Genomic DNA, 52,098 nt, shown 5'->3' on the forward strand with positions numbered 1-52,098 from the left:
CCCGCCCTATTTCGCGCAATGGGAATCACCCGAGCTGGTGGGGGAATTTCTCGACGGCCGCGATGCGGCGACCGATCCGCGCTGGGCGGAATCCGGTGCGGCCGACATCGCCGAATATGCCCGCTGGGCCGAGCATCTCTGCGGGATGGCCTGCCTGAAGATGGCCATGGCCGCGCGCGGGCGGCATCACACGATCCATGATCTGCGCCGCGGCGTGCAGCCGCTCGGCGGCTATGTCGAGCAGCCGGATGGCGATATTCGCGGGCTGATCTATGTCGGCGCCGTGCGCTGGCTGAATGAGCGCGGGATCGCGGCGCGCATCGTGCTGGACGAGCCGATGCCGCGCCTGGCACCCGGCGAATTCTACATCGCCTCGGTCCATGCCGCGATCCGCACGCCGGAGGTGGAGCCGCCCCGCAAGGGCGGGCATCTCGTGCTGGTCTTCGGCACGGATGAGGCGGGACGCTGGCGCTTCCACAACCCCTCGGGCATTGGTGCGGCGCAGCAACGCGATGTGCGGCTTTCGCCCGAGACCTTCTCGCGCTTTCACGCGGATCGGGGCATCCTCATCCCGTTGTGAACCGCACCTCCGATCGCGCGCTCGTTCTCGGGACGGCCCTGACCCAGACCATCGGCTGGGGCACGCTCTTCATCCCCTTCGCGCTGATGGTGCAGCCGATGGAGGCGGCGCTGGGCTGGAGCCGGGCGGAGATCAACGGCGCCTTCACCATCGGCATCCTGCTCTCCGGCATCCTCGCCATCCCGGTCGGCCGCTGGGTGGACCGGCATGGCGGCCAGGCGCCGCTCGCCTGGGGCAGCGTGCTGGGCAGCGCCATGCTCGCCACCTGGGCGATGACGGATCAGCTCTGGCTCTTCTATCTCGTCTGGATCGGCCTCGGCGTGGCGCATGCGACGGCGCTCTGGGGCCCGGCCATGGCGGTGGTGGTGGCGCTGGCGAAGCAGCCCATGCGCGTCATCACCGCCATCACCTTCGTCACCGGCTTCGCCGGCACCATCTTCGTGCCACTGGTGGCCGGGCTCATCGCCGGCTTCGGTTGGCGCGGCGCGCTGTGGATCCTGGCCGCAGTGCAGTTGCTGCCGGCGGTGACGGCCTGGTGGCAATTCGCGGGGGCCCAGGCGCCGACGCCGCATGAGCGGCGCAACAGCGATGAGGCCTACCGCCGCACGCTGCGCCGCCCGGCCTTCTGGGGCCTCGCGCTGTGCTTCGCCGCGCATGCCTTCATCGGCGTCTCGCTCGGGGCGCATCTCGTGCCGCTGCTGCGCGAAGCCGGGCTGTCGGAGGCGAGCGTGATCCTGCTGGTGGCCCTGCACGGCCCCTTGCAGGTGGCGGCGCGCGCGGCCCTCTACGTCGCGGGTTCCCGCGCTTCGACGCGGTGGGTCGGGCTCGGAGCCATGCTGCTGCTGCCGATGGCGCTGCTCTGGCTGGGCGGCGCGCCGGCCGCCTTCGTCTGGCTGCTGCCCTTCGTCTTCTGCTGGGCAGTGGCGGATGGTCTGCTCACCATCGTCCGCGCCGCCGGGACCGCCGAAATCCTGGGGCGCGAGGGCTATGGCGCGGTGACCGGCGCGCTCAGCCTGATCGCCGTGCTGCCGCGCACCCTTGGCCCCATCACGGTCGCGCTCATCTGGGAGGCACAGGGCGGGTATGGGTCCGTCCCCTGGATTCTCGCCGCCGTGGGTGTGCTGGGCGCGGCGAGCTTCGTATTGGCCCTGAGGGACAAGGCTTGATGCGCGCGCTTCTCTTCCTGCTCGCGATGATGACACCGGCCCTGGGCCAGACACTCACCCTCTCCGGCGAGGCGCGCCTGGGTGATGACCGCCGCGCGGTGCGCTTCACCTTCCTCTGCTCGAACAATGCGGGCCCGCAGGTGACCGGTGTGCTGGGCCTGGAGCTCGCGATCCCGCGCCATGCCACGCTGCGCCCCCAATTCAATTTCGACGCCTTCGAGGGGCCCGATGCGCGGGCCGGGCGGCGAACCGCGCTGGAAAGCCAGGCCGGCGGCGCGGCGGCCCGGATGCAGGCGGAAGTCAGCGGCTCGATCGGCGTGGCGGAGGATGCGCCCTTCCAGTTCGGGCTTTACGCCGCCCGGCGGGGTGAGGTGGCGCGGCTCGGTGAGGTCGCGCGCCTGCTGGCGCCGCTGACGCTGGGGCAGGCACAGCTCAGCTGGACCCAGTGGCAGCCGCGCGGCCCGGCGATCGAGGCGCGGCTCCTGGTCTCCGCCGCGGATGCCACCCGCCTGCGGGCGCTGCTTGCTCCCTGCTTCCCGCGTTGAGCTTCAGCGGGCGGCCGTGCGGCGGATCGGCGTGCCGGGGAAGTTGCGGTTGAACTGGGCCTGGCGGGCGGCGCGGGCGGCACGGTCGGCGGCGGAGCCCGAGCCCTGGGCGGCGGTCATGCGCTCCAGGCTGGAGAAGTCCTGCGGCAGGTTCCAGGACTGGCCGTACACCACGCCGTTGGAGGAGATGCCCTGCGCGGAGGCGCTGCTGGAGAAGATCGCGGAAGCGGCACCCGCGAAACCGGCGATCATCAGGGCGGCGGCGGCGATGGTGGCGAAGCGGCGCATGGCGGTGGTCCTTCTTTCTCGGGGGCGGGAGGATGTCCCCCGCCGGTGAAGGAAGAATTACCGCCATGGCCTCAATAGGCGTGAGGCCGGGAAAACGATCTCGACGATAGGTAACGCCGATTACAGAGCGTTGGTCCAATCGGCCGGGACGAAGCGGAAACCATCGCCCATGCGCTGAACGAAGCCATTGGCCGGGAAGGGGAAATGATAGGCCGTCATGCGCGCGCGCTCACCCGCGATGCGGTTGAAGATGGCAATACGGCTCGCCGTCGCGGTCGGGCCGTCAATGTCGAAGATGCTCGTCCAGCCCGGATTGCGGAGGAAAAGTTCGGGGCGGGAGGCGGTGTCGGCCGTCACGAAGAGTTGATCGGCACCGTCGGCCACATGGAAGACGGTGTGGCCGGGCGTATGGCCATAGGCGGCGACCGCGCGCACGCCGGGCAGGATCTCGGCGCCGGCGGCGAAGCGCTCCACCTTGCCCTGATAGGGGCCGAAGCGGCGCGTGACATTGGCGAAGGTGCCGCGCTGGAATTCCGGCACGCGGCCGCTGTTCGAGGAATCGGTCCAGAAGGCCCATTCGACCTCCGGCACGAAGACCTGCGCATTGGGGAAGACGGCGGCGTTCTCGGCCGTGGTCAGGCCGGTGATGTGGTCGCCATGGAAATGGCTGACGAGGATGCGCGTGACGCGGGCCGGATCAATGCCGGCGGCGGCCAGGTTCTCGCGCATGCGGCCGGCGGTGGGGGCGAGCTGCCCGCCCGTGCCGCTGTCGAACATGGTCAGCCCGGCGGGCGTCTCCAGGAAGGTGACGATGAAGGGATTATCCAGCCGCGCGGTGGAGAGCATGGCATCGCGCAGCGCGCCCTCGACGGCCGCCTGGTCGGCATTCACGATCCAGCCGGTGCCGGGATTCTGGCGCGGCGCGAAGCCGTCCCACACGGTGGTGGCGAGGAAGCTGCCGACGCGGAAGCGATAGAAGCCGGGCGCCTGGGAGGGGGCGGGCGCAGGCGCGGCGGTCTGGGCCTGCGCGGCGCCGATCAGCGCGGGGGCGGCGAGCAGCGCGCCAGTGGCGGCCAGAAGATGGCGGCGGTCTGTCATGACATGTCTCTCCGAGAAGGGGTTGGATGTCTGGCAAGGCCGGCCGCGCTCTGGCCGGAGAGAGGCCCGCCCGGGCGATGCCGGGCGGGAAGGCGCGATCAGACGGCGCTGGACCAGTCGGCCGGGACGAAGCGATAGCCCTGGCCATCCCGCGTGAAGAAGCCGTTCGCCGGGAAGGGGAAGTGATAGCCCGTCACGCGCACGCGGTCCGTCGCCGCCATGTCGAGGATGCGGCGGCGGGTGGCGGCGGCGGCGTCGCCGTCGAAGTCGAAGACGATCTGCCAGTCGGGGCGGCGGGCCATCAGCTCGGGGCGGTTGGTCACGTCGGCCAGGAAGATCATCTGATCCGCGCCATCGCTGATGCGGTAGATGGTGTGGCCCGGCGTATGGCCATGCGCGGCGATGGAGCTGATCCCCGGAATCACCTCGCCGCCCGGCGTGATCTGGCGGACGCGGCCCTGATAGGGGCCGAAGCGGCGCGCCGCATTGGCGAAGGTGGGGCGCTGGCCTTCGGGGCTGCGCGTCGTGTTGCCCTCATCCGTCCACCAGGCCCATTCGGGAGCGGGGACAATGATCTCGGCATTGGGGAAGGCGCGGCCATTCTCGGCATTCAGCAGGCCGTTGATGTGGTCGCCGTGGAAATGGCTCTGGATCACGTGGGTGACGCGGGCCGGATCAATGCCGGCGGCGGCCATGTTGGCGATCATGCGGCCATTGGTGGCGCCGGCCGCCGTCACGCCGTTGCCGGCGTCGAAGACCACCAGCGTGTCGCCGCGCTGTGCGAAGGTGATGGTGAAGTTGATGGTCAGCGCATCGCCGGGCAGGAAGCTCTCGGCCATCACGGCCTGGACCTCGGGCAGCGGCGCGTTGCGCACGAAGCCTTCGAGCGGGCGGCGGAAGAAGCCGTCATGCACGGTGGTGACCAGCCAGCCGCCGACGCGGAAGCGATAGAAGCCGGGGGCCTGGGCCGCGGGGGCGGGGGCGGCGGCCTGCTGCGCGGCGGCCGGCAGCGCCAGCGCGGAGGCGAAAGCGGCGGAGCCGGCAAAGAGCATGCGGCGGTTGGACGCGATCATCTGATGATCTCCCTGGAGCGATCAGGGAGATAAACTTTCATCGCGCAAATACAACCACGCTTTCCAAATGCGGCGACCAGAGGAACTGGTCCACCGGCGCGGCGGAGACCAACTGGAAGCCCGCACCCCGCAGCACCGCCGCATCCCGCCCCAGTGCCGCCGGGCTGCAGGAGACATAGATGAGGTGCGGCAGCGTGCTGCGCGCGATCTGCGCCACCTGCTCGGCGGCACCCGCGAAGGGCGGATCGAGCACCACGGTCGCGAAGTTCTTGAGCTCGGCCGGCAGCAGGGGCTGGCGCACCAGGTCCCGCCGCGCGGGCTGCACGCGCGAGGCCTGGGCGGCGTTGACGGCCAGGCGCAGCGCCTCGGCCGCCGCGGGGTCGCCCTCATAGGCGTGAACGACGTGATTGGCGGCGAGCGGGAAGGAGAGCGTGCCAATGCCGGCATAGAGATCGGCGATGCGGGCGCGGGGGGACATCTTCTTCGGCAGGCCGGCGAGGACGGCGGCGATGATCGCGGCCTCGCCCTCGGCGCTGGCCTGCAGGAAGGCGCCGGGCGGCGGCGAGACCGGCACGCCCGAGAGCATGTGCCGCACCGGCTTGATCTGCGCCGCGACCTCGGCCGGTGCGCCCTTCCCGGCCCAGGCGATGCGCGGGATGCCCGCGCGGGCGGCGAACTCCGCGAGCATCTTGCGGTCGGCCATGGTGAGCGGTGCATCGGTGCGCAGCAGGATATCGGCGCCCGTATCGAGCCAGTTGATGACGGCCGAGCCCAGGCGCTTCAGCGCGTTCAGCCCGCGCAGCGCGTCCTGCAACGCGGGCAGCAGCGCGACGAGGGCTGGCAGCATCACATGGCATTCGCGCATGGGGACGAGATGGGTCGCGCCGCGTTCGTGGAAGCCGATCTCCACGCGGCCATCGGTCAGGCGTTCCAGCCCGAGATCGGCGCGCTGGCGCACGGCGCGCGGCGTGGCCATCATCGGCGCCACGTCGGGGTCGGCATAGCCAGCGCGGGAGAGCGCCTCGGCCAAGCGCCCGCGCTTCCATTCGGCATAGGGCGCATCCGCCCAATGCTGGAGCGCGCAGCCGCCGCAAAGCGTGAAGTGCCGGCAGGGTGGCTCGACGCGATCGGGGCTGGCGGCGAGCACGCCCTCCAGCACCGCACGATCCTTGCCCATCACGCGCGCCGCAACGCGTTCGCCCGGCAAGGTGAAGGAGACAAAGGCCGACCCACCATCGGGCAGCGGCGCAATGCCATCACCCCCTGCCCCCATCTGCGTGACCGCAAGTTCAAGCATCGGGCCGGGACCAACCTTCCAGAACAAGCGACACGCGCAACGGCGCGCCCGCCATGGCCCTCATGTGGCTTCGCCACATGAGGAGGAACCGCCCCGGCAGGATCAGCACCAAACCGGGGCCCCCACAAAAATGCCGAAGGCGTTTTTGTGGGGAATTACCCGAATGCGTTCAGCCCCGTGATGGCACGGCCGAGGATCAGCGCATGCACGTCATGCGTGCCCTCATAGGTGTTCACCGTCTCGAGGTTCATGACGTGGCGGATCACGTGATACTCGTCCACGATGCCATTGCCGCCGTGCATGTCCCGCGCCATGCGCGCGATGTCGAGCGCCTTGCCGCAATTGTTGCGCTTGATCAGGCTGATCATCTCCGGCGCCGCCTTGCCCTCGTCGAAGAGGCGGCCGACGCGAAGTGCCGCCTGCAGGCCCAAGGTGATCTCGGTCTCCATGTCGGCCAGCTTCTTCTGGATGAGCTGCGTCTGCGCCAGCGGCTTGCCGAACATCTTGCGGTTCAGCGTGTAGTCGCGCGCGGCGTGCATGCAGAACTCGGCGGCGCCCAGCACGCCCCAGGCGATGCCGTAGCGCGCGCGGTTGAGGCAGGAGAAGGGGCCGGCCAGCGAGCGCACGCCCGGCAGGCGGTTCTCATCGGGGACGAAGACCTCATCCATCATGATCATGCCGGTGATGGAGGGGCGCAGCGAGAACTTGCCCTCGATCTTCGGCGTGGTGAGGCCCTTCATGCCGCGCTCGAGCAGGAAGCCGCCCAGCGTGCCTTCGTCATCCTTCGCCCAGACCAGGCAGACATCGGAGATGGGCGAGTTGGTGATCCAGGTCTTGGAGCCGGAGACGAGCCAGCCGCCATCCACCTTCTTCGCGCGGGTGCGCATGGAGGAGGGGTCGGAGCCGGCATCGGGCTCGGTCAGGCCGAAGCAGCCGACCCATTCGCCGGTGCGCAGCTTGGGCAGGAATTTCTGCTTCTGCGCCTCGGAGCCATAGGCGTGGATGGGGAACATCACGAGGCTGGACTGGACGGAGAAGGCGGAGCGATAGCCGCTGTCCACGCGCTCCACTTCGCGGGCCATCAGGCCATAGGCGACGTAGCTGACGCCGGCGCAGCCATAGCCTTCGAGGGTGGCGCCCAGGAAACCCTGCTCGCCGAAGGCGTTCATGATGGAGCGGTCGAAGGTCTCGTGCCGGTTGGCCATCAGCACGCCGGGCATCAGCCGGTCCTGGCAGAAGGCGCGGGCGGCGTCGCGGATCATCCGCTCGTCTTCGGTGAGCTGCTCATCCAGCAGGAAGGCGTCGTCCCACTGGAAGGGCGCGGGCTTCGACTTGATGGCGGGCGAGACGATGTTCATGAGCTTCTTCCTTCCGGCGATGCTGGCGCGCTGGCTTTAACATGCCTGAGTTGGGCAGGGCCATGGCCCGCGCAACCCTTAATCCAACGGCGGCAGGCTGCGGAAATAGGCGAAAAGATCGGCGATGTCCTGATCCGTCATCGCGGCCCAGACCCGCCCGCGCCCCATGGGTGGCATGAGGGGCCGGCCATCGGCGCCGATCTCCTCACGCAGCGCCCGGGTGAACTGTGCCAGCGTCCAGTTGCCGATGCCGGTTGTGGTGCTGGGCGTCAGGTTGCGCGCCACCACGGTGCCCCAGGGGCCGGTGAAGGAGAGGCCCTGCGCGCCCTCGCGCCCCGGAATCAGCCGCATGTCCGGGCCGCGGCCGGAATGGCAGTCCAGGCAATGCGCGATGGGGCCGGCGAGATAGGCGCCGCGCGCCACCGGGTTGTCAGCCGGGGGCGGGACGTTGGCCACGGCCGGATGGGCGGGCACCGGGAAGGGATAGGTGGAGCGGCCCTGCACCGCGTTGCGCACCGGCGGCACGGTGCGGAGATAGGCGGCCATGGCGGCGACATCGGCATCGGAGATGCGGCTGTAGAAATCGATCGGCATGGGCCAGCCGATATTGCTGCCATCGGGGCGCTTGCCTTCGCGGATGGCACGGATGATCTGCGCCTCGGTCCAGTTGCCGATGCCGGTCTCGCGGTCCGGCGTGATGTTGGGGACCACGGCCCGCATCGGGCCTTCCTCGATCACCCAGCCGCCGGCCAGGCCACGCCCGGGCAGCGGCGCGCCATCCGGCCCGCGGCTCGCATGGCAATTGGCGCAATGGCCGACGATCTCGACAAGGTAGCGGCCGCGCTCCAGCTGACCGGGGGCGGGCTGGGCCTGCGGCTCGGCCGCCATCGCCGCAAGGCCAAGACCGAATGCCACCAACCACCCCCGCATCGCCGCCCTCCTCGTCATATCGTTGACGGAAGGTTAGGGAAGGGGGCGCGGCGGCTGCAAGGGAAAGCCGCGTCAGGCGGCGGCTTCGGTTCCCTCGGCAGCGACAGGCGCTTCCGCCGGCGTCATGACCTCGGTCGCCATCTCGATGGGGGGCGCTGCCGGGGCCTCGGCGACGGTCTCGGCTGCCGCTTCCGCCGCCGGACGCTTCGGCCGGGGGATGGGGATCAGCATGAAAGCCGGGATGCTGTCGCCGAAACCGCGCACGGCTGGGCCCATATCGTCACGGTCGCGCCCACGTGGAGCCTCATCACGGCCGCGCCCACGCGGGGCCTCGTCCCGGTCACGACCGCGCGGGGCTTCCTCACGGCGGAAATCTTCGCGTGTCGGACGGCCATCGCTCCGGCGCGACGGATCATCGCGGCGAGAGCGATCTTCGCGGGCCTCCGCGCGCGGAGCCTCGTCCCGCGCGGTGGCCTCCTCGGCGTCGCGGCGCGGGCCACGGCCGCGGCTGTCGCTGCGCCCCCGGTCACGGCCGCCGCGGCTCGGCTCGGGCCGTCCGCCCGGCCGAGCGCCGCCCCGGCCACGCCGGCGCGTCGCCGCCTCGGCAATCTCGGCCTCGGTGACGGGATCGAGGCCGTCCACCTCCATGCGCGGGATCACCGCGCCGGTCAGCTTCTCGATGGCCTGGACCAGCTTGCCATCATCCGCCGTCGCGATGGTGTAGGCATGGCCCTCGCGCCCCGCGCGGCCGGTGCGGCCGATACGGTGGACATAGTCCTCCGAGTGGAAGGGCACGTCGAAGTTGAAGACGTGGCTGAGGCCGCCGATGTCGAGGCCGCGCGCCGCGACGTCGGAGCAGACGAGCAGCTGCAGCTCATTCGCCTTGAAGGCGTTCAGCGTGGCGAAGCGGGCGGACTGGTCCATGTCGCCATGCAGCGCGCCGACCGAGAAGCCATGCCGCTTGAGCGACTTGTAGAGGATGTCCACGTCGATCTTGCGATTGCAGAAGATCAGCGCGTTCTGCACCTGCTCGCGCCGGATCAGCCGGCGCAGCGCCTCGCGCTTGTCGCGCTCCTGCACGTAGAGCAGGCCGGTGGTGATGGTGGTGGCCACCGTCGCGGGCCGCGCGACCGTGATCTCCTTCGGGTTCTGCAGGAAGGCATCGGCCAGCTTGCGGATCTCGGGCGCCATGGTGGCCGAGAAGAACAGCGTCTGCCGCAGGCGCGGGATGATCTGCACGATGCGCTCGACATCGGGGATGAAGCCCATGTCCAGCATGCGGTCGGCTTCGTCGATCACCAGCAGCTTGCAATCGGCCATCAGGATGCGGCCGCGATCGAAGAGGTCGAGCAGGCGGCCCGGGGTCGCGATCAGCACGTCCACGCCCTTCTCGAGCACGTCGCGCTGGTCGTTCATGCTCTCGCCGCCGATCAGCAGCGCGTGGTTCAGATTGAGGTGCTTGCCGTATTTCACGAACTGCTCGGCCACCTGGAGCGCCAGCTCGCGCGTCGGCTCCAGGATCAGGCTGCGCGGCATGCGGGCCTTGGCGCGGCTGCCGGCCAGGATGTCCATCATCGGCAGGGTGAAGCTGGCGGTCTTGCCGGTGCCGGTCTGCGCGCAGCCCAGCACGTCCCGGCCCATCAGCACGATGGGGATGGCCTGTTCCTGGATGGGGGTCGGGTGGGTGTAGCCGGCCTCGGTGACGGCGCGGACGATCTCGTCGGAGAGGCCAAGATCGGCGAAGACGGCGCGCGGGGCGGCGGGTTCAGCGTCTTCGGCGTCCGGGGCTTCCGCCGCGACGGTCTCGACCGGCTCGGCAGGCGCTTCGGCGACGATCTCGGCGGCCGGTTGTTCGGTGGCGGCAGTGGTGGCCGCGTCGGCGGCGGGAAGGCTCTCTCCGGGCATGTCACTCGCCACGGCGGCGTTCGGGGTGGTCTCGTTCAAAATGGGGCATCCTGGCCTAAGGGGGCCCGCGCGCAGGCGCAGGGCCGCTCGGGCGGACCTGCCGCCCTCTTCTTCAACGGGGGGCATATGCGCCCGAAACGGGCAGCTTGCAACCGGAAACCGGGCAATTGCGCCGCCCGCGCGCGCGATTTATGCCGCTGACATGGCGATTCCCCTGCTGCTGCTGCCCGGCCTCCTCTGCGATGCGCGCCTCTGGCGTGACTGCATCCCCGCCGGCGCCGATGCCCGCATCGCCGACCTGACGCAGGATGAGAGCGTCGCCGCCATGGCGCGCCGCGCGCTCGGGCTGGTGGCGGATGTGCCGTATTTCGCGGTCGCCGGCCTCTCGATGGGCGGCTATGTGGCGCTTGAGGTCTGGCGCCAGGCGGGGGCGCGGGTCACGCATCTGGCGCTGCTCGACACCTCCGCCCGGCCCGATACGCCGGAGCAGACGCAGCGCCGGCTCGACCTCATCGCGCTGGCGGGGCGCGGCGCCTTCAAGGGCGTCACGCCGCGGTTGCTGCCGATGCTGCTGCACCCCACGCGCCTCGAGAGCCCGCTCGCCGGCGAGGTGATGGCGATGGCCGAACGCGTGGGCGTGGAGGGCTTTCTCCGGCAGCAGCGCGCCATCATGGCGCGGCCGGATTCCCGCCCTGGCCTGCCAGGCATCGGCGTGCCCACCCTGGTGGCCTGCGGCGATGCGGATCTGCTGACGCCGCCCGCGCTGCATGACGAGATGGCCGCCCTGATCCCCGGCGCACGCCAGGCGCGCTTCGCCGGCTGCGGCCACCTGCCCACGATGGAGGCGCCCGAGGTGGTGCGCGCCACGCTGGAGGATTGGCTCAGCCTGCCACGCAGCGCGTGATGCTCGGCTGATCCCGCGCCGGGATGGCGGTGGTGCCCGGCGGGCAGGGCGCCTGGGCGCGCGTCGGCGGCGGCAGCCCCTGGTCCCAGTCGCGCACCGAGGGGTCATCGCCGAGCCAGCCCGTGCCGGCGGCGCCGATGCCCGGGCCACGCGTGCACCGCCCCCGCCCCTGCGGCGTGCCGCCATGCGGGCAGAGGAAAGCGCGGGCCGAGGCGAGGGCGGCCGCGCTCGCCCGCGGGCTGCGCGGCTGGCCCAGCGGACGCGCCTCCGCCACACGCCCAGCGCCGCGCGTCTCGGCACGCGGCCCCGTCGGGTTGCGCGGCCATTCCTGCGCGGCGGCGGTGGCGCTCCAGGCGAGCGCGAGAAGGGCGGCGAGAAGGCGCATCGGCTGCCACTATAGAGCAGGGCGGCTCGCGATGGGATGAAGGCGGCGCGGGAATGCTTCCGAGCGTGCCGGTCCGGATTGCGCTCAGCACATGCCTGCCGCATCATCCTTCCGACCATAGGCAAACTTGGCCCGAGATCCTGCCGCTCGACACGTGCCCTCGCCGGCGCGGCGGCGGCATCATGGGGCCGGAGGCGGCGGCGTTGGATTGATGCGGGGCTTCTTCCTTCTCCTCGCCGGCCTTGTGCTGGCACTGCCGGCGGCGGCACAGCAGCAGCAGCCGAGCAACGCCTGCCGCGTCGCCTGCCGCGTCGGTCAAGGCACGCCCTCGCCGGACCAGCGGCAATGCCTCGTGCAATGCATGGCCGGACAGCCGATCAGCCGTGACGCGCCGGGCCAGGCCAGGCCGGCCGGTTCGCAGGCGGCGGCGCCCTCGGCCCTGGTGCGGCCCCATCAGCCGGCCCAGCCGAACGCACAGCAGCAACAGCAACAACAACAGCAGCAGCGCGGACGACCGACGACGCCACCGCCCGGCGCAGCACAGGCCGCGAGCCGCGCCCCACCGCCGCCGACCCATAGGCCCGGCATGACCTATGGCGCCTTCTACATTGGCATCCCACCAGCCATGACCTACGGCGTCTCCGTCGGGCAGCGGGACCGGACGCAGGCGCATCGCATGGCGGAAACCACCTGCCGCGGACGGGGCGGCAGCTGCTCACTCCAGGTCGAGTTCAATGACAGCTGCGTGGCCGTGATGGAGGGCGTGCGGCGCGCGCCCAGCGCCTTTTTCATGACCAGCGATCCTCGCACCTACGTGGTCCGTGCCATCACCCTCGGCAATGCCGGCAATCCGGCCGATGCCGAGCGTATGGCACGGGATGCCTGCGCACTGCGCGAGCGCGGCGCGCTCACCTGCCGCATCGTGCATGCGGAGTGCGGCGCCCGCTGAAACACGCCGCGGGAGCCATCAACGCCGTGCTGTACGCACCAGTTCCGCCAGTTCGCGGTTGAAGCGCGGCGCGTCCTCCCAGAAGGGCGCATGCCCGATGAAGGGATATTCGCTGAGCCGCGCGCCGGGGATCAGCGCCGCGGTGTGCCGCCCCATGCTGATGTCCGAGACCTTGTCCAGCACGCCATGCGTGACCAGCACCGGCACATCCACCGTGCGCAGCCGGTTCTCGAAGGTGATGGGCCGGCCGCCCAGGCCCAGTCGCACATGGCGCGGCACCATCATGTTGAAGGAGAGCATCACCTCGAAGTCGTTGGCGCTGGGCTGCACCTCGAAGCAGTCGCGCAGGAAGGCGATGGTGGCGGCGATGGCGGTCGCGGGGTCGGCGCTGCCCATCGGGCCCAGGTGGCGCAACGCGCGGCCATAGCGCGAGGTATCGGCGGTGGAGGAGGTGGCGGCGACCCAGTTCATCGCGCCGATGGCGCCGGTGCCGTATTCGGCCACGTAGTCGCCCATCAGCCGCCCGGCATAGGACCAGCCGACCAGCGTGGGGCGCGCGAGCTGCGTTTGCTCGATCACCGCCTTCACGTCATCGGCCCAGAGCTTGCTGTTGCGGTAGTGCTCGTTGCCGACGGGTTTGTCGCTCATGCCATGGCCGCGCAGGTCGAGCGCCACCATGCGGAAGTCGCGAGCCAAGGCGGGGTCGCGCACCTGCCGGTCCCAGCACAGGGCGGCCTGGGCATAGCCGTGCAGGAAGAGGATCGCGGGGCCGTTCGGGTTGCCATACTCATAGGCGGCGAGGGTCAGACCATCCGGCGTGCGGATGTTGTGCGCGCGGTAGGGCAGCGCGGGCCCCGCCGGGGCGGCGGGCGCGGGTGTCGCGGGCGCCTGGGCCAGCGTCACGCCGCCAGGCAGCGCGGCGGCGGCGGCGAGGCCGGCGGTCAGGGTGTTGCGGCGGCTGGGCATCAGGTTCCTCCAATTCGTCTTTGGAGGAAGGCTAACGCTTCTGGCTCCGCGGATCGAGAGCGTCGCGCAGCCCGTCGCCCACCAGGTTGAAGGCCAGCACCACCAGGAAGATCGCGAGGCCGGGGAAGATGGCGAGCCAGGGCGCGCTTTCGATGAAGCGTTGCGCCGAGTTCAGCATCGAGCCCCAGGAGGGGTTGGGCGGCTGCTGCCCGAGACCCAGGAAGCTCAGCGAGGCCTCGGCGATGATCGCCTCCGCGATGGCGAGCGTCGCCTGCACGAGAAGCGGCGGGAGGATGTTGGGCAGCACGTGCATCAGGCCGATGCGCCAGGGCGGATTTCCCATGGCGCGCGCCGCCTCCACCCAGTCGGTGCTGCGCGCATCCAGCGCCATGCCGCGCGCAAGCCGCACGAAGATGGGCGAGGCGGAGATGGCGATGGCGAGCATCGCGTTCTCGAGCGCGGGGCCGAGGAAGGCGGCGAGCGCGATGGCGAGGATGAGGAAGGGGATGGAGAGCATGGCATCGGCCACGCGGCTGATCACCATGTCCATCCACTTGCCGCCAAGGCCGGCGAGCAGCCCGATCGGCACCCCGATCAGCGCGGCACCGCCCACCGCGATGACGCCGGCCATGAGGCTCGCGCGCGCGCCATGCAGCACGCGGCTCAGCACGTCCCGCCCGTTCTCGTCGGTGCCGAAGGGATGCGCCCAGGAGGGCGGCTGGCGCAGGCGGGACCAGCTGGTCTCCAGCGGATCATAGGGCGCGATCCAGGGAGCGAGCACGGCGGCCGCCACGAAGATGACGACGACGACGAGGCCGAACATGGCGAGCTTGTGCTGCGCGAAGCGGCGCAGTGCGCGGCGGCCGGGGCTTTCGCCGGACTCGATGGCGGCGACGCTCATGCCGTGCGCAGCCGCGGGTTGATGGCCATGTAGAGCATGTCGGCGATCAGGCTGAGGGTCACGAAGATCAGCGCGGTGGCCATCACCACGCCCTGCACCACCGGGTAGTCGCGGTTGAACACCGCATCCACCACCAGCTTGCCGAAGCCCGGGATGGAGAAGATCTGCTCGGTCAGCACGGCACCCGCCAGCAGCCGGCCAAACTCGATGGTGCCCAGCGTCACCACCGGGATCAGCGCGTTGCGCAGCGCGTGCTTGCCGACGACGAGCTTCTCCGAGAGGCCCTTGGCGCGCGCGGTCCGCACATAATCCTGGCTGAGCGCGCCCAGCATGGCGGCCCGGGTGTGGCGCATCAGCACGGAGGCGACGCCGGTGCCGAGCACGAAGGCCGGCATGATGGTCGTCTCCAGGCTCATCACCGGGTCTTCCCAGAGGGGCACATAGCCGCTCGGCGGAAGCCAACCCAATTGCACGCTGAACAGCAGGATCATCATGATGCCGAGCCAGAAATTCGGCATGGAGATGCCGAAGAGCGCCACGCCATTGATCGCCCAGTCGGACGGCCGGTCCCGCCAGACGGCGCTGAGCACGCCCGCCGGCACGCCGATCAGCACGCCGATGACGAAGCTCATCGCCGCGAGCTGGAAGGTGACGGGCAGCTTCTCGAGGATGAGCTGCCCCACCGGCATGCGGATGCGCCAGGAGAAGCCGAAATCCCCGTGCAGCACGCGGACCAGCCAGTGCAGATATTGCTCCGCCAGCGGCCGGTCGAGCAGCAGTTCGGCGCGGATCTGCGCCAGCACCTGCGGGTCGCCCCGCTCCTCGCCCGCCAGGATCAGCGCCGGGTCGCCAGGCATCAGCTGCTGCAGCCCGAAGACCAGCACCGAGAGGATGAGCAGCGTCGGGATGACCTGCCCGAGGCGGCGGAGGAGCCAGAGGGCCATGGGGTTACTGCAGACGCATGCCCTGCGGGCGGATCAGGCCATCCGGCACGCTGACGAAGCCGTTGAGCCGCGCCGTGTGCGCCACGATGTTCTTGCGGTGCCACAGGTAGATGCGGTGGCGGTCCTGCCGGAAGGCGATCTGATAGGCCTGGGCGTAGAGGGCGCGCCGCGCATCGGGATTGGCTTCCACGCGCGCGGCATCCAGCAGGCGGTCCACCTCGGGGTTGCTGTAGCGCCCGTCATTCTGCGCGCCGCGCGAATGGGTGAAGGCCCAGAGATTGCCGTCAATGTCCACGCGGCCCGACCAGGCCACCAGGTACAGCTCGAATTCGCCACGCGCCGCGGCTTGCAGCGAGGTGGCGAATTCCGTCGCGTTCAGGCGGAGTTCGAAGCCCGCCTCGCGCACCATGGCCTGGATCACCTCGCCCGCCTGGCGGAGATCCGGGTTGTTCGGCACGGTCATTTCCACGCGCACGGGCGTCGTCACGCCCGCCTCGCGCAGCAGGGCGCGGGCGCGCTCCACATTGCGCGGTTCGGGGCGGAAATCGCGGACATGCATGGGATTCGCCGGCGGCACGGGCTGCGCGGTGGGGGCGAACATCCCCTCATAGACCACGCGGTTCACCGCATCGCGGTCGATCGCCAGCTCGAAGGCTTCGCGCACACGGGCATTCTGGCCCATCGGCGTCTGCGCGCGGGCGCCATTGCCGGTGTTGATGGTGATGCCCTGGTAGCCGAGCTCATCGCTGATCGAAAGACGCAGGCGGTTGTTGCGGCGCACGGCCGGCACGTCATCGGGGTCGATGGTCTGCACCATCTCCAAGGCACCCGATTGCAGGTTGGCGAGGCGCACCGTGCTGTCCGGGATCGGCAGGTAGGTGATGCGGTTCAGATGGATGGCGCCGGCGTTCCAATATTCCGGGAAGCGCTCCACCACGATGCGGTCCTGCGCCACACGCTCGACGAAGCGGAAGGGCCCGGCGCAGACGGGGCGGTTGCCGAAATTGCGGCCCGCGGCCTCGGCGGCCTTGGGGCTCACGATCATGCCGGCGCGGTCGGTGAGCTGGCTGAGGAAGGGCGCGGAGGGCGCCGTCAGCTTGATGCGGATCTGCGTCGGGCTCACCACCTCCATCGCCTCGATGGTGTTGATCTCGCTGCGGCGGAAGCTGCCCTGCATCGTCAGGTGGCGGTTCAGGCTATAGCGCACCGCCTCCGCGTCCATCACCTCGCCATCATGGAAGCGCACACCTTCGCGCAGCGTGATGAGCAGCGTACGCGGATCCTCCCAGCTATAGCCGGTGGCGAGTTGGGGGACGATCTCCAGCCGCTCATTGATGTCGAAGAGCTTGTCGCACAGGCTCGCGAAGACGATGCGGCCGACGAAGGTGCGCGCCAGGGTGGGGTCGAGGATGTCCGGATCCTCGCGCAGGCCGATGCGGAGGTTTTGGGCTTGCGCGTCAGCGATGCCGGCGGAGAGGCCGATAGCGGCGCAGGCGGCCAGAAGAATGCGGCGGATCATGCGGGTTGCTCCGTGAAATAGGCTTGCAGTCGGGCGAGGCGTGCATCGGCCGCGGCCTCGCGGATCGGGGGCACGGCGGGCAGGCTCTCCTGCAAATGGCAGGCGGCGCGATGCGCCTCGCCTTGCAGAAGCGGCACCTGCTCGCGGCAGAGGGGCTCAGCGTGCGGGCAGCGCGTGTGGAAGCGGCAGCCGGGCGGTGGCGAGACGGGCGAGGGCACATCGCCCTCCAGCAGCTTTGCCGTTCCGCCCTGGCCGGGCACGGCGGCGAGCAGCGCGCGGGTATAGGGGTGGCGCGGCGCGTGGAAGAGCGTCTCGGCTGGCCCCTGCTCCACCACCTGGCCGAGATACATCACCGCCACCTCATCGGCGATCTGCCGGACCACGCCGAGGTCATGGCTGATCAGCACGAAGGTGAGGCCGAGATCGCGGATCAGGTCACCCAGCAGGTTCACCACCTGCGCCTGCACGGAAACGTCGAGGGCGGAAACGGGCTCATCGCCGATGATGAGGCGCGGCTCGGAAGCCAGCGCGCGGGCGATGGCGATGCGCTGGCGCTGCCCGCCGCTGAACTCATGCGGCCAGCGGCGCGCGAGCTCCGGGCGTAGTCCCACGCGCTCCAGCAATTCGGCGACGCGCGCGCGCTCCCGCCCGCGATGCAGCTTGTGGAGGATCAGCGGCTCGGTGATCGCGGCCTCGACCGTCATGCGCGGGTCGAGACTGGCGAAGGGGTCCTGGAAGATGAGCTGCATCTCACGCCGACGGGCGCGCAGCGCGGCGGGCGGCAGGGCCAGCACATCCTCGCCATCGAAGCGCAGACTGCCGGAATCGGGCTCGATCAGCCGCAGCAGCAGGCGGCCCAGGGTGGATTTGCCGCAGCCGCTCTCGCCCACGATGGCGAGCACGCGGCCGCGCGGCACGGCGAGCGAGACGCCATCCACCGCGCGCACCGCGCCGCGCGTGCGGCCCAGGCTGTCGCGGAAGGGGAAGTGCTTGACGAGGCCGTCGGCCTGAAGAAGCGCGCTCATGCGGCCAGCACCTGATCCAGCGGCGCGCGATGGCAGGCGGCGAGATGGCCGGGCGTCACCTCCGCGAGCGGCGGCAGCGCCTCGCAGGCGGGGATGGCGAAGGGGCAGCGCGGGGCGAAGCGGCAGCCGGGCGGGGGGGTGCGCAGATCCGGCACCGTTCCCTCGATGGAAGCGAGGCGCGCGCGGCGGGAATCCAGGCGGGGTGCCGCGCCCAGCAGGCCGATGGTGTAGGGGTGCTCGGGCCGGTCGAAGAGCGCGGCGGTGGGCGCGCGTTCGGCGAGGCGCCCGGCATACATCACCGCCACCTCATCCGCATGGTCGCGCACCACGCCGAGATCATGGGTGATGAGGACCACGGCCGTTCCCGTCTCGCGCTTCAGCTCATCGAGCAGCGCCAGGATCTGCGCCTGCACCGTGACGTCCAGCGCCGTGGTCGGCTCGTCGGCGATGAGCAGCTTGGGCTTGCAGGCCAGCGCGATGGCGATCATCACGCGCTGGCGCATGCCGCCCGAAAGCTGGTGCGGATACTGCTTCGCGCGCCGCGCGGCTTCCGGAATGCGGACGCGCTCCAGCATGGCGACGGCGCGGTCCATCGCGTCGCGCGCGTTCAGTCCCGCATGCAGGCGCAGGGCCTCGGCCACTTGCTCGCCCGCGGTGAAGGCGGGGTTCAGGCTGGTCATCGGCTCCTGGAAGATCATGGCCAGGTCCCGCCCGCGCGCGCTGCGTTGGCGCTCCGGCGTCAGCGCCTGACCGGCGAGGGTGAGCTTTCCCGAGACCGCGGCATTCTCGGCCAGCAGGCCCAGGATGGAGAGCGCGGTGGCCGACTTGCCGCAGCCGCTCTCGCCGACGATGGCCAGCGTGCGGCCTGGCGCCACGGCGAAGGAGAGGCCATCCACCGCGCGCAGCACGCCGCGCTCGGTATGGAAATCAATGCAGAGGCCATCGACCTCGAGCGCGTTCATGCGACGCCCGCCTTGGCGAGCGCGGCGTTGATCACCGCACGGTCGAAGACGCCCGGATGGTCGGCACCGGGGAGGAAGCGGCGGAAATGCACGAAGCGCTGCTGCGCCACACCATGCAGGCGGCGGAGCTCGGCCAGCGGGTCGGCATGGTCATCCACGCGCAGGTCCAGATCCGGGTAGGGGTCGTTGGACGTCACGATCAGCGCGGCGGATTGCTTGCCACGCGCATCGCCGCCCGCCGCCTCGCCCGCTTCCATGGCATGGATCAGGCGCAGGGCCATCGGCAAATGCGGCGCGGCGAGGAAGGCGGCCAGTGTATCCTCGACCACGCGCGGGCCGGCCAGCATGTTGCCCGCGACCGAGACATTCTCCGCCCGCACCGCGCCGCACCAGGGCACGCAGTCACTGCCGGTGTGCTGGGCGATGCGCCCATCCGCCGAGAGGATGTGGCATTGCCGGGATTCCCGCCCCGCATCGGCGGCGAGCAGCGCGGCCAGCGCCTCCTCCGGCGCCGTGCCTGAGCGCAAAGCGTCAACTCCGCGCGGGGCGTAGAGCGGGTGGATCAGCGCCTGGGTGGCGAGTGCGCCGACACCCGCTTCAGCGCGCGGGCAGAGGGCGCCCACCGCGAAGAAGCGCGTCGCGACGATGACGCCCAATTCTCCGCTCTGCGGATCGCGGGCGAGGAGGGACCAGGTCATGTCGCGCGTCATGCGGCGGGGCGGCGCGGGATGCAAGGGGCACCCCGACCGGCCGGCGCGGCACCCGCGGCCACCTGCCCGCGAAAGCGGCGATCCCCTGCTCCGGATTGCCCGCCTATTCGGCGGCGGGCTTCAACACGCCGCGCCGCACCTGGTCCAGCTCGATGCTTTCGAACAGCGCGCGGAAATTGCCCTCGCCGAAGCCCTGGTCGCCCTTGCGCTGGATGAGCTCGAAGAAGATCGGGCCGATCACGGTGTTGGTGAAGATCTGCAGCAGGCGGCCACCGGAAGGCGAGCCATCCATCAGGATGCGGTTGCGCTGCATCCGCGCGAAATCCTCATCCGTGCCGGGCAGCCGGCCGGGCAGCAGCTCGTAATAGGTGTCGGGCGTATCGAGGAAGGCCACGCCCTCGCGGCGCAGGCCCTCCACGCTCGCGTAGATGTCCTTGGTGCCCATCGCGATGTGCTGGATGCCCTCGCCGCCATAGGCGCGGAGATATTCCTCGATCTGCGACTTGTCGTCGCTGCTCTCATTGATCGGGATGCGGATCTGGCCGCAGGGCGAGGTCATCGCCTTGGACTTCAGCCCGGTCAGCTTGCCCTCGATGTCGAAGTAGCGGATCTCGCGGAAGTTGAAGAGGCGCTCATAGAAGCCGGCCCAGGCGTCCATCCGGCCGCGATGCACATTGTGCGTCAGGTGGTCGATCACCGTCAGGTCATGGCCGGCCGGGTTCGGGTCCACGCCGTCGATCCAGCGGAAATCCACGTCGTAGATCGAGCCCTTGGCGCCGTAGCGATCCACGAAATAGATCAGCGAGCCGCCGATGCCCTCGATGGCGGGGATGTTCAGCTCCATCGGCCCGACGCGGCCATGGAAGGGGCGGGCGCCCAGGCTGATCGCGCGCTCGAAGGCGGCGGCCGCATCAGCCACGCGGAAGGCCATGGCGCAGGCCGATGGGCCGTGCACGCGGCCGAAGGATTGCGCGAAGCTCGCGGGTTCGGCGTTGAGGATGAAGTTCACCTCGCCCTGGCGCCAGAGCGTCACATCCTTGCTGCGATGGCGCGCGACCATGGTGAAGCCGAGGCGGGCGAAGACGTCGCGCAGATGCGCCGTGTCCGGGCCGGTGAACTCCACGAACTCGAAGCCGTCCGTCCCCATGGGGTTGGCCTCGCAGATGCGGCCGGCGATGTCGGTACGGTCGGGCGGGATGTCCATGGACGCTCTCCTGGGCGGGTTTCTCGCCTTGTAGCGGGTGATCCTGGGTGAAACTCACCGAATGCGCTGCTAGAGAGGAGGAGGATGACAATCTTTCACTCCCAAAGGATGCATTCATGGGGAAAACCACCACGATTGGCCTGGATGCGGCGGATCGTCGCATCCTGCGCGCCCTGCAGCGCGACGGCCGCCTCCCCATCACCGCGCTGGCCGAGCAGGTCGGCCTTTCCGCCACCCCCTGCCAGCGCCGCGTGAAACGGCTGGAGGAAGCCGGCGTGATCGCCGGCTATGCCGCGCGCATCAGCGCCGCGCGCGTCGGCCTGCCCTTGCAGGCCTTCGTGCAGGTCGCGTTGGAAAGCCATTCGGAGGAGGTGGCCGAGCGCTTCCACACCGCACTCGCCGCCCGGCCCGAGGTCATCGCCGCCTATACGATGAGCGGCGAGATGGACTACCTGCTGCACGTCCTCGCACCCGACATGGAGGCCTTCGGTGAGTTCGCGACGCGCGGCCTGCTGCGCATGCCCGGGGTGAAGGAAACCCGCAGCAGCTTCGTCCTGGCCACGCTGAAGGAGGGCGGGGACGTACCGGTCTGACTGGCGCGGCACGGCACAGGGCGTCTATACGGCCGTGCCACCGCAAGGTCTTCCGGATGACGCCCGACCAGATCTCCCTCGTCCAGCAGAGCTTCCGCCAGGTCGAGGCGATCCAGGAGACCGCCGCGCGGATCTTCTATGCGAGGCTGCGGGAGGCGGACCCCTCCACCGCGCCCCTTTTCGCGAAAAGCGACATGGCCCTGCAGGGGCACAAGCTGATGGCGGCGATCGCGATGGTGGTGAACGGGCTGAACCGGCCCGAGGTGGTGATCCCGGCCGCGCAGGACATGGCGCGCCGGCATGTCGGCTATGGCGTGACGCGGGCGCATTACGCCAGCGTGGGCGCCGCCCTTCTCTGGACGCTGGGCCAGGGCCTTGGCGCCAGCTTCACGCCCGAGGTGGAGGCCGCGTGGACCGCCGCCTATGATCTGCTGAGCGCCATCATGATCGAGGCCGCCTACCCCGGGTGATGCAGGGCGCGGCCGCCCATGCCGGCGGCCGGGGCGGGGCCGATGCCGGCCCGCGGAGGGCGGGGCATGGGCGCCCGCCGGGCCCATTCGAGGGCAGAGGGCGGTGGTGCGGGGAAGAGCGTGCGCAGCCCCGTCTCAAGATCCGTCGCGGCCTCGACGCCCAGCACATGGATCGCTTCGTTCGGGTCACCCAGCAGGGCGCGCAGGTCCTGCGGGCGGCGGGGGCCGAATTGCACCAGCGGCACTCGGGCGGCGACCACGCCCATCAGGTCGGCCAGTCCGCGCAGCGTCGTGCCGCGGCCGGTGCAGAGGTTGAGCGCCAAGGCCTGGGGCTGAAGCTGCAGCATCTGCATACCAGCGAAGAAATGCCGCACCACGTCTGAAACATGGACGAAGTCCCGCACCTGCTGGCCATCGCCATGCAGGGTGATGACCTGGCCCGCCAGGATGCGCTCGGCGAAGATCGCGACGACGTCGCGCCGGTGGCCCTCGGCGCGCGGGCCATAGGCATGGAAGATGCGCAGGCCGAGATTGGGAACGCCGTGCTGGGCGAAGGCCAGCGCGGCGTGATGCTCGGCGCCCAGCTTGTCGGCGCCCAGATGGCCATGGGGGCGCGGACGCGCGGCCTCCTGAATGGCCCGCGGCCCTTGCTCGCCATAAATGGCGGCGGAGGAGGCAAAGCAGACGGGAATGCGCCCGGCGGCGCGCGCCGCGTCCAGAACGGCGATGGTGCCGCCCAGATTGACCGCGTGGGAGCGGGACCAGCCCTCCTGGCAGCGGGCTTCGGCGGTCATGGCGGCGAGGTGGAAGATCCCGGCGCAATCCTCGACCGCGCGGCGCACGAGCGTCGCATCCGCGACATCGCCCTCCAGGAATTCCACGGCAGGGTCTGCGGGGCGTACGCCGGAGGAGAGGTCATCCAGCACGCGCACCCGGTGGCCCGCCCGCAGCAGAGCCTCGGTCAGGTGGCTTCCGATGAAGCCGGCGCCGCCAGTGACGAGATAGCGGGACATGGGTACGCCTCCGGGGGGTCAGGCGAAGCGGGCGAGCAGAAGACGTGCGGCCGATCGCAGCGCGATCGGGACGGAGGGCACGGCAACGACCAACGCGGTCAGCACGAAGCCCGTCGCCATCGCGTATTCGAGGGTGCTCATTTCCTCATGAGCCGCGCGCGACGGCCGCGGAGCGGCAGGAAGCCCGGACATCGTCATTCCTCAGCGGGCAGGCTCTGGCCCCGCCCTTGACCGGGGGCGCTGCGCGGGGGGTCGCGAACGCTCATCCGATGTGACGCTTTTTAGACTGACACTCACAGGAATGCAAGTAGTTTTGTTCCAAAAATTAGTCTATGCAAAATTTCTGAGCATTTCGATCACGGCATGATCCAGGCTATGGCATGAAAAAAGCCCCGGGCCATCCCTTCGGCAGGGACAGCCCGGGGCGGTTCAGCCGTGATGCGCGCTCAGAGCCGGACGCGCAGCCAGTTCCCGATCTCGCCCACCACGCCACGGCGGAAGGCGAGCACGCAGAGCACGAAGATCACGCCTTGGATCACCGTGACCCAGGCGCCGAACTCGGCCAGGTAGTTCTGCATGGTGATGATGACGGCCGCACCCACCACCGGCCCGAAGATCGTGCCGAGGCCACCCACCAGGGACATCAGCACCACCTCGCCCGACATGGTCCAGAAGACGTCGGTGAGCGTCGCGATGCCGAAGACGATGGACTTCAGGCCGCCCGCCACGCCGGCCAGCGCGGCCGAGAGCACGAAGGCCATCAGCTTGTAGTCATCCGTGCGATAGCCGAGCGATGTCGCGCGCGGCTCGTTCTCACGGATGGATTTCAGCACCATGCCGAAGGGCGAATGCACGATGCGATGGATCAGCAGGAAGCCCGCCAGGAAGATGCCGGCCGTGAGCCAGTACATCGTCAGGTCGGCCGTCAGGTCCACCACGCCCAGCAGCTTGCCGCGCGGGATGGACTGGATGCCGTCCTCACCGCCGGTGAAGGGCGCCTGCACGCAGAAGAAATAGACCATCTGCGCGAAGGCCAGCGTGATCATGGCGAAGTAGATGCCCTGGCGCCGGATGGCGATCCAGCCGATGACGAGGCCGAGCGCGGCACCCGTGGCGCCGCCGATCAGGATCGCGATCTCGGGCGTGAAGCCCCAGACCTTGGCCGCATGGCCCGCCAGATACCCGCCCATGCCGAAATACGCCGCATGCCCGAAGCTGAGCAGGCCGACATAGCCGATCAGCAGGTTGAAGGCGCAGGCGAAGAGCGCGAAGCACAACAGCTTCATCAGGAAGACGGGATAGAGGAAGAAGGGGCTGATCGCGATGAAGGCCACCATCGCGAGGAACGCCAGGAGCTGCGCCTTGGTGAAGCCGAGGAAGACGTCTTCCTCCTGCTTGAAGTCGGTGCCGCTGAAACCGCCGGGAGCCGCCATCGCTCAGCTCCTCCCGAACAGGCCGGCGGGACGCGCCAGCAACACGATCGCCATGACGACGAAGATCACGGTGGATGATGCCTCCGGATAGAAGACCTTGGTGAGACCCTCGATCACCCCCAGCGAGAAGCCGGTGATGACGGAGCCGAGGATGGAGCCCATGCCGCCGATGACGACGACGGCGAAGACGATGATGATGAGGTTGGCACCCATCTGCGGGTTCACCGAATAGATCGGCGCGGCCAGAACGCCCGCGAAGGCGGCCAGCGCCACGCCCGCGCCATAGGTCAGCGTCATCATGCGCGGCACGTTGATGCCGAAGGCCTGCACCAGCGCCGGGTTCTCGGTCGCGGCGCGCAGGTAGGAGCCGATCTTGGTCTTCTCGATCACCAGCCAGGTGGCGAGGCACATCACCAGCGCCACGACGACGACCCAGCCGCGGTAGATCGGCATGAACATGAAGCCGAGATCCCAGGCGCCGGTCAGCTCGGCCGGGATGCGGTAGGGCATGCCCGAGGAGCCGAACTCGTTGCGGAACAGGCCCTCGATGATCAGGCCGACGCCGAAGGTGAGCAGCAGGCCATAGAGGTGATCGAGCTTGTACAATCGGGCGATCATTGTTCGTTCGAGGATGACGCCTGTCAGCCCCACGATCAGCGGCGCGATGAGCAGCGCGCCCCAATAGCCGATGCCCAGGTAGTTCAGCAGCATCCAGGCGACGAAAGCGCCCATCATGAACTGCGCGCCATGGGTGAAGTTGATCACGTTGAGCATGCCGAAAATCACGGCGAGCCCGAGCGAGAGCAGCGCGTAGAAGGCCCCGTTGATGAGGCCCAACAACAGCTGCCCGAAGAGCAGCGGCGCGGGGATGCCGAAAATCTCGTCCATGCCTGGTCCGTTTCCTAGGATGCATGTGCGGCCGGCCCTGAGGATGACCTCTCAGCCGGCCGCGAGTGGGAAGAAAGAGCCGCCCTTACGTGCGGAGGAAGGCGCAATTGCCCTCGGCGAGGGGGCGGAAGGCCTCCTCGGCGGGGGTGGTCTGGAGAAGCTTGTAGTAGTCCCACCGCCCACGGCTCTCACGCGGGGACTTCACCTCGAAGAGGTAGGAGGGGCAGAGCTTGCGGCCATCGGCGCGGATCACCCCCGGGCCGAAGGCGTCGTCGTCGCAGGGCATCGCCTTCATGCGGTTGATGACCTCGACGCCGGAGGCCTTCGCCGCCGGCACGCCCATATCGGCGATCGCCTTCAGATAGTGCAGCGTGCAGGAGTAGTTGGCGGCCGACGCCATATTGGGCACCACGTCGCGCAGGCGCGGGCGCATGCGTTCGGTGAAGGCGCGGGTGCGGTCGTTCAGGTCCCAGTAGAAGCTCTCGGTCAGCACCAGGCCCTGGGCGGTGTCGAGGCCGATGGAGTGCACATCGGGCAGGAACATCAGCAGGGCGGCGAGCTTGGTGCCGCGGCGCGTCACGCCGAATTCCGCCGCCTGCTTGATGGAGTTGATGGTGTCCGCCCCCGCATTGGCGAAGCCGATCACCTTGGCGCGCGAAGCCTGCGCCTGCACGAGGAAGGAGCTGAAATCCGTCGTTGCCGGGAAGGGATAGCGGACGCTGCCCAGCACGCGCCCGCCGGCCGAGCGGACGAAATTGCCCGTGTCGCGCTCCAGCGCATGGCCGAAGGCGTAGTCGGCGGTGATGAAGTACCAGCTGTCGCCGCCCGCGCGCACCATGGCCGCGCCGGTGGACTTCGCCAGCATGTAGGTGTCGTACATCCAGTGGATGGTGTTCGGGCTGCACTGCGCACCGGTCAGGTCCGAGGTGGCGGAGCCGGTGTTCAGATAGGCCTTGTTCTTCTCGCGCGCGACATTCGCGACGGCGAGGCCGACCGAGGAGGTGGGCACGTCCACGATCACGTCCACGCCCTGGTCGTACCACTGGCGCGCGATGTTGATGCCGACATCGGGGCGGTTCTGGTGGTCGGCGTTGATGACCTCGACGTTGAAGCCGCGATTGCCGAATTCCGCCACCGCCTGCATGGCGCATTGCACACCATAAGGGCCCGAAATGTCACGGTAGGGGCCGGACTGGTCGTTCAGGACGCCGATGCGGATGGTGTTCGCCGCCTGCGCACGGGCGCGCGAGAGCGGCAGCGCACCGAAGGCCGCCGTGGCGGCGGCCCCTCCGATCAGCGTGCGACGGTTGAATTCGGTCATGGAACTTTACTCCCTCGGTGATGGGGATGGCGGGTCTGGCGCCCGCTCACCCCCGGGGTTCGGGTCAGGTCCGCAGAAAGGCGCACCCGCCCTCGGCCATCGGGCGGAATGCCTCCTCGGCCGGCGTGGTCTGAAGCAGCTTGTAGTAGTCCCAGGGGCCGCGGCTCTCGCGCGGGGACTTCACCTCGAAGAGGTAGCTCGGCTGGATGCGGCGGCCATCGGCGCGGATGCTGCCCTGGCCCATCGCGTCGTCATCCGTCGGCATGGCCTTCATGCGGTTCACCGTCTCCACGCCGCTGGCGCGGGCGGCCGGCACGCCCATCTCGGCCACGGCCTTGAGGTAGTGGAAGACGGCGGAGTAGCAGCCGGCCTGGCCCATGCCGGGGCGCAGCGAACCGCCGGGCATGTTGGGCAGCACGCGGCGCGTGAAGGCGCGGGTGCGGTCGTTCAGATCCCAGTAGAAGGTCTCGGTGCAAACGAGGCCCTGCGCCGTCTCGAGACCCAGCGAGTGCACGTCCGAGATGAACATGAGCAGGGCGGCGAGCTTGGTGCCGCGCCGCGTCAGCCCGAACTCGGCCGCCTGCTTGATGGAGTTGATGGTGTCGCCGCCCGCATTGGCGAGGCCCACGACCTTGGCGCGGCTCGCCTGCGCCTGCACCAGGAAGCCCGAGAAATCGGTACCCGGGAAGGGCGTGCGCACGCCGCCCACCACGCGGCCGCCGGCGGCGCGCACGAAGTTGGAGGTGTCGCGCTCCAGCGCATGGCCGAAGGCGTAGTCGGCCGTCAGGAAGAACCAGGTGTCGCCGCCCGCGCGGACCATGGCGCCGCCCGTGCTCTTGGCGAGCATATAGGTGTCATAGGTCCAGTGGATGGTGTTGGGCGAGCACTGCGCGCCCGTCAGGTCGCTCGTCGCGGCCGAGGAGTTCAGGAAGATCTTGTTCCGCTCGCGCACGATGGTGTTGACGGCGAGCGCCACCGAGGAGGTCGGCACGTCGAGGATCACGTCCACATTGTCGCGGTCGATCCACTGGCGGGTCAGCGTGGCGCCGACATCGGGGCGGTTCTGGTGGTCGCCCACCAGGACCTCGACATTGATGCCGCGCGCGGTGATGCCGGAATCCTGGATGGCTTGGCGCACGCAGGCGACGGAGCCCGGGCCGTTCACGTCCCGATAGAGGCCGGACTGGTCATTCAGCACGCCGATGCGCACCGTGTTCGCGGCCTGGGCGCGGGCCTGCCAGCTCGGCAGGGCGCCGAAGGCGGCGGTGGCGGCGGCGCCGCCGATCAGTGTGCGGCGATCAATCTGGGTCATTGGACAAGGCTCCCGTTGGGTGGGGGTGGCGGATCTCTCGCCCACTCACCCCCGGTTGTTGGTGTCAGCGAACCAGCGCGCAATTGCCTTGCGCCATGGGGCGGAAGGCTTCCTCGGCCGGGGTGGTCTGGAGAAGCGTGTAGAAATCCCAGGGGCCGCGGCTCTCCTGCGGCGTTTTCACCTGGAAGAGGTAGGCGGGGTGCAGCTTGCGGCCATCGGGGCGGATGGTACCGGCGCCGAAAGCGTCGTCATCCGTCGGCATGGCCTTCATGCGGTTGATCACGTCCACGCCGCTGGCCTTGGCATTGGCGATGCCCATGTCGGCCACCGTCTTCAGATAGTGCAGCGTGGCGCTGTAGCAGCCGGCATGGCCCATCGAGGGGCGGTTGCCGCCGGGCGTGCCATTGGCGACGATGCGCTGGCTGACGGCGCGGGTGCGGTCGTTCAGGTCCCAGTAGAAGGTCTCGGTGCAGACCGAGCCGCCCGCAATCTGCAGGCCCATGCTGTTCACGTCATTCACGAAGACCAGCAGGCCCGCCACGCGCTGGCCGCGGCGCATCAGGCCGAACTCGCCTGCCTGCTTGATGGCGTTGATCGCGTCCACGCCGGCGTTGGAGATGCCGACGATCTGCGCCCGGCTCGCCTGCGCCTGCAGCAGGAAGGAGGAATAGTCCGTCGTGCCCGGGAAGGGGTGGCGGACGCTGCCCACCACGCGCCCGCCGGCGGAGCGGACGAACTCCATGGTCTGGTTTTCGAGGCTGTGGCCGAAGGCATAGTCCGCCGTGATGAAGAACCAGCTCTGGCCACCCGCGCGCACCAGCGCGCCGCCAGTGCTGCGCGCCAGCATCCAGGTGTCATACGTCCAGTGGATGGTGTTGGGCGAGCACTGGCCGCCCGTCAGCTCGACCGTGGCGGCCGTGCTGTTCAGATAGACCTTGTTGCGCTCGCGCATGACGGAGTTCACCGCCAGCGCCACGCCCGAGGAGGGCACATCCACCACGCAATCGACGCCGTCGCGGTCGATCCACTGGCGCACCAGCGAGACGCCGACATCCGGGCGGTTCTGGTGATCGGCGACCAGGACTTCCACGTTGAAACCGCGATTGCCGAAATCCTGCACCGCCGTGCGCGTGGCCACCACGCTGGTCGGCCCCGAAATGTCGCGGAAGGGGCCGGACATGTCGGTGAGCACACCGATGCGGATGGTATTCGCCGCTTGGGCGCGCGCGCCCGTGACCGGCGTCGCGGCGGCAAGGCCGAGCGAACCGGTGGCGGTGAGGAAATTGCGGCGGCTGGATTCGGTCATATGGTCGTCCCGTGGTTGTGGATCAGGTTCGGATCAGCGGGCAGCCACCCTCGGCGAGGGGGCGGAAGGCCTCCTCCGCCGTCGTGGTCTGCAGCAGCTTGTAGTAATCGTGCTGGTAGCGGCTCTCGGCCGGCGTCTTCACCTCGTAGAGGTAGGCCGGATGGAGCTTGCGGCCATCGGCGCGGATGGTGCCGGCGCCGAAGGCGTCGTCCTGCGTCGGCATCGCCTTCATGCGCTCGACGGTGGCGCGGCCGCTGGCCTTGGCGTTCGCCACGCCCATATCGGCCACCGCCTTCAGGTAGTGCAGCGTGCCGGCATAATCGCCCGCATGGCTCATCGCGACCGGCGTGTCGCCACCGGCCAGCGCGCGGATGCGGCGCGTCAGCCCGCGCGTCTGGTCATTCGCGTCCCAGTAGAAGGTGTTGGCGCAGATCAGCCCCTGCGCGACCTGCAGGCCGAGCGCATGGACGTCCGTGATGAAGAGCAGCAGCGAGGCGATCTTGATGCCGCGCCGCGTGATGCCGAATTCGGCCGCCTGCTTGATGGAGTTGATCGTGTCCACGCCGGCATTCGCGAGGCCGATCACCTTGGCGCGGCTGGCCTGCGCCTGCAGCAGGAAGGAGCTGAAATCCGTCGTTCCCGGGAAGGGCGTGCGCACGCTGCCGACGATGCGGCCGCCTGCGGCGCGCACGAAGTTCGACGTGTCGCGCTCCAGCGCATGGCCGAAGGCGTAGTCCGCCGTCATGAAGAACCAGGTGTCGCCACCCGCCCGCACGGTGGCGAGGCCGCTGGTCTTGGCCAGCATGTAGGTGTCGTACACCCAGTGGATGGTGTTCGCGTTGCAGGCGCGACCCGTCAGGTCCGAGGTCGCGGTCGAGGTCGCGATCGCCACCTTGTTGCGCTCCCGCGCCACGTCGGAGACAGCGAGTGCCACGGAGGAGGCGGCGAGGCTCGTCACCACATCCACATTCTCGCGGTCGAACCACTGGCGGGCGATGTTCACGCCGACATCGGGGCGGTTCTGGTGGTCGGCCACCACCACCTCGACATTGAAGCCGCGGCCGGCGAATTCCTGCGCGGCGAGGCGCGTGGCGGCGACGGTGTTCGGCCCGTTCAGGTCACGGAAGGTGCCGGAGAGGTCGGTCAGCACGCCGATGCGGATGGTGTTCGCCGCCTGGGCGCGCGCGGAGAGCGGGGCCGCCGCCAGGGGGGCGGCGGCGATGCCGCCCAGGAGGGTGCGGCGTGTGGCTTCGGTCATCGTCTCAGCTCCCTGTGGTCGTTTTTCATTGGACGTTTTTCATGATCCCGGGTCAGACGCCCAGGTATTCGTGCAGACGGTCGAGCGAGGACATCAGCTCGGAATTCGGCACCATGTCCACGACATGGCCGTGCTCCATGACGTAGTGGCGGTCGGCGACCGTCTGGGCGAAGCGGAAATTCTGCTCCACCAGCAGCACGGTGAAGCCGCGCGTCTTGAGCTCGCGGATGGTGCGGCCGATCTGCTGCACGATGACCGGGGCCAGGCCCTCGCTCGGCTCATCCAGCAGGAGCAGCTTGGCACCGGTGCGCAGGATGCGGCCGATGGCGAGCATCTGCTGCTCGCCGCCCGAAAGCTTGGTGCCCGGGCTGCGCGCGCGCTCCTTCAGGTTGGGGAAGAGCGTGTGGATCTCGGCCACCGAGAGGCCGCCCGGCCGGATCACCGGCGGCAGCATCAGGTTTTCCGTCACGTCGAGCGAGGCGAAGATGCCGCGCTCCTCCGGGCAATAGGCGATGCCGGCCTGGGCGATCAGGTCCGAACGCAGGCCGATCGTCTCCTTCCCCTCGAAGCGGATGGAGCCGGAACGGCGGCCCACCAGCCCCATGATGGCGCGCAGCGTGGAGGTCTTGCCCGCGCCGTTGCGGCCGAGCAGGGTCACCACCTCACCCTCGTTGATCTCGAGGCCCACGCCATGCAGGACGTGGCTTTCCCCGTACCAGGCCTCGAGGCCCTCGACCTTCAGCAGCGGCTCAGCCATGGGCGGTGGCCTCCGGCGCGCCGACCGAGGCGGGATCCGTGCCGAGATAGGCGGCCTGGACGTCGGGGTTGCGGCTGACGGTCATGTAGTCCCCTTCGGCCAGCACCTCGCCACGGGCGAGGACGGTGATGTTGTCGCAAAGGCCTTCGACGACCTTCAGATTATGCTCGACGAGCAGCACGGTGCGGCCCTTGGAGACGCGCTTCACCAAGGCCACGATGCGGTCCACATCCTCATGCGTCATGCCGGCCGTGGGTTCGTCCAGGAGCATCATGGTGGGCTCGAGCGCGAGCGTGGTCGCGATCTCCAGCGCGCGCTTGCGGCCGTAGGGGAGCGAGCCGGCCTGGAGCTCGGCATATTCGGTCAGGCCCACATCGTTCAGCAGTTCGCGCGCACGGCCGTCAAAGCTCTTGAGCACGGCGTCCGAGCGCCAGAAGTCGAAGCTGCCGCCCCGCGCCCGCTGCAGGGCCACGCGCACATTCTCCAGGACGGTCAGATGCGGAAACACCGCCGAGATCTGAAAGGACCGGACGAGACCGAGGCGCGCGACCTCGGCGGGCTTCATATTGGTGATGTCCCGGCCGTCATAGGTGATCTTGCCACGCGTCGGGATCAGGAATTTGGTCAGCAGGTTGAAACAGGTGGTTTTGCCGGCGCCGTTGGGCCCGATCAAGCCATGGATCGTGCCGCGGCGGATGGAGAGGTTGACGCCCTGAACCGCGAGAAAGCCGCGGAACTCCTTTGTCAGCCCTTGCGTCTCAAGGATCGTATCGCTCACCCGGACCTGTCCCCTTGCATATCTGGGTTGCCACATTTGCGGGCCCCCTTGCCGCCTGTATGGCGAGGCCGGGAGCACCTTGCAAGCGGCATTCAGTTCTTGGTTTTTTGTGCCCGCAAATTGAGCAGAACCCGTTCCGGCGTCGCCGGCAGGTCGAGGCGGGTGAGCCCGGCGGCGGCCCGCAGCGCGTTCACCACGGCGGTCGCCAGCAACAGGGGCGGTTCGCCCACCGCCTTGCTGCGGAAGATCGTGGCGGCCCGATTCGGCGCCCCCTCCAGCAGCCGGGCGTGCAGGATGGGCGGCACGTCGCGCGAGCCGGGGATCTTGTAGGTGGAGGGGCCGAGGTTGCGCTGCCGGCCCTCGGAATCCCAGAACAGCTCCTCGCTCGTCAGCCAGCCCATGCCCTGGACGAAGGCGCCCTCGATCTGACCGAGGTCGATGGCCGGGTTCAGGCTGCGGCCGCAATCCTGGACCAGATGCGCCGAGAGGCAGCGATGTTCGCCGGTCAGTGTGTCGAGCAGCACCTCGGCCACGGCGGCGCCGTAGCTGAAATAGAAGAAGGGCTCGCCGCGCATCGCCTGGGCGTCCCAGTGAATATCGGGCGTCTTGTAGAAGCCTGTGGCGGAGAGGCTGACGCGCGTCTTCCAGCAGAGCTTGGCGAGGTCGCCGAAGCTCATCCGCGCATTGCTGCCGGGCTTGGCGGGGAAGACGGCGCCATTCTCGAAGACCACCTCCTCCGGCGCGCAGGCGAAGTGCTGGGCCGCCACCTCCGCCATGCGCGCGCGCAACGTGGTGGCGGCCGCATGCGCCGCCCAGCCATTGAGGTCGCTGCCGGTGCTGGCGGCGGTGGCGCTGGTGTTGGGGATCTCGGCCGTCGTCGTCGCGCTGATACCCACCTGCTCGACAGAGACGGAAAACACCTCCGCCACCACCTGCGCGACCTTGATGAAGAGCCCCTGCCCCATCTCCGTCCCGCCATGGGCGAGGCGGATGGAGCCATCGGTGTAGACATGCACGAGCGCGCCGGCCTGGTTCAGATGCGGGATGCCGAAGCTGATGCCGAAGGCGCAGACGAAGCTGCCGAGTCCCCGGCGCAGCGTGGGGTGCGTGGCGTTGAAGGCGGCGATCTCGGCCTGCTTCTCCGCCCATCCCGCATCGCGCTTCGCCTCGGCATGGACGCGGCGGATGAGGTCGGGTTCCAGCGCCTGGCCATAGGGCGTGCGGTCCGCGATGTTTTCCGCGCGGATCTCCTCCACGTCGCGGCCGAGATGCGCGGCGATCGCGTGCAGCACCTCCTCCATCAGCAGCGCGCCCTGCGGGCCGCCAAAGCCACGGAAGGCGGTGTTGCTGACATGGTTGGTCTTCACCGCGCAGGCGGTGAGCGTCACATCCGGCACGGCGTAGCAATTCAGCGCATGGGTGACGGCGCGGAAGACCACGCCGCCCGACATGTCCAGGCTGTGCCCGCCATCGCCGGCCAGTAGCGCGTCCAGCGCCAGAAGCCTGCCCCTGGCGTCGAAGCCAACATCCCAGCGATAGAGGAAGGGGTGGCGCTTGCCCGTCGCCGCCATGTCGGCGCGGCGGGGCAGGCGCAGCTTCACCGGACGGCCGGTGAGTGCGGCGCCGGCGGCGGCGGCGGCGGCGACCCAGCTCGCATTGCTCTCCTTGCCGCCAAAGGCGCCGCCCATGCGGCGGCACTGCACGGTGACGCGGTGATAGGGCACGCCCAGCACGCGGGCGATGACGTGCTGCCCCTCCGTCGGGTGCTGCGTCGAGGAATGCACCAGCATCTCGCCATCCTCCCCGGGGATGGCGAGGGCGATCTGGCCTTCGAGGTAGAAATGCTCCTGGCCACCCGCATGGAACTCGCCTTGCAGCCGGTGCGGGGCGCCAGCCAGCGCCTTCGCGGCGTCGCCCTCGCGGATCACCTGCGGCGGGATGATCCAGGCTTCGCGCGCCAGGCCTTCCTCGATGCTGAGCACGGGCGGCAGCGCCTCGATGCGTGGCGTGATGGCGGCTGCCGCACGCAGGGCCGCATCGCGCGTCTCGGCGAGGACCAGGGCGAGGGATTGGCCGTGATGCTCCACCACGCCCTCGGCCAGCATCGCCTCCCCACGGCCGATGGGCGCGATGTCGTTCTCGCCCGGCAGGTCGGCCGCGGTGATGATGCGGATCACGCCGGGCATGGCGGCGGCGGCTTCCGTGTCGAGGCCCAGCAGCCGCCCATGCGCCACGGGCGAGAGCGCGAGTGCGGCATGCAGCGTGCCGGCGGGCTCGGGCAGGTCATCCAGGAAACGCGCCTGGCCGGTCGCGTGCTTCAGCGCGCTGTCATGGCGCATGGCCTGGCCGGCGAAACGGAGCGGCGCGTTCATGCATGCACCTCGGCCGCGAGATCGGGATGGGTGTGGCGCAGCGCCACGCGGCGCAGCAACCCGCGCGCGGCGTCCAGGCGATAATCGGCGCTGGCCCGCGCATCGCTCAGCGGCGTGAAATGCAGCGCGGCGCCGGCCGCGATCATCGCCGCATCATCCAGCGCGCGGCCCTCCAGCGTGGCCTCCGCTGCCCGCGCGCGCTCGGCCTTGGCCGCCATGCCGCCGAAGGCCAGGCGCGCGCGGCGCACCACGCCCGCCTCCAGCACGAGGCAGGCCACGAGCGAGACGGCACTGATGTCCTGGTCATGCCGGCGCGAGAGCTTTTCGGCCGCCAGCAGAGCGCCGGCCGGCGGGCGCGGCAGGTGGATGGCGAGGATCAGCTCGTGCGGCGCCAGCGCGTTGCGGCGATAGCCGGTGAGGAAATCCTCCACACGCATCCGCCGCGTGGCGCGGGGCGAAGCGAGTTCCACCTCCGCCTCCAGCGCCAGCAGGATCGGGAGCGAATCCCCGATGGGCGAGGCGGTGCCGAGATTGCCGGCGACGGTGCCGAGTCCGCGGATCTGCCGCGAACCCAGCCGCGCGAGATAAGGCGCGAGGGGCGCGAAATCCTCATCGGCGCGGCAGGTGGCCAGAAGCTCGGCATAGGAGGCGGCGGCGCCGATGCGCAGCCCCTCCGGCGCGTGCGCGATGCCCTGCATTTCCGCCACGTTCAGCAGGCAGATCACCTCGGCGGGATGCTCGCGATGCTCGGAGAAGCGCAGGCCGAGATCGGTGCCGCCCATCAGCAGCCAGGCGCCGGGATGGGCCGCGCGAAGGGCCAGCGCCTCGGCCAGGGTCGCGGGCAGATGAAAGCCGCCGAAGCGCGCGCTGGTCACGGGTTCCAGGGCTGGCGGCGCGGGCTCCTCGGCCGGCCGCGCCGCCATGGCGTCCAGGATGGGCCGATAGCCGGTGCAGCGGCAGAGATTGCCGGCGAGTGCCTCATGCACCTCGCCGCCCTCCGCCGCATGCGCCCAGGCGGACATGACGATGCCGGGCGTGCAGAAGCCGCATTGCGTGGCATCCGCCTCGGCCAGCGCGCGCGGGATGGGGTGATCCGGGCCCAGCCCCTCGACGGTGCGGATGGCGCGGCCATGCAGCTGGCCCAGCGCGCAGAGGCAGGCATTGATGGGCGTGCGGCTGCCATCCGCGCCCTCCAGCACCACGGTGCAGGCGCCGCAATCGCCCTCGGCACAGCCTTCCTTCGTGCCGGTCAGGCGCTCGGCGCGCAGCCAGTCGAGCAGGGTGGTGGTGGGCCGGGTCTCGCGCGGCAATTCGCGCGAAACACCGTTCAGGATGAGGCGGATGGCGTCCTTCATGCAGTGCAGCATAAAGGACGCTTACCGGAAGTTCATCCGATTATCGCAGGCCATCCTGGCCGATGATCTGCTCCGTGGTCAGCCCGCCCACGCGCGGCAGCGGGCGGCCACCGGTGGTGAGCGCCAGGCAGAGCAGGATCTCGTCGCGCATCGGCGCATCGGTGATGCGCGCCTCGATCGCGTCGAAATGGCTGCGGACGAAGGCGGCATCCTTGTGGCCGAGCGGAATGTCGATGGGCGTGCCCGGCCCGCCGCGCTTCTTGGCCGAGGGGATCAGCGCCGGCCCCTTGCCAAGTGCCGAGCGCACCGGCGCGCCCATCTTGGGGTGCAGCAGGGCGGCGGCGTGTTCCAGCTCGCCATCCTCGCCCACGATGGCGGCCTTGCCGAAGCTGTGGACCGCATCGCCCGGGATGCCGAGGGCCGCGATAGCGCGCTGCGCGAGCTCGGCGCCGAGCGGCACGCTCGCCTCGATCAGCTCCGAGAGATCCTCCACATAGCGGCCGGCGAAGGGGTTCTTCAGCACCATGGCGGCGATGGCGCGGCGGATGGGGGGCGCGACCTCGCGCCCCATTTCGAGATGCGTCTCCTCGACGCTGACGAGGATCTTGCGGAGGATCATGCTTGCACCGTGGGAATGCGCGCGGCCGGGGGCGTGTTGCGGCTGCGCATGGTCTTCACCTCGCCATCCACCATGACCATGCCGATGCCCGGCAACTCGCCGAAGGTGAAGGCCTCGTCGGCATCACGGCCCGCGCCGCCGATCGGCGCATCGAGGAAGACGAGGTCCGCCGCGGCGCCCGGCTTGATCACGCCGGCCTGGATGTTGCGCCAGCGTGCCGTGTTGCCGCCCGCGGCCGCGATGGCGATGGCGGGGTCGAGCCCGCCCAGCGAACAGAGCAGCGAGATGGTGCGCATCACACCGAGCGGCTGCACGCCGGAGCCCGCCGGGCTGTCCGTGCCCAGCACCAGGCGGTCCAGCCGGCCCATCTCGGTCAGCACCTTCAGCGCATGGATGGCATTGCGCGGATTGCCGTTGTGCACGATCTCGATCGCGCGCTTGGTGCCCGCGATCACCTTGGTGAGTTCGGCGGCGGGCAGCGAGGTCGGGCCGCCATTGATATGGGCCACGATGTCGGCATCGGCGGCGATCACCACCTCGGCCTGCATGAGGTTGGAGCCGGCGATGGAAGGCCCGCCGCAATGGATCATGGCGTTCAGGCCCGCCTTGCGCGCCCAGCCCATGGTCTCCACGACTTCGCCCGCTTCCTTCAGCGTGCCGAGGCCGATCTCGCCCAGCAGCGTGACGCCGCCGGCGGCCATCTCCTGGTAGTCGGATTCGCGAAAGCCGCGCTCGGGCACGGGGGCACCGGCGAGCACACGGGCGCCCATCGGGCGGAAGGCGGCGAAGCAGCGCTGGGCGGCGATGGCCAGCGCCTTGACGCCCACCGCATCCTTGGGGCGGCCGGGGAGATGCACCTCGCCCGCCGAGATCAGCGTGGTGGTGCCGCCATGCACCATGGCCTCGATGAAGCCGAGCTGGTTCTGCCGCGGCGTCCAGTCGCCGAAAGCGGGGTGGACGTGGTTGTCGATCAGCCCGGGCATGACGGCGCAGCCCTGCGCGTCGATGATCGTATCGGCCTCGAAATCCTTGGCGCGGCCCAGGCCCGCGATCTTTCCGCCCTCGATCAAAATCGCTTCCGCATCGAGACGCGGTTGCGCAATATCGCCGGAAAAAATCAGGCCAAGGCCTTTGATGAGTATGCGCGCCATCGCTGGCTCCCCTAAACTGTGACAGCAGGTTAATGGGCGTCGCAGCATCGCGCCAAGTGGGAGACCGGGTTTGGGTTCGTATCGAAGGCCGCATGAGTTGCCGGAGGCGCTGGACCTTCTGGCTCAGGGAAGCTGGCAGGTCATGGCGGGCGGCACGGATGTCTTTCCCGCGCGCGCCCATCGCATCGCCTGGGGAAACCCGAGCGAGGCTGATTGGCTCGACATCACCGCCATCCCCGAGCTGCGTGGCATCACGCTTAGCGGCAATTCCTGGCGGATCGGCGCCGCCACCTCCTGGGCCGCGCTGCGCGATGCGGACCTGCCCGCGGGCTTCGATGCGCTGCGCGAGGCGGCGCGCCAGGTGGGCGGGCGCCAGGTGCAGGCGCGCGGCACGATCGGCGGCAATCTCTGCAACGCCTCGCCGGCGGCCGATGGCGTGCCGCCGCTGCTGGTGCTGGATGCGGAAGTGGAGCTGGCCAGCACGCGCGGCCGCCGCCGGTTGAAGCTCGGCGAATTCATCCTGGGCAATCGCCGCACGGCGCGCGCGGCGGATGAATTGCTGGTGGCGCTGCATGTGCCGGCGGCGCGGGCGGAAGCGCGCTCGGTGTTTCTCAAGCTCGGCGCGCGGTCGCATCTGGTGATCTCCATCGCCATGGTCGCCGCCGATGCGGAAGGCCGCGTCGCGGTCGGCGCCTGTTCGGAGGTGGCGCGGCTCTGGGATGGCACGCCGCTGGCACCCATGGATGATGTGCGGGGCAGCGCGGCCTATCGCCACGCGGCGGCGGCGGAGTTGGTGGCGCGCGCGCAGGCGAGGTTGGCAGCATGACGGCGCTTCTGGTGAATGGCGTGCCGCGCGAATTGGCGCTCGACGGCGGCACGCGGCTGGCGGATGCGCTGCGTGACAGCCTGGGGCTGACCGGCACAAAGCTCGGCTGCGATGCCGGCGATTGCGGCGCCTGCACCGTGCTGGTGGATGGCGCCCAGGCCTGCGCCTGCCTGACGCCGCTCGGCCAATGCGCGGGCGCGGAAGTCGAGACCATCGAGGGCATCGCCGCCACGCCGGAGGGCCAGGCGCTGATGGCGCGCTTCCATGCGCATGGGGCCGCGCAATGCGGCATCTGCACGCCGGGAATGATCGTCGCGGCCACCGAGCTGCTGCGCCGGAACCCGACGCCCTCCGAGGCGGAGGTCGAGGAAGCACTGGGCGGCGTGCTCTGCCGCTGCACCGGCTATCGCCGCATCATTGACGCGGTGCGCGGCGTGGAAGCGCAGGCCGAGACCGGCACGGTCGGCGCCCGCCTGCCGCGCGTGGATGGCGCGCCCAAGCTGGATGGCACGGAGCGCTATGGCGCGGACCTCGCACCTGCCGATGCGCTCTGGCTGCGCGCCATCCGCAGCCCCCATGCCCATGCGCGCTTCACCATCGGCGATGTCGCGAGCTTCCTCGCCGCGCATCCGGGCATCACGCGCGTGCTGACGGCGGCGGATGTGCCGGGCCGCAACGGCTATGGCATCTATCCGCACATCAAGGACCAGCCGGTCTTCGCGGAACACACCGCGCTGTATCGCGGCGATGCGGTGGCCGCCGTCATCGGCACGCGCGCGGCGCTGGAGGCGCTGCGCCTCGAGGCGCTGCCCATCACCTGGGAGAAGCTGGAGGCGCTGGATGACCCCCGCGCCGCGCTGAACGCGCCCGCCCTGCACGCGCAATTCCCGGACAATGTGCTGGCCGAGGGCTTCGTGCGCTCCGGCGATGTCGAGACCGCTCTGCGCGAGGCCGCGCATGTGGTGCAGGGCGACTGGCAAACGAGCTTCGTCGAGCACGCCTATATCGAGCCCGAGGCCGGCTATGCGCGGCGAATCGGCGACCGCATCGAGGTCTGGTCCAGCACCCAGGCGCCGGCCATGGACCGTGAGGAGGTGGCCGGCGTGCTGGGCCTGCCGATGGAGGCCGTGCGGATCATCCCTTCCGCCTGTGGCGGCGGTTTCGGCGGCAAGCTCGATGCCGGCATCCAGCCCATGCTGGCCGTCGCCGCCTGGGTGCTGGACCATCCGGTGCGCGCCATCTGGCCGCGCAGCGAGAGCATGGCCGCCAGCACCAAGCGCCACCCCGCGCGCATCACCGCGCGCGCCGGCTGCGACGCCGAGGGGCGCCTGCTCGCGCTGGATTTCGAGGGGATCTACGACACGGGCGCTTACGCCAGTTGGGGTCCGACCGTCGCCGGCCGCGTGCCGGTCCACGCCACCGGCCCCTATCGCGTGCCGAACGTGCGGGCGCGGGCACGGGCGGTGCACACGCACCAGCCGCCCTCCGGCGCGTTTCGCGGCTTCGGCGTGCCCCAGGCCGCCATCGCGCAGGAGGCGCTGTGGGACCGGCTCGCCGATGCCTGCGGGCTGGACCGGCTGGAATTCCGCATCCGCAACGCGCTGGTCGCGGGCGATGTGACGGCCACCGGACAGAAGCTCGACCACTCCGCTGGGCAGCGCCTCTGCCTGGAAGCGCTGCGGCCGGCCTGGGCGGAACTTCGCGCCAAAGCCGCCGCGCGCAACGCACGCGGCGGCGTTCTGCGGCATGGCGTGGGCGTCGCGGGCATGTGGTACGGCATCGGAAATACCGGCATGTCCAACCCCTCCGACATGCGGCTCGTGCTCGGCACCGATGGGCGCATCACCTTCTTCAACGGGGCGGTGGATATCGGGCAGGGCTCCTCCACCGTGCTGGCGCAGATCGCGGCCGAGGCCTTGGGCCTGCCCGTCGCCGCGCTGCGCCATGTGAATGGCGATACGGCGACCACGCCCGATGCCGGCAAGACCAGCGCCTCGCGCCAGACTTTCGTGAGTGGCCGCGCGGCCATGGAAGCCGCGCTCGATCTCCGCCAGAAGATCCTGCGCGGCAGCAATGGCGTGCTGGGATGGGATGGCGCGCTGACGCTGGATGGCGCGCCCTTCCGGCCTTCCGCGCCCATCGAGGGGCTGGGCCGCTTCGACCCGCCGACCGTGCCGCTGGATGCGAACGGGCAAGGCATCCCCTACGCCACCTATGGCTTCGCGGCGCAGCTTTGCGCGCTGGCGGTGGATGTGAAGCTCGGCACCATCCAGCTGCAGCGCATCGTCGCCGCGCATGATGTGGGCCGCGCCATCAACCCGACGCTGGTGGAGGGGCAGATCCATGGCGGTATCGCCCAGGGCATCGGGCTCGCGCTGATGGAGGAATACCTCCCCGGCCGCACCGAGAACCTGCATGACTACCTGATCCCCTCCTTCGGCGATGTGCCGCCGATCGAGACCATCCTGATCGAGGAGCGCGAGCCGCTCGGCCCCTATGGCGCCAAGGGCGTGGGGGAGCCCGCGCTGGTGGCGACCGCCCCCGCCATCTTCTCCGCGATCCGGGACGCGACCGGCGCTACCATCCATCGCATCCCGGCGCTGCCGCATCGCGTGCTGGAAGCCCTGAAGGAGACGGGCCGTTGGTAGACCGCACCTCCATTTTCGGCGCCGCCGAGGCCGATGGCATCGTCCGCTGCGACGCCTGCCCCGTGCTCTGCCGCATCCGCCCCGGCCGCGCCGGCGCCTGCCATCGCTACGCGAATGAAGACGGACGCCTTGTCCGCACCGACCCCTTGGTGCTGCTGACAGAGACCGACCAGCCGCTGGTGCCCTTCCTGGAGGGCGCGGAGGATTGGAATGGCGGCATCGTCCCGCAGCCCACCTTCGTCACCGCCATCGGCGCCGGCACCACCTATCCGGACTACAAGCCCGCCCCCTTCATCGTCGCCAGCCAGCATGCGGGCGTGGACACGGTGACGGTCGTGACCGAGGGCATCTTCAGCTATTGCGGCCTCAAGGCGAAGATCGACACCGACCGCCATCTCGGCCCCGAGGGCGCCCGCGTGATGCATGAGGGCGAGCAGATCGGCCATGTGACCACGGCCGAATATGGCTCGCAGATGCTCAGTCTTGGCGGCGTGCGGCACCTGACGGGCGGCTCCAAGCGCGAGGGCAATGTCACCTGCGCCGCCATGCTGGCGCTCTGCTCCAAGCAGGCGATCGAGGTGGAGATCGAGGGCGGCTCCAAGCTCGTGTTGCAAGCCGGTGCGGCCCCCATCGTGAACGGCGTGCCCGAGACGCGGATGCGGGTGGGTTGCGGCAGCGCGGCCGTCGGCATCTTCGCGCAGCAATGGCAGGGCCATGTGGATGAGGTGATCGTGGTGGATGACCACATCACCGGCGTGCTGACCGAACACCAGGCGGGCAAGTGCCTGAACATGCGCGCCTCGGGCATCCGGGTGCGCGGGCGGCGCTCCACCCCTGGCCGCTACTTCCAGGTGGCGCATCCGGGCAGCGGCTGGGGCGGCACGGATGTGACGGACCCGCTCTCGCTCATCGAAAGCATCGACCCCAAGACCGCCTGGCCCGGCCTGCGCCTGCTGCTGACCAGCACGACGGGCGAGGATTTTCTCTATGTCGAGCTGGACGAGGCGCTGCGGCCCGTCCCCGCGCCGGTTCCGGCGGCCGTGGCGGCCACGGTGGCGCGCATCGGCGAGAATTGCGAACCGGCGCTGACCTCCATCCTCTTCATGGCCGGCGCCGGCGGCTCGCTGCGCGCCGGCGTCACCGACAATCCGATTTTGTTGACGCGCGCCGTCCAGCGTGGCGAGGTTGTGGTCACGATGGGGGGTGCACCCTGCTACCTGTATCCGGGAGGCGGCATCACGATCATGGCGGACGTCCTGCGCCTGCCGGACAAGGCCTTCGGGCATGTGCCGACGCCCGCCCTCGTCGCGCCCCTCGAATTCACCCTGCGCGCCGATCTCTACGCCGCCATGGGCGGGCATATGGACCAGGCGCTCAGTCTCGCCGACCTGCTCGCGCAGGAGGGCGATGCCGCGCGGCGCGAGGCCTGGATGCGTGACAACCCCTGGCCGGGCGCCCCCGGATGACCCATGTCGAATGGCCCTCGCCGCGGCGTGCGCTGCTGCCCGACGGGCGGCTGCACCTGCAGGACGGGCCGATCGACCTCGTCATCGGGCTGGAGGGCGCGCGCCCCGCGGTGATCGAGGCGCGGGAGGCGGCCTGGCAGGGGCTGCATGGCGTGCTGGCCGGCCTCGCGCGCGAGTTGCCGCTGCTGCGCTCGCCCCTCATGGGCCGCATGCCGAGCTTCACCCATCCGGTCGCCAAGCGCATGGCGGAGGCCGCCTGGCCGCACCGCATGCATTACGTGACGCCCATGGTGGCGGTGGCGGGTGCGGTGGCCGAGCATGTGCTGCGCGCCATCATCGCGGTGCCGGGCATCAGCCTCGCGCATGTGAACAATGGCGGGGACATCGCGCTGCATCTCTCGCCCGCCAGCACGCTGCGCGTCGGCCTCGTGGAGGACCCGGCGCGGCCGGAGCCGAGCGGGCTCGCCGTGATCCGCGGCGGGGATGCGGTGCGCGGCATCGCCACCTCCGGCTGGCGCGGCCGCAGCTTCAGCCGGGGCATCGCCGATGCTGTGACCGTGCTGGCCGCCCGTGCGCCGGAGGCCGATGCGGCGGCCAGCATCATCGCCAATGCGGTGGATGTGGATCACCCCTCCATCTCCCGCGCCCGCGCCTGCGAGCTGGACCCCGACAGCGACCTGCGGGACCTGCATGTGACGGTCGGCGTGGGCCCCCTGCCGGAGGCGGCGGTGGCGACGGCGCTGGATGCGGGCGAGCGCTGCGCCGAGGGGCTGCTCGCGCGCGGCCTTATCCTGGGGGCCTGCCTGAGGCTGCAGGGCCGGCTGCGGCTGGTGGGCGCGGCGGGCGTGCTGGCGGCGATGGAGCAGGCGGTCGTTCCGCCCTGAAGCCCCCGCGCGGCACCGTTGCGCAAGCATGCCGAAGCGGCGCATCCTGCACGGATTGAGGAGGCACGCATGAGCGAATTCGACCCACGGCTGCGCCGCCGTCTGCTGGTGGTGAACCTGGTGGCCCTGGGCAGCGCGGCCTCCGGCGCCGATGCCCTGGCGCAAGGCACCAAATCCGGCCCGCGCCCGCCGCAGAGCGGCCTGACCGATGCCGACCCGAACGACGTGGCCGGCAATGGCCGCGGCGGCAACGCGCCCCGGCCGAACCAGCAGGGCCGCAGCGATTCCGACCCGAGCGATCCGGCCGGCCAGGGCCGCGGTGGCGGCAGCGGGCGCGGCGTGAGCGACTCCGACCCGAATGACCCGGCGGGCCAGGGCCGCGGCGGCAGCGGGCGTGGGGTGAGCGATTCCGATCCGAACGACCCGGCAGGCCAGGGGCGTGGCGGCAACCGCGGACAGGGCCAAGGGCGGAGTGATTCCGACCCGACCGACCCGCCCGGCCAGGGCCGCGGCGGCAACCGCGGACAGGGCCAAGGGCAGAGTGATTCCGACCCGACCGACCCGCCCGGCCAGGGCCGCGGCGGCAACCGCGGGCAGGGCCAAGGGCGGGGCCAAGGGCAGGGACAGAGCGATTCCGACCCGACCGACCCACCCGGCCAGGGCCGCGGCGGCAACCGCGGGCAGGGCCAAGGGCGAAGCGATTCCGACCCGAACGATCCGCCAGGCCAGGGCCGCGGTGGCGCACGGCCCGCACCGGCCGGGCCGAGCGACAGCGACCCGACGGACCCGCCCGGGCGCGGGCGTGGCGGCCGGCCGGAGCAGAAGGGCGCCTGATCGCGCAGGGGCGGTCGGCGGAAAACCGGCCGGCCGCCCACGACCCGCGAAATTACCAGATTGTGAGACGGCGCATTCCCTGCTTCTCTCCCGCGCGGGCCAAGCCCAGTCCGTGTCTTCCAAGGAGGCTTCTGCCGATGCGCAGCCATCACCTCACGCTCATCAGGCCGGCGCTGCGCGCGGCCGCCATCGCGATCATGGCCGCGCCGCTGCTGGGCACACAGGCCGCCGCCGTCGAGTATGACGGCAACTGGCAGTTCACCATCAGCTGCACGGCCACGGGCAACCAGGCCGCCTTCACCGAGCGCTTCATCGCGCCCATCACGCAAAACGCCGCCACCCGCAGCCGCACCACCCCCGGCACACAGGACATCAACCGGTTCAACGCGCGCATCGAGAACGGCCAGATGACGGCCACCATCGAGCGCAGCCGCGGCAATGAGCGCTGGAGCCTGCGCTTCGCCGGGCCCGCCGCCTCTGACAGCCGCTTCGACCTGGCCGGCGGCATCTTCTCGGGCGACCGCCAGCTGCGCAGCTGCCGCCTGGTGGCCGAGGCGCAAAGCTCCGCCCCCGGCAGCCTCGCCGCCACCGCGCCCGCCCGCGCCGAGGCCGCGCGCCAGCAGCTTGCCGTGGCCGTCGCGGCGTTGGCCGCGCTGGAAGCGAATGCGGCCGCCGAGATCCAGGCGCTGCGCACCGACCTTGACCTCGCCCGCTTCGAGAGCGTGGCCATGCGCGCCGAGCTGGACCAGCGCGGCGCCGCCATCCTGGCGCTGGAGACGCGGCTGCGCACGGCGGAAGGCGTGGCCACCCAGGCGCAGGCCGCGCTGACCCAGGCCGTCGCCACCGCCACCGCCGAGATCGGCCAGCGCGACCAGCGCCTGACCGCGGCCGCGACCGAGCGCACCGCGCTGCAGCAGCGCCTCACGGCCGCCGAAGCCGCCATGGCCCAGGCCCAGGGCCAGGCGCAGAGCCAGGCCCAGGCCGCCGCCACCGAGCGGACGGCGCTGCAGGGCCGCGTGACCGCCGCCGAAGCGGCGCTGGCCCAGGCCCAGACGGCGGCCGCCGCCGAGCGCACCGCGCTGCAGGGCCGGCTGACCGCCGCCGAGGCCACCGCCGCGCAGCTTCGCACCGCGCTCGAAACCGCGCAGCGCGAGCTGACGGAGGCCCGCGCCGCCCAGCCGCCGCGCTAGGCCGGCTTTCGGGGCAGGATGATGGCGCGTTTCACCCGTCGCGGCGCCCTGGGCCTGGCGGCGGCCGCGCTGCCCGCCGCCCGGCCGGGCGCCCAGGGCCTCTGGAACCCGACGCGGCCGATCACGCTGGTGGTGGGCTTCCCGACGGGCGGGCAGACGGATTTCGCCGCCCGCGTCATCCAGTCCGGTCTGCAGAAGGCGCTGGGCGTCTCGGTCACCATCGACAACCGGGCCGGGGCGGGCGGCAATCTCGGCACCGAGGCCGTGATGGCCGCCCGGCCGGACGGCTATACCCTGCTGGCCGGCAACATCTCGCCCATGGTGATCAACCCGCACACCATGGACGGGATGATGATCGACCCGCGGGAGATGACGCCGATCGGCCTCATCCTCCGCTCCTCGCTCATCCTCTGCACGCATCCCTCGCTCCAGGTGCGCAACCTGGCGGAGCTGCGCGCCTGGATCGCGGCGCAGCCGCGCGGCTCGATCCAGTATGGCTCCACCAGCACGGGCAGCCTGACCCATATCGCGATGGAGCTGTTCCGCGAGCGGCTGGGCAAGCCCGAGATGACGCAGCTGCCCTATCGCGGCTCCGGCCCCGCCATGGTGGATTTCGTCGCCGGGCGCTTCAGCCTGATGTTCGATGGCGCCTCGGTGGTGGCGCCGCTGGTCCAGTCGGGGCAATTGCGCTGCGTCCTGGCGACCGGCCGCACCCGCAGCCCCGCCTTCCCCGACCTGCCCACGGCCGAGCAGCAGGGCCTCAGCGACTTCGCCTTCTACAGCTGGACCGGCCTCTTCGCGCCGCGCGGCACGGCGCCCGAGATCGTCACCCGCCTGAATGCCGCGCTGAACGCCGCCCTGGCCGAGCCGCCCATCCGCTCCCGCATCACCGAGCGCGGGACCGAGCCGGGGGGCGGCAGCGCGGAGGAGATGGCCCGGATCATGGCCGAGGATTACGCGCGCTGGGGCGAGGTGGTGCGCGCGAACCAGATCCGCGTGGAGAGCTGATTCACGCCTCGGGCGCGGGGCCGCGCATCTCGCGCACCAGCTTGCGGCCGATGGCATCCGCGAAATCCACATAATCGGCGCAGGGCAGGACGAAGCTGCCCGGGCCGCCGATCACCTCCGCCGCGTAATGCTGCACAAGGTCCGGCTCCTCGTTCAGCACGGCGAGGCCATTGATCACCACGCCCGCCGCCACCGCCACATCGCGCACCGGGCCCGAGGCGCGGCCGCGATTGCCCGCGCCATCGCCCGAGACATCCACCACCTGGCGCGTGGCGGACGCCGGACAGCGGGCAAGCAGCGTGAGGGCGGCGACCAGCCCCTCGCCCAGCGCCGTGGCCCCCGCGCGCGGCAGGCGGGGCGCGTCGCGCAGTTGGGCGGCGATGGCGGCCCCCTCCCCGGCGGAGGCGAGGCGCATCCAGGGCAACGCCACCTCCTGCGCCTCGGACCAGAAGAGCGCGGCCACGGCCACCGCCCCGCGCGGGCCGCTGGCGGCGGCGGCCAGCACGTCCGGCTCCTCGAAGGCGGCGGCGAGGCCACCCAGCATCAGGGCGAATTCGTCGAAATCCACGCTGGCCGAGACATCCACGGCCAGCACCAGGGCCAGATCAACCGGCTCCATCGAATGCCTCGCCGTGGCGGGCGCGTTCTGCCACAACACTCATCCTTCCCGCTGCTGGAGCCCCTGATGCAACGACGCCATCTCCTCGCGGCCCCCGGCCTCATGCTCGCGGCGCCGGCCCTGGCCCAGGCCGCCTGGCCGAACCGCGGGCCGATCCGCGTCATCGTCCCCTTCACGCCGGGCGGGGCCACGGATGGCATGGCGCGCGTCACCACCAGCAAGCTGCAGGAGAAGCTCGGCCAGACCATCATCGTCGAAAACCGGCCGGGCGCGAATGGCGCGGTGGGCGGGCAATTCGTCGCCCAGGCGGCACCGGATGGCTACACCTTCTGCTTCTCGGCCTCGATCCAGGTGCTGGCGCGGCTCGTCATGCGCAACCCGGGCTATGACCCGGTGGCGGACCTGCTGCCGGTGGTCCGCGTCGGCCAGGGGCCGCTGCTGCTGATCCAGCATCTGCAGCGCCCGCCGACCACATTGGCCGAGACGCTCGCCGCCGTCCGCGCCAACCCGCGCGACTGGAGCTTCGCCGTCTCCTCCCTGGGCGCGGCGGGGCACCTCGCCACCATCGAGTTCATCCGCCAGGCCGGGGTGGATCTGGTGCAGGTGCCCTATCGCGGCACGGCGCCCGCCATCACCGATGTGGTCGCCGGCACGACGCAGCTCATGTTCGACCCCATCCTCGCCACCTTGCCGCAGGTGCGCGGCGGGCGCGTGCGCGGGCTCGCCATCACCGCCGCCCAGCGCTCGGCCGCGGCGCCCGAGATCCCGACGGCGCAGGAAGCCGGCATGCCCGGCCTCGACATCCAGAGCTGGTGGGGGCTCTGGGGCCCGCGTGGCCTGCCGCCCGAGATCGTGGCCCGGATCAACGAGGTGCTGCGTGGCGGCATGTTCGAGGCCGACGTGATGCAGCGCGTGGCGACGCTGGGCATCGAGCCGCTGGTCGAGCCGGCGGCGGAATTCGCCAGCTTCATCCAGCGTGACGTGGCCCGCGCGCAGGACCTGCTGCGGCTCGCGAATTTCCAGCCGGAATAGCCCGCCCGGATTGCGCCACCGCAAGGCGCGCCCCGCGCTGTCATGGCAATGTCATCCGCATTCGAGAGGATGCGAACCATGCAGACGCGCACCATGGCGGAGATGGTCCGCCACCAGAATCCCCTGACGCTCGGCCCCGGCGCCACGGTGCAGGAGGCCTGTGCCGCCATGCACCGGCGCCGCGTGGGCGCCGTGCTGGTGGTGGACGGCCACCGCCTCCTCGGCATCTTCACGGGGCGGGACGCGGTGCATGCGCTCGCCGTGGGCCTCGACCCGCAGCGCACGCTGGTGGGCCAGGTGATGACGGCGGAGCCTTGCTGCCTCAGCCCGCATGACCGCGCGCATGACGCGCTGCGGCTGATGACCGATGGCGGCTTCCGGCATCTGCCCGTGGTGGAGGACGGGCATCTTCTCGGCATCGTCTCCCGCTACGATTTCCGCACGCAGGAGCACCGGCGGATGGATGAGGAGACGGGCTTCTTCGAGGTGCTGCGGTAGGCTTTGCCGTGAGCCTGATTCACGCCTTCGGTGATTCCACCAAAGGCGATCAGGCCATCCCGCCGTGAGGCTGATTCACGCCTTCGGTGATTCCACCGAAGGCGATCAGGCTCAGAGGGCCGGCAGCGGCTTGCCGATCGCGGGGTCGGTCTTGAACTTGGCGAGGCTGCCCCAGGCGCGGTCATATTGCGGCGGGATCTTCAGTGCCTCGATGCGGCCGAGCGCCACCGCTGCGTTCACCACCCAATAGGGGTCGCGCAGGAAGGCGCGGGCGAGGAGGATCATGTCCGCCTTGCCCTCGTCCAGGATGGCCTGGGCATGGGCCGGCTCGGTGATGAGGCCGACGGCCATGACGGGAATGCCCGCACCCTTCTTCACCGCCTCCGCCCCCGGCACCTGGTAGCCCGGACCCAGCGGGATCTTCTGGCCCGCATCCAGGCCGCCGGAGCTGACATCCACCACATCCACGCCGAGTTCCTTGAGGCGCTGGGCCAGCATCACGCTCTCCTCGGTGTTCCAGCCGCCCTCGACCCAGTCGGTGTGCGAGATGCGGACGCCGAGCGGCATGCTGTCGGGGATCACGGCGCGGGTGGCGCGGGTGATCTCGCGCAGCAGGCGCGTGCGGCCCTCGAAATCGCCGCCCCAGCTATCGTTGCGCAGGTTGGAGATGGGCGAGAGGAACTGGTGCACCAGATAGCCATGGGCGGCGTGCAGCTCGATGAAGGTATAGCCCGCCTTCACCGACCGCACCGCCGCATCGGCGAAGGCCTGGATGGTGCCGAGGATCTCGGCCTCGCTCATCGCGCGCGGCGTGGCATAGCCCTGGAAGGGGGTGGCGCTGGGGGCCAAAGCCTCCCAGCCCGGCACGGCGGGGCCCGCCTCCCAGGCCGGCAGGCGGCTGCCCTTGCGGCCGGCATGCGCGAGCTGGATGGCCGGCACCGTGCCCATGGCGGCGATGGCGGCGACGAGGCGCTGGTGGGCGGGGAGCTGGTCATCGCTCCAGATGCCGAGATCGCCCGGGCTGATGCGGCCTTCGGGCGTCACCGCCGCCGCCTCGGTCATCACCATCCCCGGTCCGGCCACGGCGCGGGAGACGAGATGCGCCAGATGCCAGTCGGTCGGCTTGCCGTCCTCATTCGCGCAATACTGGCACATGGGCGAGACGCCGATGCGGTTGCGGAAGGTGACGCCGCGCAGGGTGAGCGGGCTGAACAGGTCGGTCATGAGCGAGGGTCCTGGAGATTGAAAGGCGGCGTGCGGCCGAGGCGGTTTTCCATGATGACGAGGAACGGCCGGGGCTCGGGCAGCAGGCGCCCCTCCCCATCCGTCGCCCAGCGCGCCAGCGCCACGCTGTCGCTGACATTGCCACCCACCGCCTCCACCACGCCAGGGGCGGCATGGACAACGATGTCGCAATGCATGGGGCGGAACTGCCCCCGCTCGGCCGCGCGCTCGGCCCAGGCCCGGAGCGGCCGGCTGGTACGGTCGCGGCAGACGAGGTCGCCAGGGGCGGGGGCGTAGAGGGCGGGGTCGCGCGGCAGGAAGGGGGCTTGCGCGGGCCAGGCGGCGGCGAGCGCGTCCAGATGATCCAGGTAGCGGGCGTGCGAGGCATCAGGCTCGAATTCGGGCGCATCCACGCCGGCGGCGCCGATCACCCAAGAGATGAAGGCGGCGGACCAGAAGGGCTCGGCCCAGAGGTTGCCTCCGCCGGAGCCGGCCAGCGCGCGTTCATATCGCACGCGGTTGGACGGGATCGCCTCATGCGATTGCGGCACGCTGCGCCAATAGGCGAGCACGCGGGGGAAGTTCTCCGGCGCGCTTTCGGGGCGAGGCGGCTCGGAGGGGACGCAGGGAAGCGCGGCGGGGCCGGGCAGGCCGACCGTGACGCAGCCCCAATCCTGCCATTCGGCGAGCGCCAGGCGCAGCATCCGCTCGCGCGCGGCCGGCGGGTAGCTCAGCGGCTGGGGCAGCGTCGCCGCCGGGGGCGGCGCGGCGCAGGCCGCGAGCAAGGCCAGCAGGGGCAGGAGGCGAAGCACGCCCCGTCTCTGCCAAAGCCTATCCTTATGGGCAAGACGGCCTATGCTGGGCGTCGCCATGTCACAGCCACCCGATCCAGAGGGCGGGCGCCTCTTCTTCCGCAGCGAGACCTTCGCGGCGGACCCCCGGCGCAGCCGCCGCACCCCCACCGGAGAGACCGTGCCGGAGCCCGGGCGCGACATCCCGCTGCATGCGCGCTGCGACGTGCTGGTGGTGGGCGGCGGGCCCTCCGGCGTCGCGGCCGCCGTCGCGGCGGCGCGGCTGGGCGCGCGGACGCTCTTGCTGGAGCGGCACAATCATCTGGGCGGGCTCTCCACCGGAGGGCTGGTGATCTGGATTGACCGGATGACGGATTGGTCCGGCCAGCGTGTGATCCGCGGCTTCGCGGAGGAGTTCCTGGGCCGGCTGCCGCAGGGCGCGGTCAGCGGCCCCTCCCCCGCGCTCTGGGGTGCGCGCGATGCCGCGACGGCCGCCTGGTGGGCGGCGCGGACCAGCGCCTTCCACGGCGTGGTGACCCATTCCCCCACCTGCGACCCGGAGGCGATGAAGCTCGCCGCGCAGGAGATGGTGCTGGAAGCCGGGGCGGAACTGCTCTTCCACGCCTGGGGTGCGGAGCCGATCGTCAGCGATGGCACCGTGCGCGGCGTCTTCTTCGAGTCCAAGCAGGGGCGGCGCGCGATCCTGGCCGGCGTCACGGTGGATGCGACGGGCGATGGGGACCTGTTCGCCCGCGCCGGCGCCGCCTTCAACGACGACGTGGATGAGCGTGACATCCATCACTGCATGAACACGAGCTGGCTGTTCGGCGGCGTGAACATGCCCCGCTACCAGCGCTGGCGGGCTGAAAGCCCCGAGCAGTTCAGCGCCTTCCTGCAGCGCGGGCGGGAGCGGACGCGCTTCTTCGACAAGGCCTTCGCCTCCTGGCGGGACGATGTGGCGCTGTTCATGGGCCCGCGCCTCTCCGGCTATTCGGCCGTGGATGTGGACGACCTGACCGCCGTCGAGATCCAGAGCCACCGGCTGATGGCCGAGCACCTGGCGCTGTATCGCGCGGAAGCACCGGGCTTCGAGAACGCCTATCTGATGCTCTCCGCGCCGCAGCTCGGCGTGCGGCATGCGCGGCGGCTGGCGGGCATGGCGGCGGTGACGCGGGGCGATTGGGACGGGCGGGTCCGCGCGGATGAGATCGGCGTCTCGCCCAGCCTTTCCCCGAGATTCCCCAATGTCTCGGTGCCCTATGGGGCGCTGCTGCCGGCGGTGCTGGATGGGCTGCTGGCGCCGGGGCGGCATCTGAGCTGCGACCCGAACAGCCATTCCTTCCTGCGGGAGATCCCGCAATGCTGGCTGACCGGGCAGGCGGCCGGCGTGGCGGCGGCGCTGGCGGTGGCGCGAGGGATTCAGCCGCGCGCGGTGCCCATCGCGGAATTGCAGGCGGCGCTGCGAGCGGGCGGGGCGCATCTTTCGGCACCCGCCCCGGACCGGGCCATCGCCTAGAGCAGATCCCGATCAGATGGACTCATCTGATCGAGTGAAGATGCTTGCAAAAACAAATGTCTAGAGTCTTTGCAGCGAGCGGAGGCGAGCGGAAAAGGCTCTAGGCTCCAGACTCATTCATGTCCATCCGAGGAGGATGGCGGCGATGGCGACGGCTGATGCGAAGTTGGCGGCGAGCTTGTCGTATCGGGTGTGGATGCGGCGCCAGTCCTTCAGCCGTCCGATGG

Annotated in this window: 50 protein-coding genes and 1 pseudogene (1 of these 51 cut by a window edge); 17 read left to right on the forward strand and 34 right to left on the reverse strand. The window is 70.5% G+C overall.

Annotation, left to right across the window (positions count from 1 at the left end; translation table 11 throughout):
• The 3 genes in view from KTR66_RS10245 to KTR66_RS10255 are tightly spaced (each overlapping or abutting the next) and all read left to right on the forward strand, a layout consistent with a single transcriptional unit that may run on beyond the window.
• Positions 1–580 carry the 3' portion of a hypothetical protein gene (locus tag KTR66_RS10245; RefSeq protein WP_249732003.1) on the forward strand. 92 nt of this gene lie to the left of the window's left edge, so 580 of the gene's 672 nt are visible here — the last part of the coding sequence; its start codon lies off the left edge, out of view; it ends in the stop codon at positions 578–580.
• A complete protein-coding gene (locus KTR66_RS10250; protein WP_213612498.1) occupies positions 577–1,746 on the forward strand; it encodes an MFS transporter in 1,170 nt (389 codons plus the stop codon). Before KTR66_RS10245 ends, KTR66_RS10250 begins: the two co-directional genes overlap by 4 nt.
• Positions 1,746–2,291 carry a hypothetical protein gene (locus KTR66_RS10255; protein WP_213612499.1) on the forward strand — a complete coding sequence of 182 codons (546 nt, stop codon included), beginning with the start codon at positions 1,746–1,748 and terminating at the stop codon, positions 2,289–2,291. Before KTR66_RS10250 ends, KTR66_RS10255 begins: the two co-directional genes overlap by 1 nt.
• Positions 2,292–2,294: 3 nt before the next feature.
• On the opposite strand, the gene KTR66_RS10260 is transcribed toward KTR66_RS10255, so the two are convergent.
• The 7 genes from KTR66_RS10260 to KTR66_RS10290 form a co-directional block, all read right to left on the reverse strand.
• Positions 2,295–2,579: a hypothetical protein gene (locus tag KTR66_RS10260; RefSeq protein WP_213612500.1), complete on the reverse strand. Its 285-nt coding sequence runs from the start codon at positions 2,577–2,579 to the stop codon at positions 2,295–2,297.
• Between the two features lie 120 nt (positions 2,580–2,699).
• The gene (locus tag KTR66_RS10265) at positions 2,700–3,677 is read right to left on the reverse strand and encodes an MBL fold metallo-hydrolase (RefSeq protein WP_213612501.1); all 978 of its coding nucleotides are present in this window, start codon (positions 3,675–3,677) and stop codon (positions 2,700–2,702) included.
• A 98-nt stretch (positions 3,678–3,775) separates the two neighbouring features.
• Positions 3,776–4,750, reverse strand: a complete 975-nt coding sequence (locus KTR66_RS10270) for an MBL fold metallo-hydrolase (RefSeq protein WP_213612502.1) — start codon at positions 4,748–4,750, stop codon at positions 3,776–3,778.
• 37 nt (positions 4,751–4,787) lie between these two features.
• A complete protein-coding gene (locus KTR66_RS10275; protein WP_213612503.1) occupies positions 4,788–6,047 on the reverse strand; it encodes a class I SAM-dependent RNA methyltransferase in 1,260 nt (419 codons plus the stop codon).
• Between the two features lie 155 nt (positions 6,048–6,202).
• Entirely contained in the window at positions 6,203–7,405 is a 1,203-nt protein-coding gene (locus tag KTR66_RS10280; protein ID WP_213612504.1) for an acyl-CoA dehydrogenase, read from the reverse strand.
• Between the two features lie 78 nt (positions 7,406–7,483).
• Positions 7,484–8,320, reverse strand: a complete 837-nt coding sequence (locus KTR66_RS10285) for a c-type cytochrome (RefSeq protein ID WP_213612505.1) — start codon at positions 8,318–8,320, stop codon at positions 7,484–7,486.
• Between the two features lie 87 nt (positions 8,321–8,407).
• A complete protein-coding gene (locus KTR66_RS10290) occupies positions 8,408–10,240 on the reverse strand; it encodes a DEAD/DEAH box helicase (protein WP_249732024.1) in 1,833 nt (610 codons plus the stop codon).
• Between the two features lie 202 nt (positions 10,241–10,442).
• Here KTR66_RS10290 and KTR66_RS10295 point away from each other — a divergent pair, with 202 nt between their 5' ends.
• On the forward strand, positions 10,443–11,144 hold the full coding sequence (locus KTR66_RS10295) for an alpha/beta fold hydrolase (protein ID WP_213612507.1): 702 nt from the start codon (positions 10,443–10,445) through the stop codon (positions 11,142–11,144).
• Here the strand turns inward: KTR66_RS10295 and KTR66_RS10300 are convergent.
• The gene (locus tag KTR66_RS10300) at positions 11,122–11,529 is read right to left on the reverse strand and encodes a hypothetical protein (RefSeq protein ID WP_213612508.1); all 408 of its coding nucleotides are present in this window, start codon (positions 11,527–11,529) and stop codon (positions 11,122–11,124) included. The genes KTR66_RS10295 and KTR66_RS10300 overlap by 23 nt on opposite strands.
• A gap of 586 nt (positions 11,530–12,115) precedes the next feature.
• Here KTR66_RS10300 and KTR66_RS25285 point away from each other — a divergent pair.
• Positions 12,116–12,478 carry a DUF4189 domain-containing protein gene (locus KTR66_RS25285; RefSeq protein ID WP_371819081.1) on the forward strand — a complete coding sequence of 121 codons (363 nt, stop codon included), beginning with the start codon at positions 12,116–12,118 and terminating at the stop codon, positions 12,476–12,478.
• An 18-nt stretch (positions 12,479–12,496) separates the two neighbouring features.
• On the opposite strand, the gene KTR66_RS10310 is transcribed toward KTR66_RS25285, so the two are convergent.
• From KTR66_RS10310 to hppD, 8 genes are all read right to left on the reverse strand, one after another.
• Entirely contained in the window at positions 12,497–13,444 is a 948-nt protein-coding gene (locus KTR66_RS10310) for an alpha/beta fold hydrolase (protein WP_213612510.1), read from the reverse strand.
• Positions 13,445–13,475: 31 nt separating this feature from the next.
• The gene (locus tag KTR66_RS10315) at positions 13,476–14,345 is read right to left on the reverse strand and encodes an ABC transporter permease (protein WP_213612511.1); all 870 of its coding nucleotides are present in this window, start codon (positions 14,343–14,345) and stop codon (positions 13,476–13,478) included.
• Complete coding sequence (locus KTR66_RS10320) at positions 14,342–15,289, reverse strand: ABC transporter permease (RefSeq protein WP_213612512.1); 948 nt, start codon at positions 15,287–15,289, stop codon at positions 14,342–14,344. Before KTR66_RS10320 ends, KTR66_RS10315 begins: the two co-directional genes overlap by 4 nt.
• A gap of 4 nt (positions 15,290–15,293) precedes the next feature.
• Complete coding sequence (locus KTR66_RS10325) at positions 15,294–16,808, reverse strand: ABC transporter substrate-binding protein (RefSeq protein ID WP_249732004.1); 1,515 nt, start codon at positions 16,806–16,808, stop codon at positions 15,294–15,296.
• The gene (locus KTR66_RS10330) at positions 16,805–17,833 is read right to left on the reverse strand and encodes an ABC transporter ATP-binding protein (RefSeq protein ID WP_213612513.1); all 1,029 of its coding nucleotides are present in this window, start codon (positions 17,831–17,833) and stop codon (positions 16,805–16,807) included. The genes KTR66_RS10325 and KTR66_RS10330 overlap by 4 nt, the downstream gene beginning before the upstream one ends.
• A complete protein-coding gene (locus KTR66_RS10335; RefSeq protein ID WP_213612514.1) occupies positions 17,830–18,795 on the reverse strand; it encodes an ABC transporter ATP-binding protein in 966 nt (321 codons plus the stop codon). The genes KTR66_RS10330 and KTR66_RS10335 overlap by 4 nt, the downstream gene beginning before the upstream one ends.
• Entirely contained in the window at positions 18,792–19,493 is a 702-nt protein-coding gene (locus KTR66_RS10340) for a DUF1028 domain-containing protein (RefSeq protein WP_213612515.1), read from the reverse strand. Before KTR66_RS10340 ends, KTR66_RS10335 begins: the two co-directional genes overlap by 4 nt.
• 115 nt (positions 19,494–19,608) lie before the next feature.
• The gene (hppD, locus tag KTR66_RS10345; RefSeq protein ID WP_213612516.1) at positions 19,609–20,709 is read right to left on the reverse strand and encodes a 4-hydroxyphenylpyruvate dioxygenase; all 1,101 of its coding nucleotides are present in this window, start codon (positions 20,707–20,709) and stop codon (positions 19,609–19,611) included.
• Positions 20,710–20,825: 116 nt separating this feature from the next.
• On the opposite strand from hppD, the gene KTR66_RS10350 reads away from it, so the two are divergent.
• Positions 20,826–21,302 (forward strand): Lrp/AsnC family transcriptional regulator, encoded by a 477-nt coding sequence (locus KTR66_RS10350; RefSeq protein ID WP_213612517.1) that lies wholly within the window; start codon positions 20,826–20,828, stop codon positions 21,300–21,302.
• A gap of 56 nt (positions 21,303–21,358) precedes the next feature.
• A complete protein-coding gene (locus KTR66_RS10355) occupies positions 21,359–21,772 on the forward strand; it encodes a globin family protein (protein WP_213612518.1) in 414 nt (137 codons plus the stop codon).
• On the opposite strand, the gene KTR66_RS10360 is transcribed toward KTR66_RS10355, so the two are convergent.
• From KTR66_RS10360 to KTR66_RS10420, 14 genes are all read right to left on the reverse strand, one after another.
• Positions 21,760–22,785, reverse strand: a complete 1,026-nt coding sequence (locus KTR66_RS10360) for an NAD-dependent epimerase/dehydratase family protein (protein WP_213612519.1) — start codon at positions 22,783–22,785, stop codon at positions 21,760–21,762. The genes KTR66_RS10355 and KTR66_RS10360 overlap by 13 nt on opposite strands.
• An 18-nt stretch (positions 22,786–22,803) precedes the next feature.
• A complete protein-coding gene (locus KTR66_RS25070; RefSeq protein ID WP_256437552.1) occupies positions 22,804–22,926 on the reverse strand; it encodes a hypothetical protein in 123 nt (40 codons plus the stop codon).
• Positions 22,927–23,231: 305 nt separating this feature from the next.
• Positions 23,232–24,218 (reverse strand): branched-chain amino acid ABC transporter permease, encoded by a 987-nt coding sequence (locus KTR66_RS10365; RefSeq protein ID WP_213612520.1) that lies wholly within the window; start codon positions 24,216–24,218, stop codon positions 23,232–23,234.
• Between the two features lie 3 nt (positions 24,219–24,221).
• On the reverse strand, positions 24,222–25,106 hold the full coding sequence (locus KTR66_RS10370) for a branched-chain amino acid ABC transporter permease (RefSeq protein WP_213612521.1): 885 nt from the start codon (positions 25,104–25,106) through the stop codon (positions 24,222–24,224).
• Between the two features lie 85 nt (positions 25,107–25,191).
• Positions 25,192–26,427 (reverse strand): ABC transporter substrate-binding protein, encoded by a 1,236-nt coding sequence (locus KTR66_RS10375; protein WP_213612522.1) that lies wholly within the window; start codon positions 26,425–26,427, stop codon positions 25,192–25,194.
• A 64-nt stretch (positions 26,428–26,491) separates the two neighbouring features.
• Positions 26,492–27,739 carry an ABC transporter substrate-binding protein gene (locus KTR66_RS10380; protein WP_213612523.1) on the reverse strand — a complete coding sequence of 416 codons (1,248 nt, stop codon included), beginning with the start codon at positions 27,737–27,739 and terminating at the stop codon, positions 26,492–26,494.
• Positions 27,740–27,803: 64 nt separating this feature from the next.
• Complete coding sequence (locus KTR66_RS10385) at positions 27,804–29,045, reverse strand: ABC transporter substrate-binding protein (RefSeq protein WP_213612524.1); 1,242 nt, start codon at positions 29,043–29,045, stop codon at positions 27,804–27,806.
• Positions 29,046–29,067: 22 nt separating this feature from the next.
• Positions 29,068–30,303: an ABC transporter substrate-binding protein gene (locus KTR66_RS10390; protein WP_213612525.1), complete on the reverse strand. Its 1,236-nt coding sequence runs from the start codon at positions 30,301–30,303 to the stop codon at positions 29,068–29,070.
• Positions 30,304–30,355: 52 nt separating this feature from the next.
• On the reverse strand, positions 30,356–31,060 hold the full coding sequence (locus KTR66_RS10395) for an ABC transporter ATP-binding protein (protein WP_213612526.1): 705 nt from the start codon (positions 31,058–31,060) through the stop codon (positions 30,356–30,358).
• Complete coding sequence (locus KTR66_RS10400) at positions 31,053–31,838, reverse strand: ABC transporter ATP-binding protein (RefSeq protein ID WP_371819082.1); 786 nt, start codon at positions 31,836–31,838, stop codon at positions 31,053–31,055. Before KTR66_RS10400 ends, KTR66_RS10395 begins: the two co-directional genes overlap by 8 nt.
• Before the next feature lie 92 nt (positions 31,839–31,930).
• Positions 31,931–34,210, reverse strand: coding sequence for a xanthine dehydrogenase molybdopterin binding subunit (gene xdhB / locus KTR66_RS10405; protein ID WP_213612528.1), 2,280 nt, complete (start codon positions 34,208–34,210; stop codon positions 31,931–31,933).
• Complete coding sequence (locus tag KTR66_RS10410) at positions 34,207–35,565, reverse strand: FAD binding domain-containing protein (RefSeq protein WP_213612529.1); 1,359 nt, start codon at positions 35,563–35,565, stop codon at positions 34,207–34,209. Before KTR66_RS10410 ends, xdhB begins: the two co-directional genes overlap by 4 nt.
• A gap of 40 nt (positions 35,566–35,605) precedes the next feature.
• A complete protein-coding gene (locus KTR66_RS10415) occupies positions 35,606–36,184 on the reverse strand; it encodes an amino acid synthesis family protein (protein ID WP_213612530.1) in 579 nt (192 codons plus the stop codon).
• Positions 36,181–37,254 carry an amidohydrolase family protein gene (locus KTR66_RS10420; RefSeq protein ID WP_249732005.1) on the reverse strand — a complete coding sequence of 358 codons (1,074 nt, stop codon included), beginning with the start codon at positions 37,252–37,254 and terminating at the stop codon, positions 36,181–36,183. Before KTR66_RS10420 ends, KTR66_RS10415 begins: the two co-directional genes overlap by 4 nt.
• A 151-nt stretch (positions 37,255–37,405) precedes the next feature.
• Here KTR66_RS10420 and KTR66_RS10425 point away from each other — a divergent pair, with 151 nt between their 5' ends.
• The 7 genes from KTR66_RS10425 to KTR66_RS10455 all read left to right on the forward strand — a co-directional run bounded on the left by KTR66_RS10425 (position 37,406) and on the right by KTR66_RS10455 (position 46,191).
• The gene (locus tag KTR66_RS10425) at positions 37,406–38,161 is read left to right on the forward strand and encodes a xanthine dehydrogenase family protein subunit M (RefSeq protein ID WP_213612532.1); all 756 of its coding nucleotides are present in this window, start codon (positions 37,406–37,408) and stop codon (positions 38,159–38,161) included.
• Positions 38,158–40,809, forward strand: a complete 2,652-nt coding sequence (locus tag KTR66_RS10430) for a molybdopterin cofactor-binding domain-containing protein (RefSeq protein WP_213612533.1) — start codon at positions 38,158–38,160, stop codon at positions 40,807–40,809. Before KTR66_RS10425 ends, KTR66_RS10430 begins: the two co-directional genes overlap by 4 nt.
• On the forward strand, positions 40,803–42,275 hold the full coding sequence (locus tag KTR66_RS10435; protein ID WP_213612534.1) for a 6-hydroxynicotinate reductase: 1,473 nt from the start codon (positions 40,803–40,805) through the stop codon (positions 42,273–42,275). Before KTR66_RS10430 ends, KTR66_RS10435 begins: the two co-directional genes overlap by 7 nt.
• Positions 42,272–43,159 carry a UPF0280 family protein gene (locus KTR66_RS10440; RefSeq protein WP_213612535.1) on the forward strand — a complete coding sequence of 296 codons (888 nt, stop codon included), beginning with the start codon at positions 42,272–42,274 and terminating at the stop codon, positions 43,157–43,159. Before KTR66_RS10435 ends, KTR66_RS10440 begins: the two co-directional genes overlap by 4 nt.
• Positions 43,160–43,228: 69 nt before the next feature.
• Positions 43,229–43,993, forward strand: coding sequence for a hypothetical protein (locus tag KTR66_RS10445; RefSeq protein WP_213612536.1), 765 nt, complete (start codon positions 43,229–43,231; stop codon positions 43,991–43,993).
• A 137-nt stretch (positions 43,994–44,130) separates the two neighbouring features.
• Complete coding sequence (locus tag KTR66_RS10450; RefSeq protein WP_213612537.1) at positions 44,131–45,183, forward strand: hypothetical protein; 1,053 nt, start codon at positions 44,131–44,133, stop codon at positions 45,181–45,183.
• Between the two features lie 21 nt (positions 45,184–45,204).
• Entirely contained in the window at positions 45,205–46,191 is a 987-nt protein-coding gene (locus KTR66_RS10455) for a tripartite tricarboxylate transporter substrate binding protein (protein WP_249732007.1), read from the forward strand.
• Position 46,192: 1 nt separating this feature from the next.
• Here the strand turns inward: KTR66_RS10455 and KTR66_RS10460 are convergent, their stop codons facing one another.
• Positions 46,193–46,810, reverse strand: a complete 618-nt coding sequence (locus tag KTR66_RS10460; protein ID WP_213612539.1) for a DUF1194 domain-containing protein — start codon at positions 46,808–46,810, stop codon at positions 46,193–46,195.
• A 66-nt stretch (positions 46,811–46,876) separates the two neighbouring features.
• Between KTR66_RS10460 and KTR66_RS10465 the strand changes: the two genes are divergently transcribed.
• Both KTR66_RS10465 and KTR66_RS10470 read left to right on the forward strand, forming a co-directional pair.
• Positions 46,877–47,842: a tripartite tricarboxylate transporter substrate binding protein gene (locus tag KTR66_RS10465; protein ID WP_213612540.1), complete on the forward strand. Its 966-nt coding sequence runs from the start codon at positions 46,877–46,879 to the stop codon at positions 47,840–47,842.
• A 78-nt stretch (positions 47,843–47,920) separates the two neighbouring features.
• Positions 47,921–48,340 carry a CBS domain-containing protein gene (locus KTR66_RS10470; RefSeq protein ID WP_213612541.1) on the forward strand — a complete coding sequence of 140 codons (420 nt, stop codon included), beginning with the start codon at positions 47,921–47,923 and terminating at the stop codon, positions 48,338–48,340.
• 111 nt (positions 48,341–48,451) lie between these two features.
• Here KTR66_RS10470 and KTR66_RS10475 read toward each other — a convergent pair whose 3' ends face one another.
• Both KTR66_RS10475 and KTR66_RS10480 read right to left on the reverse strand, forming a co-directional pair.
• A complete protein-coding gene (locus tag KTR66_RS10475) occupies positions 48,452–49,564 on the reverse strand; it encodes an NADH:flavin oxidoreductase/NADH oxidase (protein ID WP_213612542.1) in 1,113 nt (370 codons plus the stop codon).
• Positions 49,561–50,376 carry a DUF2272 domain-containing protein gene (locus KTR66_RS10480; RefSeq protein WP_371819083.1) on the reverse strand — a complete coding sequence of 272 codons (816 nt, stop codon included), beginning with the start codon at positions 50,374–50,376 and terminating at the stop codon, positions 49,561–49,563. Before KTR66_RS10480 ends, KTR66_RS10475 begins: the two co-directional genes overlap by 4 nt.
• 58 nt (positions 50,377–50,434) lie before the next feature.
• Here KTR66_RS10480 and KTR66_RS10485 point away from each other — a divergent pair, with 58 nt between their 5' ends.
• Positions 50,435–51,871, forward strand: a complete 1,437-nt coding sequence (locus KTR66_RS10485) for an FAD-dependent oxidoreductase (RefSeq protein ID WP_213612543.1) — start codon at positions 50,435–50,437, stop codon at positions 51,869–51,871.
• A gap of 117 nt (positions 51,872–51,988) precedes the next feature.
• Here KTR66_RS10485 and KTR66_RS10490 read toward each other — a convergent pair.
• Positions 51,989–52,098: pseudogene (locus tag KTR66_RS10490) on the reverse strand (IS5/IS1182 family transposase); the annotation flags it as partial.

Origin of the sequence: Roseococcus sp. SDR, assembly GCF_019083995.1 — a bacterium.
Taxonomy (GTDB): domain Bacteria; phylum Pseudomonadota; class Alphaproteobacteria; order Acetobacterales; family Acetobacteraceae; genus Roseococcus.

What these genes read in the sequence shown, in the direction of transcription:
- KTR66_RS10330 (WP_213612513.1), bottom strand. Translation starts at nt 17,833, where the DNA reads ATGAGCGCGCTTCTTCAGGCCGACGGCCTCGTCAAGCACTTCCCCTTC.
- KTR66_RS10485 (WP_213612543.1), top strand. Translation starts at nt 50,435, where the DNA reads ATGTCACAGCCACCCGATCCAGAGGGCGGGCGCCTCTTCTTCCGCAGC.
- KTR66_RS10380 (WP_213612523.1), bottom strand. Translation starts at nt 27,739, where the DNA reads ATGACCCAGATTGATCGCCGCACACTGATCGGCGGCGCCGCCGCCACC.
- KTR66_RS10340 (WP_213612515.1), bottom strand. Translation starts at nt 19,493, where the DNA reads ATGACCTGGTCCCTCCTCGCCCGCGATCCGCAGAGCGGAGAATTGGGC.
- KTR66_RS10370 (WP_213612521.1), bottom strand. Translation starts at nt 25,106, where the DNA reads ATGGACGAGATTTTCGGCATCCCCGCGCCGCTGCTCTTCGGGCAGCTG.
- KTR66_RS10455 (WP_249732007.1), top strand. Translation starts at nt 45,205, where the DNA reads ATGGCGCGTTTCACCCGTCGCGGCGCCCTGGGCCTGGCGGCGGCCGCG.
- KTR66_RS10385 (WP_213612524.1), bottom strand. Translation starts at nt 29,045, where the DNA reads ATGACCGAATCCAGCCGCCGCAATTTCCTCACCGCCACCGGTTCGCTC.
- KTR66_RS10360 (WP_213612519.1), bottom strand. Translation starts at nt 22,785, where the DNA reads ATGTCCCGCTATCTCGTCACTGGCGGCGCCGGCTTCATCGGAAGCCAC.
- KTR66_RS10475 (WP_213612542.1), bottom strand. Translation starts at nt 49,564, where the DNA reads ATGACCGACCTGTTCAGCCCGCTCACCCTGCGCGGCGTCACCTTCCGC.
- KTR66_RS10335 (WP_213612514.1), bottom strand. Translation starts at nt 18,795, where the DNA reads ATGAACGCGCTCGAGGTCGATGGCCTCTGCATTGATTTCCATACCGAG.
- hppD (WP_213612516.1), bottom strand. Translation starts at nt 20,709, where the DNA reads ATGGACATCCCGCCCGACCGTACCGACATCGCCGGCCGCATCTGCGAG.
- KTR66_RS10325 (WP_249732004.1), bottom strand. Translation starts at nt 16,808, where the DNA reads ATGATCCGCCGCATTCTTCTGGCCGCCTGCGCCGCTATCGGCCTCTCC.
- KTR66_RS10275 (WP_213612503.1), bottom strand. Translation starts at nt 6,047, where the DNA reads ATGCTTGAACTTGCGGTCACGCAGATGGGGGCAGGGGGTGATGGCATT.
- xdhB (WP_213612528.1), bottom strand. Translation starts at nt 34,210, where the DNA reads ATGAACGCGCCGCTCCGTTTCGCCGGCCAGGCCATGCGCCATGACAGC.
- KTR66_RS10430 (WP_213612533.1), top strand. Translation starts at nt 38,158, where the DNA reads ATGACGGCGCTTCTGGTGAATGGCGTGCCGCGCGAATTGGCGCTCGAC.
- KTR66_RS10395 (WP_213612526.1), bottom strand. Translation starts at nt 31,060, where the DNA reads ATGGCTGAGCCGCTGCTGAAGGTCGAGGGCCTCGAGGCCTGGTACGGG.
- KTR66_RS10470 (WP_213612541.1), top strand. Translation starts at nt 47,921, where the DNA reads ATGCAGACGCGCACCATGGCGGAGATGGTCCGCCACCAGAATCCCCTG.
- KTR66_RS10390 (WP_213612525.1), bottom strand. Translation starts at nt 30,303, where the DNA reads ATGACCGAAGCCACACGCCGCACCCTCCTGGGCGGCATCGCCGCCGCC.
- KTR66_RS10450 (WP_213612537.1), top strand. Translation starts at nt 44,131, where the DNA reads ATGCGCAGCCATCACCTCACGCTCATCAGGCCGGCGCTGCGCGCGGCC.
- KTR66_RS10375 (WP_213612522.1), bottom strand. Translation starts at nt 26,427, where the DNA reads ATGACCGAATTCAACCGTCGCACGCTGATCGGAGGGGCCGCCGCCACG.
- KTR66_RS10310 (WP_213612510.1), bottom strand. Translation starts at nt 13,444, where the DNA reads ATGCCCAGCCGCCGCAACACCCTGACCGCCGGCCTCGCCGCCGCCGCC.
- KTR66_RS10460 (WP_213612539.1), bottom strand. Translation starts at nt 46,810, where the DNA reads ATGGAGCCGGTTGATCTGGCCCTGGTGCTGGCCGTGGATGTCTCGGCC.
- KTR66_RS10320 (WP_213612512.1), bottom strand. Translation starts at nt 15,289, where the DNA reads ATGGCCCTCTGGCTCCTCCGCCGCCTCGGGCAGGTCATCCCGACGCTG.
- KTR66_RS10410 (WP_213612529.1), bottom strand. Translation starts at nt 35,565, where the DNA reads ATGAAGGACGCCATCCGCCTCATCCTGAACGGTGTTTCGCGCGAATTG.
- KTR66_RS10280 (WP_213612504.1), bottom strand. Translation starts at nt 7,405, where the DNA reads ATGAACATCGTCTCGCCCGCCATCAAGTCGAAGCCCGCGCCCTTCCAG.
- KTR66_RS10270 (WP_213612502.1), bottom strand. Translation starts at nt 4,750, where the DNA reads ATGATCGCGTCCAACCGCCGCATGCTCTTTGCCGGCTCCGCCGCTTTC.
- KTR66_RS10350 (WP_213612517.1), top strand. Translation starts at nt 20,826, where the DNA reads ATGGGGAAAACCACCACGATTGGCCTGGATGCGGCGGATCGTCGCATC.
- KTR66_RS10355 (WP_213612518.1), top strand. Translation starts at nt 21,359, where the DNA reads ATGACGCCCGACCAGATCTCCCTCGTCCAGCAGAGCTTCCGCCAGGTC.
- KTR66_RS10260 (WP_213612500.1), bottom strand. Translation starts at nt 2,579, where the DNA reads ATGCGCCGCTTCGCCACCATCGCCGCCGCCGCCCTGATGATCGCCGGT.
- KTR66_RS10465 (WP_213612540.1), top strand. Translation starts at nt 46,877, where the DNA reads ATGCAACGACGCCATCTCCTCGCGGCCCCCGGCCTCATGCTCGCGGCG.
- KTR66_RS10440 (WP_213612535.1), top strand. Translation starts at nt 42,272, where the DNA reads ATGACCCATGTCGAATGGCCCTCGCCGCGGCGTGCGCTGCTGCCCGAC.
- KTR66_RS25070 (WP_256437552.1), bottom strand. Translation starts at nt 22,926, where the DNA reads ATGAGCACCCTCGAATACGCGATGGCGACGGGCTTCGTGCTGACCGCG.
- KTR66_RS10265 (WP_213612501.1), bottom strand. Translation starts at nt 3,677, where the DNA reads ATGACAGACCGCCGCCATCTTCTGGCCGCCACTGGCGCGCTGCTCGCC.
- KTR66_RS10255 (WP_213612499.1), top strand. Translation starts at nt 1,746, where the DNA reads ATGCGCGCGCTTCTCTTCCTGCTCGCGATGATGACACCGGCCCTGGGC.
- KTR66_RS10365 (WP_213612520.1), bottom strand. Translation starts at nt 24,218, where the DNA reads ATGGCGGCTCCCGGCGGTTTCAGCGGCACCGACTTCAAGCAGGAGGAA.
- KTR66_RS10445 (WP_213612536.1), top strand. Translation starts at nt 43,229, where the DNA reads ATGAGCGAATTCGACCCACGGCTGCGCCGCCGTCTGCTGGTGGTGAAC.
- KTR66_RS10290 (WP_249732024.1), bottom strand. Translation starts at nt 10,240, where the DNA reads ATGCCCGGAGAGAGCCTTCCCGCCGCCGACGCGGCCACCACTGCCGCC.
- KTR66_RS10295 (WP_213612507.1), top strand. Translation starts at nt 10,443, where the DNA reads ATGGCGATTCCCCTGCTGCTGCTGCCCGGCCTCCTCTGCGATGCGCGC.
- KTR66_RS25285 (WP_371819081.1), top strand. Translation starts at nt 12,116, where the DNA reads ATGACCTATGGCGCCTTCTACATTGGCATCCCACCAGCCATGACCTAC.
- KTR66_RS10315 (WP_213612511.1), bottom strand. Translation starts at nt 14,345, where the DNA reads ATGAGCGTCGCCGCCATCGAGTCCGGCGAAAGCCCCGGCCGCCGCGCA.
- KTR66_RS10415 (WP_213612530.1), bottom strand. Translation starts at nt 36,184, where the DNA reads ATGATCCTCCGCAAGATCCTCGTCAGCGTCGAGGAGACGCATCTCGAA.
- KTR66_RS10300 (WP_213612508.1), bottom strand. Translation starts at nt 11,529, where the DNA reads ATGCGCCTTCTCGCCGCCCTTCTCGCGCTCGCCTGGAGCGCCACCGCC.